Origin of the sequence: Nocardioides lianchengensis, from assembly GCF_900101465.1 — a bacterium.
GTDB lineage: Bacteria > Actinomycetota > Actinomycetes > Propionibacteriales > Nocardioidaceae > Nocardioides > Nocardioides lianchengensis.
Map to the genome: position 1 here is coordinate 111,206 of NZ_FMZM01000012.1, position 57,446 is coordinate 168,651.

The window sequence follows — 57,446 nt, forward strand, 5'->3', positions numbered from 1 at the left end:
CGCTCTCCGCGGCCCTGTGGTCGCTGGTGTGGTCGGGCCGGGTCAGCAACGACACCCTGACGCCGCTGCGCGCGCTCACCCGCTCCGGCACGGCCAGCCACCGCACCAAGCGCCCGCCCGCGCGTCCGCGGATGTCCTCCACCACCGGCGTACGCGGCCGGATGCCCGCCCGCACCGGGCCCCCCGAGACGGCCGGCCGCTGGGCCCTGCTGCCCGAGATCGACACCGACCCGACACGGCGGGCCCACGCGACCGCCGAGCACCTCCTCGACCGGCACGGCGTGGTGATCCGGGGCGCGGTGATGAGCGAACGGGTGCCGGGCGGGTTCGCCGCCGCCTACAAGGTGCTCGCCGCCTTCGAGGAGTCCGGGCGCTGCCGGCGCGGCTACTTCGTCGACGGTCTGGGTGCCGCCCAGTTCGGCACGGCCGGCGCCATCGACCGGCTGCGCACCTTCAGCGAGCTGCCGACCGACGCCAAGCCCACCGCGGTCGCGCTCGCCGCGACCGACCCGGCCAATCCGTTCGGTGCCGCACTCCCCTGGCCCGAGGCGAGCGGTGAGGGCGGCGGCCACCGCCCCGGCCGCAAGGCCGGCGCCCTGGTGGTCCTGGTCGACGGCCGACTCACGCTCTACGTCGAGCGTGGCGGCCGCACCCTGCTCACCTGGTCCGACGACCCCGACCTGCTGACCCCCGCCACCGCCGCGCTGGCCGACTCCGCCCGCCGCGGGTCGCTGGGCCGCCTGACCGTCGAGAAGGCCGACGGCACCCAGCTGCTGGGCACCCGCGGGTCCCCGCTGCGGGAGGCGCTGCAGGCGGCCGGATTCGTCGTCACGCCGCGGGGCCTGCAGCTCGGGAGGTCGTGAGGTGCCGGAGGGCGACACCGTCTATCGCGCGGCCCGGCTGCTCGACGGCTCGCTGTCCGGCCAGGTCCTGACCGCGACCGACTTCCGGGTGCCCCAACATGCGACGGCCGACCTGGCCGGCGGGACGGTGCTCGCCACGCTCAGCCGCGGCAAGCACCTGCTGACCCGGATCGCCGGACCCGACGACACCCGCTGGACGCTGCACACCCACCTGAAGATGGAGGGCGCCTGGCGGGTCTACGAGCCCGACCGGCCCTGGAAGCGGCCGGCCCACCAGGCCCGGGTCGTGCTGCGCACCGACACACGGGTCGCGGTCGGCTTCTCGCTCGGCATCGTCGAGCTGCTCCCGACCACCGGCGAGGACGACGTCGTCGGTCACCTCGGGCCCGACCTGCTCGGCCCCGACTGGGACGAGGACGAGGCGCTGCGCCGGCTTCACAAGGACGACAGCCGGTCGCTCGGCGAGGCGCTGCTCGACCAGACCCGGCTGGCCGGGATCGGCAACATGTACATGGCCGAGCTGTGCTTCGTCTCGGGCGTGCACCCGGCGACGCCCGTCGGCGAGGTCGCCAACCTGCCGCGGCTGGTCCGCCGCGCGCGTCAGATGCTCGAGCTCAACAAGGAGCGAGCGGTCCAGTCGACCACCGGCGACCTGCGCGAGCGGGAGCGGATGTGGGTCTACCGCCGCGACCGCTCACCCTGTCGCCGCTGCCGGACCCCCGTGCGGGTCGAGCAGCGCGGGCCGGCCGGGCGCGAGCGGGCGTCGTACTTCTGCCCCTCGTGCCAGCCGGAGCCTGGAGTACGAAAGGACCGCTGAACCGTCAGGCGGCGGAGGCGACGACCTGACCGGCGGCCGGACGTGCTCCGACGGTGATGGGAGTGGCGACCAGCGCGGCCTCCTCGACCGCGACAGCGTCGGAGACCTCACGCAGCACGTCGGAGAGCGCCACGTCGAGGGCGGTGCACAGCGAGGCGAGCAGCTCGGAGGAGGCCTCCTTCTGCCCGCGCTCGATCTCGGAGATGTAGCCCAGGCTCACCCGCGCCTCGGCCGAGACCTCACGCAGGGTCATCCCACGCTCCATGCGCTGGGCACGCAGCACGTCGCCCAGCTGTCGGCGGAACAGCACCATGCGGGGTCTCCTCTCTGGCCTGTGTGGCCCAACGCTACCCGAGTCCTGCTTCTTCCCTCCGGAGGATGCCAGCGAGCGCCGACAGGGCTTCGTCACAGGTGCGGTCCGTGATGCTGGCTCGATCACCCGACAGCTCCAGCGCGACGGTCTCCAGCAGTCCCGGTCCGGCGACGCCGATGAAGACGGTCCCAACCGGCCTGCTCTCCTGCTCGTCCGGGCCCGCGACCCCCGTCGTGGCCAGCCCGTACGACGCCCCCGTGCGCTCGCGGACGCCGGCCGCCATCGCGCGGGCGCACTCCGCGGAGACCACGCCGTACCGCTCGACGACCTCGTCGGGCACGCCCAGCAACGTCTGCTTCAGCTCCGTCGCGTAGGCGACCACGCCACCCCGGTACGTCGCGGAGGCGCCCGGGGTCTCGGTGAGGCGGGCGGCCAGCCGACCGCCCGTCAGCGACTCCGCGGTCGAGACGGTGAGCCCGGCGTCCCGCAGCAGCCGGTGCAGGGTGCTCGCCTGATCCCGACCGGCCCGTGCGCGCATGGGCGCAGCGTAGCCGGGGGTCGGAGGCGAGGGTCATACCCTCCGAAATCGGCCGGTGGGAGCCGGTCCTGAGGACCGACTCCCACCGTGGTGCTGGTGCTGCTACCGCTTGCGGACCTTGATGGTCAGCTTGTCGGTGCTCCGCTCGAGCAGGTCGCTGCCCAGGTACTGGATCGTGACCCGCTTGGCGCCCCGGCTGCCGAACTTCTTCAGCCGCAGCATCGCGCGACCGTTCCGGACCGTCACCGTCCGGGTGCCCTGCCTCTTGACCGTGATCCGGGCCTTGCCCGTCGCTCGCACGCCGTCGGCACCGGCGACGCGGACCACGATGGTGGCCCGGGTCCGGTCGGCCACGACCTTCTTGGGCTTCACCGTGCCCCGGGTGACCGATCGGGCCTTCGCGACCGTCGCGATGAACGACGCCGATGCTGCGGCGTACGTGTCGTCCCCGGAGTACGACGCCGTCAGCGTCGTCCGTCCGGGAGCGAGCGACCGGGCCGGCAGGACCACGGTGGCCGTCCCGCCGGAGACCGCCGCCGACCCGAGGACCCGCGTCCCGGCCTTCACCTGGACCGTGCCGGTGGCGGCCGGGTCGACCGTCACCTTCACGGCGACCCGCTTGCCGTAGGTCCCGCTCACGTTGCTGACGGCCAGTCCCGCGGGCAGCGGGTCCGCGGTCAGGTCGAGCCCGACGATCTCGGGGTCGTGGTCAGAGGCTCCGAACTGGTCCGGCGCGAAGAACTGCGTGACGTTGTAGTTGAAGCGCCCGTACTGGAAGGCCACCGACTCCGGGGAGTTGATGTTCCAGATGTCCGCGCCGGTCACGAGCGCCTGAGCTGCCTCGTTGGCGTAGACGTGGTCGAGCGAGCCGGCAAGACCATTGAAGAAGTAGGTCTCCTCACCCTCGGTGTCCGACTCGACCTGGGCGTAGCCACCGGCCTCGATGACCTGGACCGGGTCCTCCTTCGAGTACGAGTTGAAGTCACCGGCGAGGAACAGCGCCTCGATCCCCCGTGCTGACCGGAAGGCGTCCGCGAAGGTGAGCAGGGCGCCGGCCTGGCGGACTCGGTCACCGTTGAACGCACCTTGCACGCCGTTGGCGTTGTCGCCGGTCGCAGGCGGAGTGCTGTCGCCCTTCGACTTGAAGTGGTTCACGATGACGCCGAACGCCTCGCTGTCCTGGGCGCCCGCCTTCTTGAAGGCCTGGGCGAGCGGCTCCCGGGCGTTGTCGAAGTTCTCCTCGTCCTTCAGGACCAGCGACGCACCGACCGGGGTGACGTCGGCCGACTTGTAGATGAAGCCCGTGCGGATGACGTCCTCCTGCACCGGGAGGGGAAGGTCCGCTGCCTCCGGCGAGGGCACGTACGACCAGGTGCCGGCGCCGGCGTCCGCGTTGAGCGCCGTCACCAGCTTGGCGATGGCGTCGTCACGGTCCTTGCCGAACTTGACCGAGTTCTCGAGCTCCTCGAGCGAGACCACGCTGGCGGTGAGCTTGTTGATGGCGGCGACGATCTTGGCCTGCTGGCGCTCGAAGCTGACCTGGGTGGCCGCACCCCGGGGTCCGTTGCCGCTGCTGGCCGACGGGTTGCCGCACTGGTTGCTGCCGATCGGCGTGCCCGCGCGGTCGTTGAAGTAGGTGCACACGTTGCCGCCGCCGGCCGCGACGTACGCCTGGCCGGTCGTCGGGAAGTAGTTCAGGACGTTGAACGTCGCGATCCGGATGTCGCCACCCACGTCGGCGGGGGCGGCGTTCTGCGTCCGCGTGTTCGCGAACTCGGCCACGTCGGTCCCGAGGCCTTCGACGGGGCTAGTCGGCTGCAGCTTGTAGAGGCCGTTGCGGTGGTCGACGACGAAGCTGCCCTTCAGCGTCGCGGCGGCGCCGGCCCGCACCGGGTGCGAGGCGTCGATCCACGACGACGGAGTGCCGGACGCCGTACCGCCGAAGTTCTGGCTCTTCCCGTCGTCGAGGGTGACCAGACGGGCGGCGTTCTGGTCCCGGAGCGCCTCCCACGCGCCGGTCTGGAAGTCCTCGACCTCGGTGGGCTGGACGAGCGGGCCGGTGCCCGTCGCCAGGCCGATCTCGCCGAACTGCCACGACGCGTAGCTGTTGGTCACGGTGTACGCCGCGTCGCTCGGGTCGACCAGCTCGCCCTCGTGCGCCTCGCGCTCGGCCGCGGTGGTGAACCAGGGGGTCGCCAGCGGGGTGACGGTCCCGAGGGAAGGACTCACGGGCGACCAGGAGCCGCCCGAGATCTGGGTCAGGCTGGCCGTGACGCCACCCGCCGCGCTGGTGTACTCGGCCGCGGTGCCGATGACCTCGACCGAGTCACCGATCGCGGGGTACGACGCGAAGCCGCCCGATCCGCCGTAGACGAAGACTCCGTCGGACGCGCCGGGCGTGGTGTCGGGTCCCGGCGTCTGGATGTTGAAGCCGTTGAACCCGCCGGTCTCGTAGACCGCGGTGACGACGCCGCGGGTGCGGACCGCCTGGTCCTTCAGCGGCGACTCGGGGCCGGTGCCCTGGATCTCCGCGACGGGACGGACGGCGGGGGTCTCGGCCACCGTGTAGGTGAACGTGACGGAGTCGGTGGCCGGCGTCGAGGCGGAGTCGGTGACGGTCGCGGTCACCTCGAAGGTCCCGGACTCCGTAGGGGTGCCCGACACCGAGCCGTCGGGAGCCACGGTGACCCCCGGCGGGGTGCCGGTCGCCGACCAGGCGTACGGCGCCGTACCTCCGGAGGCCGCAAGCGTGAAGCCGGCGACCGGGAGCCCGGCCGTCGCGGACTTCGCGCCCGGGGAGGCAGCGTCGAGCGGTCCCGCGGTCCCGGCAGCCGTCGGGGTGGGGGCAGCCACGACGAAGTCCGCGGCATTGCTGTCGGTGTCGGCGCCGTTCGCCGCCCGCTGACCCGACGTGGTTCCGGACAGCACCGTGCCCAGCTGGGCACCCTCGAACGTGTTGGCCGTGCCGTAGCCGAGAGAGTCGACGACCCCGGAGGTCGCCGCGATGTTGCCGGTCGTCGGTGCCAGGGCACCCTGCTGGTTGCTCAGGACGACGAGACCGGAGGCCGTGCCGAGGTTGAGCTCGCCCGTCACGTCGGGGGTCGGGAGCGCGGCGCCGTTGGCCGCATTTCCGGCCTGGCGGATGAGGAAGCGCCCACCCGGCGCGATGCTGCCCGTCAGGTTCGTCTTGTTGGACAGGTTCGCGCCGGTGTTGCGGGTCGCGCTGCCGTAGAAGACCGCCCAGGTGCTGAGGTCCACGGTCGCGCTGGTCGGGTTGTAGAGCTCGATGAAGTCGTGGGTGTAGGCGGACGCGGGGAACTCGCCGCTGGGGGCGAAGCCGCCGCCGCCGTACACCTCGCTGATGACGACGCCCGTGCCGGTGGGGTTCGCCGAGGCGGACGGGGCGACGACCGAGACCCCGGTCAGGGCGACCGCGAGTCCTGCGGTGCCGGCGAGCGCCCGACGGGCGCTCCTACGTGCTGAGGGCATGACACAGCCTTCCGAGAGGGAGGAGAGGGATGTGGCGAGGGGCCCGCCGGCGCGAACCGGCGGGCCCCTCGTGGTGCTACTTGCGCTTGACCTTGATCTTCACCGAGGTGGCGGCGGGCGAAGCCAGCGAGTTGCCCAGGTACCTGACCCGGACGTTCTTGGTCCCGGTCGAGCGGAACGGCTTCAGCACGACGACCGCCTTGCCGTTGCGGACCGTGGCGTTGTACTTCACGCCGCCGATGGCGACCTGGACCTTGCCGGTGGGCGTGTAGCCGGTGGCGGAGACGAGGACACGGAGGCGGACCCGGGTCTTCTTGACCACGACCCGCTTGGCCGCCTTCACGACCTTGACCCTGGGCGCGGCCTTAGTGACCACGGCCGAGGCGGTGGCCGTCGAGTCGGCGGCCTGCGGGCCGGTGAACCTCACCGAGACCGGGGTGGTGCCGGGCTTCAGGGTCTTGGCCGGGACCGTGAGCGTGGCCGCCCCATTGGTCACGGCGCCCGTGGCGACGACCTTGCCGCCGACGACGGCCTGGGCGGTGCCGTTGGCCGGCGCATCCGACGTCACCTTGACCGCGACCGTGCTGGGCCGGCCGTAGGCGGACCGGGCGACCGTCGCCGAGACCGTCGACTCCGCCTTGGCGATCGGGAAGTCGACCGTGGTGCCGCTCGGCTGGGCGACCAGCTCGATCGTCTTGCCGTAGGCGTCCTCCGGGACCGTGAGGTCTACGTCGGCCGCCCCGTTGGTGACCGGGAAGGAGCCGAGGCTCGTCGCCGCGCCGCCGAGGACCGCGCGGGCCTCGACGGTGGTGTTGGCCGGGGCGCCCTGGGACGTCAGGTTGAGCTTGCTCAGCTGGAGGTCCAGCACGGTGCCGGGCACGAGCGGCTCCGTGGGCAGACCGGTCGCGAAGACCTGGCGACGGGCGAAGGTCGGCGCCTTGGCCTGGCCGTTGCCGAAGTAGCCCTCGATCCACAGGTCGCGGTCGACCTTGGCGGTGTCGCGGTTCGTGCCGAGCTTGAAGGCGCGGAAGTTGTCACCGCCGGCAGCCAGGAACGAGAACGTCGACACGACGTACTCCTTGGCCGGGTCGAGCGGCTGCCCGTCCACCGTCACGCTGAGGATGTTGTTGCCGACCGGGGAGGTGGCCGACGTGTCGGGCCTGGCGACGACCTGGACGTTCTTGGAGAGGCCGAGGTGCAGGAAGGGCCGCGACGGGCGCGTGACGCCGTCGGCGGTGGTCTGCCACTGCTGCTCGAGGACCTGCTTGAACTCCGCACCGGTCAGGGTGACGTAGGAGATGTTGTTGGCGAACGGCAGGACCGCGTTGGCCTCCTCGAAGGTCACCACCCCGTCGGCGTCCTGCGGGCTGCCGGCCAGGTTGGCGGCGTAGAGCAGCTCGTTGCGCAGGCCGCCCGGGTTGACGACGCCGATGACGGGCGTGGGCAGGCCCGGGATGTCGGTGATCGGGGTGTCCTTCAGCGCGTCGGCCACGAGGTTCCCAAGCGCCGACTCCGAGAGCCGGTCGTCCCGGCTGCCACCGGTGTACTTGCCGTTGGTGTAGGCACCGCCGGTGTAGGCCGTCGTGACGTCGGCGGTGATGTTGCCCTCCGGCACGTCGCCGACCACGTTGGCGGCCGTCTCAGCGGCGCGGGTGATGGTGTCGACATCGGCGACGACAGGGTCGGCGAGGTTCTCGGTGGTGCCAACCGTGACCAGGCTCGACGCGTCGACCGTGACCGCGTCTGTGGTCGGGTCGACGGTGAGGTCGACGCGGCCGAGCTTCTGGCCGTAGGAGCCGGTCTGCACAATCGGTCGTGTCCCACCGCCCGGCTTCGGCGCGGTCCAGGAGTACTCCTTGTGCGTGTGGCCCGTGAAGATGACGTCGACCGCACCGGCGGTCTGGTTGACGATCTTGGCGAACGGGCCGCCAGCCGCGATCTCGTCCTCGAGGGACGACCCGTCGGGCGTCCCAGCGCCGGCGCCGTCGTGGTAGGTGGCGACGGTGACGTCGCAGGTGCCGGCGGTCTCGAGCTGGGTCGCGACGCGGTTGACCGCGTCGACAGGGTCACCGAACTCGAGGGTGCTGATCCGGTCCGGGCTGACCAGGGTGGGGGTCTCCTGGGTGATCGCGCCGATCACGCAGACGTTGACCCCAGCGACCTGGTGGGTCGAGTACGCCTGGACGCCGGGCGGGAGAGTCTGGGTGCCCTTCAGGTAGACGTTCGCGCCGAGCAGCGGGAAGTCCGCCTTCCGGTACTGCGCGTTGCCGTCGATGACGTTGGCCTTCAGCCAGTCGTAGCCCTTGTCGAACTCGTGGTTGCCGAGAGCCGAGGTGGCCAGGCCGAGCCGGTTCAGCACGTCGATCGTCGGCTGGTCGTCGGTGAAGGACGAGTTGAACAGCGAGGCGCCGATGTTGTCGCCCGCCGACAGGAGCAGCACCGGATCTGCCTCGGCGGCGTTGCGGATGCCCTGGATCGTGGTGGCGAACTCGACGGTGCTGTAGGTCGTCGCGTCGCTGCTGCCCGAGCCACCGTCGGACGAGATGCGTCCGTGGTAGTCGTTGATGTCGAGCAGGGTGAAGCTGACCGGCGCTGCGTGGGCCGCAGGCGCCGTGGCGACCGACAGGACTGAGGCCGCGAGGCCCAGTCCGAGACCGGCGGCGAGACCGCGTCGCGCGCGCCGGGTGCTGGGGGTTGAGGACACGAAGAAGACCCTTTCGAAAGGACGTGGGCGGACCCAGGAGGGCTGCACCCTAACCCCGAATCACGGTCCGGAGTCCGGGTGATCGTGTGAACGGGGCGTAACGCTTTGACCCCAGTTCATCTGGCCCGTTCGCGTCACTTCCAACTGGTCACAAAGGACCAGGGGATCTTTGGCGGAACTTCACCTTGCCCGCGTCACCGAAGGTTCGCGCGCTGCTTCCAGACGTCGCGGAAGAACTCGTAGCCCGACCACAGCGTGAGGGCCACGGCGACCGCCAGGCAGGCCTGCGAGACGTAGAAGAGGACCTCGCCGGGCGTCTGCAGACCGCTGGCCAGGTCGTCGTCGCGCAGCGGCAGGGTCAGGCCACCGAGGGCCAGTGCCTGGAAGGTCGTCTTCAGCTTGCCGAGGTCCTTGGCCGCGATCACGACCCGCTTGAGCACCGAGAGCCGCAGCAGCGTCACGCTCCACTCGCGCAGCAGCACCACGATGGTCACCCACCACCAGATGTCACCGACGATCGAGAGGCCGATGAAGGCCATCCCGGTGATCGCCTTGTCGGCGATCGGGTCGGCGATCTTGCCGAAGTCGGTCACCAGGTTGCGGGCGCGGGCGATGTCGCCGTCGATCTTGTCGGTGATCATCGCGACCGCGAAGATCACCCAGGCCACGAGACGCCATTGCGCCGACTCGCCGCCGTCGATCAGGAGGGCCCAGGCGAAGAACGGGACCAGCACGATCCGCAGGGTCGTGAGGATGTTGGGCAGGTTGAAGTTGCTCACCCGCTGCTCGGTCCCGCTCACCTCAGGCCTCCCCCTCGATCGGCTCGGCGATCAGGTCGACACCGTCGGTGCCGACCACGACCGCCCGCACGATCGACCCGATCGCGGCCGTCGACCCGGGCAGGTACGTCGTGCCGTCGACCTCGGGGCCCTGGTGGGCGGCGCGACCCGCGACGCCCTCGTCGGTCGACTCGACCAGCACCTCGAGGACCTCGCCGATCCGCTCCTCGGCCCGCTGGGCGTTGAGCTCCTCGACGAGGGACTGCACGTGCTCGGTGCGGGCGCGGACCTCGTCCTCGTCGAGCTTGCCGTCGTACGTCGCAGCCTCGGTGCCGTCCTCGTCGGAGTAGCCGAACACGCCGGTCACGTCCATCCGGGCGGCGACCAGGAAGTCGCAGAGCGTCTCCAGCTCGGCCTCGGTCTCGCCGGGGAAGCCGACGATGACGTTGGAGCGGACGCCGGCGGTCGGGGCGTAGCCACGCACCTGGTCGAGCAGGCCGAGGAAGCTCTCCGGGTCGCCGAAGCGGCGCATCCGGCGCAGCACGGTCGCGCTGGCGTGCTGGAAGGACAGGTCGAAGTAGGGCACCACGCCGGGCGTCGTCGCGATCGCCTCGATCAGGCCCGGGCGGGTCTCGGCGGGCTGCAGGTAGGAGACCCGGACCCGGTCGACGCCGTCGATGGCCGCGAGCTCCGGCAGCATCGTCTCGAGCAGCCGCAGGTCACCGAGGTCCTTGCCGTACGACGTGGAGTTCTCCGAGACCAGGAACAGCTCGCGCGCGCCCTGGCTCGCCAGCCACTGGGCCTCGAGCAGGACGTCGGCCGGCCGGCGGCTGACGAACGAGCCGCGGAAGGCCGGGATCGCGCAGAAGGTGCAGCGGCGGTCGCAGCCGCTCGCGAGCTTCAGCGGGGCCATCGGCCCGCCGTCGAGCCGCCGGCGCAGGCCGCGCGGGCCGGTGGCCGGACCGCCGACCCCGACGTCGCCGCTGGTCGCGACCGCGTGACCGGGCACGCTCACCGTCGAGGCGTCGCGGGCGGTCGGGGAGATCGGCAGCAGCCGGCGCCGGTCCTGCGGGGTGTGTGCCTGGTGCTGCTCCCCCGCGACGATCGAGCGCAGCCGCGCCGCGATGTCGGGGTAGTCGTCGAAGCCCAGCACCGCGTCGGCCTCGGGCAGCGACTCGGCCAGGTCCTTGCCGTACCGCTCGGCCAGGCAGCCCACCGCGACCACGGCCTGCGTGCGGCCGCCGTCCTTCAGGTCGGCCGCCTCCAGCAGGGTGTCGACGGAGTCCTTCTTGGCGGCCTCGACGAAGCCGCAGGTGTTGACGACGACGGTGTCGGCGTCGGCCGGGTCGTCGACCAGCAGGAAGCCGTCGGCCTCCAGCCGGCCGGCGAGCTCCTCGGAGTCGACCTCGTTGCGGGCACACCCGAGGGTCACGAGGGCCACCGACAGCAGGTCGCGGGCAGGGGGCGTCTCAGTGGTCTGGCTCATGATCGTTCCCGAGTATGACGCTCCGGGCCTCCAGGTCGCGAACTGCGGGACGCTGGTCGAGGTGTGAGGGCCTCCGGGCCCGGGCCTCGCAACCCGGTGAACCGTACGGCGACCTCGATCGAGGTCGCCGTACGGCAGGACGCGTTTCGAGCCTCCTCCGCTCGTTCCTCGCTCCGGAGCACCTCAACCGGCGATCAGACCGGTTCCGTGTCCGGTTTCACGGTCAGCACCGGACAGACCGCGCCGAGGATGACCCGCTGGGCGACGCTGCCCATCAGCAGCTTGCCGACCGGCGTGCGGTGCCGCATGCCGAGCACGATCAGGCGGACCCCCTCCTCGCCGGCCACCCGGAGCAGCTCGTCGGCCACGTCGGAGGCGACCACCTGACGGACCTCGTAGGAGATCCCGTCCAGGTCGTCGCCGACGTGCTCGAGGACCTCGGGGGCGGCGTACCGCTTGTCGACGTAGGCGTCGCCCTTCGAGCCGTTGACGACCAACAGGCCGTAGCCGCGCAGCCGGGCCTCGGCGGCGGCGTGACGCACCGCAGCCTTGCCGAACTCGTCGGGGGTGTAGCCCACCAGGATCGTGCTCATCGGTCCACCAGCTCTCGTTCGTCGGACGGGTCGTCAGCGGCGTCGTCGCTCCGGTCGAAGCGCGACGGGAGGAGGTAGCGCACGGCGATCGGCACCACCAGGAAGAGCGCAGTCAGCACGTAGACGATCACCGCGAGCGGCTCGTTCACGAGACCCGAGCTGTCGCCGCCCGAGAGGGCCAGCGCCTCGCGGAGCTTGGACTCCATGATCGGACCGAGGATGACGCCGAGGATCAGCGGCAGCACCGGCAGCCCGAAGCGGCGCATCGCGAGACCCAGGAGACCGAAGACCAGGAGCAGGAACAGGTCGAAGGAGTCCAGGTTGACCGTGTAGGCACCCAGCGAGGCGAAGAAGAGGATGCCGGCGTAGAGGTACGGACGCGGCACCCGCAGCAGCTTCGCCCACAGCGGCGCGAGCGGCAGGTTGAGCACGAGCAGCATCGTGTTGCCGATCAGCAGGCTGGCCAGCAGCGTCCAGACCAGGTCGGGCTGCTCGGTCATCAGCTGCGGGCCCGGCTGGATGCCGTAGCTCTGCAGCGCGGCCAGCATGATCGTCGCGGTCGCGGTGACGGGCAGGCCCATCGCCAGCAGCGGCACGAACGTGCCGGCGGCCGAGGCGTTGTTGGCCGCCTCCGGCCCGGCGACGCCCTCGATCGCCCCCTTGCCGAACTCCTCGGGGTGCTTGGTGAGCTTCTTCTCGGCCAGGTAGGACAGGAACGTCGGCGTCTCGGCCCCGCCCGCGGGGATCGCGCCGAACGGGAAGCCCAGCGCCGTGCCCCGCAACCACGGCTTCCACGACCGCCGCCAGTCCTCCTTGCCCATGAAGGGCTGTCCGACCGGCGTGATCTGCAACGGCGTACGACGCAGGTGCGCGGCGACCCAGAGGGCCTCGCCGAGCGCGAAGATGCCGACCGCGACCACGACGATGTCGAGCCGGTCCGCGAGCTGGGTAGTGCCGAAGCTGAGCCGCGGCTGCCCGGTGTTGAGGTCCAGGCCGACCAGCCCGATGGTCAGGCCGATGAAGAGCGCGATGAACCCGCGCAGCTTGGAGCTGCCGAGTACGGCGGTGACCAGGACCAGCGCCATCACCGTGATCGCGAGGTACGACGGGGCGCCGATCTCGACCGCGATGTCGGCCAGGGCCGGCGCGAAGAACACCACGCCCATGGTGCCGATGGTGCCGGCGATGAAGGACCCGATGGCGGCGGTGGCGAGCGCCTGGGCGGCCCGTCCCGCCTTGGCCATCTTGTTGCCCTCGATGGCCGTCATCACCGACGACGACTCACCGGGGGTGTTGAGCAGGATGGAGGTGGTCGACCCGCCGTACATCCCGCCGTAGTAGATGCCGGCGAACATGATGAAGGCCTGCGTCGCGTCCAGACCGTAGGTGACCGGCAGCAGCAGCGCGACCGCCATGGCCGGGCCGATGCCGGGCAGGACCCCGACGAAGGTGCCGAGCAGGACGCCGAGCGCGGCCCACAGCAGGTTCTCGGGCGTGACGGCGGCCTCGAGGCCGCCCCAGAGGAGATTCAGAGAGTCCATCAGAGGATCCCGTCCAGGAGGCCGGGGCTCAGGGGGATGCCGAGCCCGACGTAGAAGCCGTACCAGCTGCCGACCGACATCACGGTGCCGACGAGGACGTCACGCACCAGGGTCGTGCTGCCGAGCGCCCAGGCGGCGCCCGCGAACAGCAGGGCACCGGAGATGGCCCAGCCGAGCACGCCGACGGTCGCGATCGTGAAGACCAGGACGCCGACCAGCTTGGCGACGGTCAGCCAGTCCGCCGGAGTGTCCAGGTCGATGTCCTCGCCGTCGTCAGCCTCCGGGCGCGAGCCCCGCAGGGTCGCGACCACCAGCAGGACCGCCAGCAGGAGGAGGACAGCACCGATGACGTACGGGAAGACCCGGGGGCCGACCGGGTCGGCGAAGCCGACGTCGAGGGTGGTGGCGTCGTACACGGTGTAGCCGCCCAGCAGGGCCAGGAAGCCGGCCAGGCCGAGCTGGCCCCGGTCGATGGCCGGCGTCGTGGTCGGCGCGGTGGTCGGCGCCGGGGTCTCGTGGCTCGTCTCGGTCACAGCAGACCGACCTCCTTCAGGGTGGACGCCACACGCGCGTCCTGGTCTTCCAGGAACTGACCGAAGTCGTCGCCGGTGGTGAAGGCGTCGATCCAGCCGTTGTCCTCCAGGGCCTGCTGCCACTGCGGGGACTCGTGCATCTCCTCGACGTAGGCGATCAGCTCGTCGCGTCGCTCGTCGGAGATGCCGGGCGGCGCGAGGACCCCGCGCCAGTTGGTGAAGACCAGGTCGATGCCCGACTCGGTGAGGGTCGGAGCGTCCTTGACCGACTCCCCGGTCAGCCGCTCCTCGCCCGACACCGCCAGCACGCGCAGCTTGCCGGCCTCGATCTGGCCCTCGAACTCGCCGAGACCGGAGAACCCGACCTCGATCTTGTTGCCGAGGAGCGCGCTGGTCAGCGGCCCGCCGCCGTCGTACGCGACGTAGCGGACGTCGGACGGCTCGATGTCGACCGCCTCGGCGAGCTGCATCGGGAAGAGGTGGTCGGGGCCGCCCGGGCTGGAGCCGCCGCCGACGGCGATGCCCGACGGGTCGGCCTTCCAGGCCTCCACGAAGTCGTCGATCGTCTGGTACGGCGAGTCCGCCGGGACCAGCAGCCCCTCCTGGTCCTCGATGAGCTGGGCGATCGGGGTCGCGTCGGTGACCTTGTAGGGCAGCGCGAAGGAGTACGCCGACCCCACCACGCCGAGGCCCATCGTCATCATCGTGTGCTCGTCGCCCGAGGCACCCATCAGCCGGGTCAGGGCCACCGAGCCGCCCGCCCCGAGGATGTTGGTGACCTCGAAGTCGCCGCCCGTGACGTCGTTCTGCTCCAGGACGCTCACTGCGGCCCGACCGGTCTGGTCGTAGCCGCCGCCCGGGCTGTTGGGGATCCACATCGCGATGTCGCGCGAGTCGTCGCCGCGGGTGACCCCGCAGCCCGCCGTCGCGGTGATCGCGACGAGCGCGGCAGCGGCCGCAGCCGCTCGTGTTGCCGTCAGCATGTCTCTCCTGTCAGGTTCAGGTGTGACGAGCATCCCCACCTGTGTGGCGCCCGTCACGCTTCGGTAACCAATGGAGGTTGTGGAACTTGTGGTCACGGGGCCCGGGCGCCCGTACGACGCTCGCCGGGCAGTTCCTCGCGCTCCAGCTCGGCGTGCTGCTGGTCGTCCTGGTGGTCGTGAGCGTCTTCTCCGTCCGGCAGAGCGACGAGGACTTCCGCGACCAGCGCGGCGACCAGATGACGGCGGCGGCGGAGGCGGTCGCGAGCACGCCCGCGGTGCAGGACGGCCTCGAGGAGGTGCCCGACCGGATGGCCCTGGCCTTCACCCTCCAGCAGCGGGCCGACGACGTCGGCGCGACGGTCGCGTTCCTCGCCGATCCCGACGGACGGGTGCTGGTCAGCACCGACCCGACCCGGGAGGGCGAGGTGCTCGACCTCGGCGACCGCGACGCGGTGCGTCGTCGCTCCTTCGGTGAGATCGATGACCGCGGCTCCCGGGCCATCGCCGTGTCGGTACCGGTGATCGCCAACAACGCTCCTGGCGAGGGGTTGCCCGCGGCCGGGACCGTGGTGGGCGGCGTGGTGATGCTGGAGCGCTACCCGCCGCTGGACGAGCGGCTCGACAACGCCTTCGACGACCTCCTGATCTTCCTGGCCCTCGGCCTGGCCCTCGGCGGCGCCGGCTCGTGGCTGCTGTCCCGGCTCATCAAGCGCCGCACCCGCGGCCTGGAGCCGGCCGAGATCGCGGCACTCGCCGACCAGCGCGAGGCGCTGCTGACCTCGATCCGCGAGGGGCTGGTGGCGATCAGCGCCGACGGGGTGGTGACGGTGCTGAGCGAGAGCGCCCGCGAGCTGCTCGACCTGCCGGCCGACGCGCAGGGGCGTCCGCTGTCCTCGCTCGAGCTGGAGCCGCGGGTGCGCGACCTGCTCTCGGGCGACGGCCAGGTGCAGGACGCCGTCCTCCTCGTGGCCGGGCGGCTGGTCGTCGTCAACCGCAACCCGGTCGAGGCGTCCGGCCGCGCGGCCGGGACGGTGGTGACCCTGCGCGACCGCACCGAGCTGCTCGCCATGCAGAGCGAGCTCAGCGCCCGCCAGGGCGTCACCGAGACGCTGCGCGCGCAGACCCACGAGTTCAGCAACCAGCTGCACACCATCTCGGGCCTCCTCCAGCTCCAGGAGTACGACGAGGCCGGCCGGCTGATCGGCACCCTCACCCGCCGCCGGGCCGCGATCAGCGACGCCGTGACCGGGATCGTCGAGGACCCTGCCGTCGCCGCCCTGCTGATCGCCAAGACCAGCCTGGCCGCGGAGCGACGGGTGGACCTGCGCCTCGACGAGGACAGCGCGCTCCCCCGGCTCGGCCCGGACCTGTCGGCCGACGTCGGGACGGTGCTCGGCAACCTGGTCGACAACGCCGTCGACGCCGTCGCCTCGACCGGTGCGCCCGGCACGGTCGACGTACGGCTCCTGGTCGACGCCGACGAGGTGGTCCTGCAAGTGGCCGACACCGGTCCCGGCGTACCGGCCGACCACGTCGCCTCGGTCTTCCGGCGCGGCTTCACCACCAAGCCCTCCGACGCCAGCGGCCGCGGGGTCGGACTCGCGCTCGTCCAGGTCGTGTGCGAGCGTCGAGGCGGCTCGGTCTCGGTGCACAACGAGGGCGGGGCCGTCTTCACCGCCCGCCTGCCCGCCGAGGACCTCCATGACTGATCTTCGAGTGCTCGTCGTCGACGACGACTTCATGGTCGCCTCGATCCACACCCGCTTCGTCGACCGCACCGACGGCTTCACCGTGGTCGGCCAGGCGGCCACCGGCACGACCGCGCTGGCCGAGGTCGAGCGGCTGGCCCCCGACCTGGTGCTGCTCGACGTCCATCTCCCCGACCTCAGCGGGATCGAGGTGCTGCGCCGGCTGCGCGGCGGCGGCAACGACGTCGGCGTCATCGTCGTCACCGCGGCGCGCGAGGCCGACACGGTCCGGGCCGCCGCCGCGAGCGGGGCGGCGCACTACCTCGTCAAGCCCTTCGAGTACGACGACCTGGTCGCCCGCCTGCTCGCCTTCCGCCAGTCCCACCGGGCACTGGCCGGCGGCGCCGTCCCGGACCAGGACGACATCGACGCCGTCTTCGCCCCGGTCGGGCGCAGCCGGGTCGCGCTGCCCAAGGGGCTGAGCGCCGAGACCGCCGCCCTGGTCCTGGCCGCCCTCGACGAGGGCGAGCTGTCGGCGGCCGAGGCCGCCGAGCGGGTGGGTGTCTCGCGGGTCAGCGCGCGTCGCTACCTGGAGCACTACGTCGCCGAGGGCCGCGCCGCCGTCCGCCTGCAGTACGGCGGGGGCGGGCGGCCCGAGCGACGCTACCGGCGCACGACGTAGGTCTGGGTCGCCCGCTCGCCGGTGTCGCCGATCGCCTCCGCGTCGCCGCCCCCGAGCGCGACCTCGAGCGAGCCGTCGGAGCTGGTGACCTTGATCGGCGTCGCGACCTTCTTCAGGGTCTTGACCTGGCCGAAGGCGAGGTCGCCGGTGAAGACCAGCTCGCCCTTGCCGTCGACCACCTTGACCGCCGCGCCGCCGCCGGCCGCGTCGAGCCGCAGCGACGTGACCGAGCCGGTCGCACTGCTGGTGAGGCCCGCGGAGCCGTCCAGCGGCGGCTCCTTGTCGAGCGCGACCGGGCCGTCCATGAACAGCCGGGCGATCGACCAGGCGAGCACCAGCACCATCACGGCGGCGACCAGCACCGACCAGTTCGGTCCGCCGCGGGTGCCGCGGATCGAGCCGTGGGCACCGGTGGCGAGCTCGGCCTCGAAGACCTGGCGGGCCTCCACGGGCGCGTCGGCGTACCGCTCGTCGTAGACGGCGAGGAGGGGGGCCGCGTCGATGCCGACCACCCGGGCCAGCGTGCGCAGGTGACCGCGGGCGTAGAAGTCGCCGCCGCAGGGCGCGAAGTCGTCGACCTCGATCGACTCGATCACGTGCGGGCGGATCCGGGTGCGCTCGGCCAGCTGGTCCACGCTGAGCCGCAGCCGCTCGCGGGCCGCCGCCAGCTGCGGGCCGACCACCGGGTCGACCGCGGGCTCGGGCGCCTCGAGGTCGTCGATGCGCGGGAGCGCGACCGCCGTCGGCTCGGGCGCCGGGGTGATCGCCTCCTCGACCAGGTCGACCCGGCCGGGGCTGCGCAGCGCGCGCACCGCGGTGTGCTCGACGTCGTCGTCGTCGGCGGTCACGGTCAGGTCGCTGCGGACCTCGATCCGCGCCGCCGTCGCGGGATCGCGCACCGGCTCCGGGGTCGGCGTCGCCGCCGCCACCTCCTCGGCCACCAGCTCGTCCTCGGCCCGCGCCTCACCCGGGGTACGACGCAGCCGCGCCAGCTGGTTGATCGCGCCGGCCAGCCACGGCCGCGGGTCCGGCAGCCGCCGCTCCCCCGCGGCGTCGGCGTTCTCCGCCGGGTCCTCCCCCGTGGAGGAGTCCGCCGAGTCGTCGTCCACAGGCTCGGCGGCGTCGGCGTCCTCCGCGGCCGGCTCCGGGGCGGCGGAGTAGTCGTCGTACACCTCGACGACCTCGGCCGCGCCGGCGGCGAGCTCGTCGAGGGCCGCGGTCAGGTCGCCGGTCGCGCCGGTGACGCGGGTCGAGAGGGAGAGCGGTACGGCGAGCGGCTCGCCGTCGTACGGGAAGACCTCGAGGCGTCCGTCGCGCAGCAGGCCCGTGCGGGGCAGGTGCTCGAGCGCCTCGACCGCGTCCCACGGCATGCCGTGCCAGGCCCGGCCCTGGCGGACCCGCAGGCCCTGGGCGTCGGCCACGAGGAGCGGGGTGCGGGCGTCGACGAAGGCCTGCAACCAGGCGGCAGCGACGGCGCCCATGACCAGGCACAGCGCCCAGTCGAGGAGCGCGCCGGAGCCGCTGGCGCGCGAGAGGTAGAGGATCGCCACGACGGCGGCCACGCCGCCGATGGCGCCGGCCAGGCCCGCGTTGCGGCGGACGGTGATCTCGGGGGCGGTCTCGGTGTCGGTCTCGTGGTCCATCAGCTGCTCGCTCACATCTCCCCCTGCAGGGTCGCGATGACGCCGTCGATCTCGTCGGGCTTGACCAGCACGTCGCGGGCCTTCGAGCCCTCGCTGGGCCCGACCACGCCACGGCTCTCCATGATGTCCATCAGCCGGCCCGCCTTCGCGAAGCCGACCCGGAGCTTGCGCTGCAGCATCGAGGTGGAGCCGAACTGCGTCGACACCACCAGCTCGATGGCCTGGATGACCAGCTCCATGTCGTCGCCGATGTCGTCGTCCAGGTCGCGCTTCGAGGCGGCGGGCGCCGTGACGTCCTCGCGGTACGTCGGCTCCAGCTGCCCCTTGCAGTGCTGGACGACCTGCGCGATCTCGGCCTCGGTGACCCAGGAGCCCTGCACGCGGACCGCCTTGGACGAGCCCATCGGCAGGAACAGCCCGTCACCCTGGCCGACGAGCTTCTCGGCGCCCGGCTGGTCGAGGATGACCCGGCTGTCGGCCAGCGACGAGGTCGCGAAGGCCAGCCGGGACGGGACGTTGGCCTTGATCAGGCCGGTGACGACGTCCACCGAGGGCCGCTGGGTGGCGAGCACCAGGTGGATGCCGGCCGCCCGGGCCAGCTGGGTGATCCGGACGACCGAGTCCTCGACGTCGCGCGGGGCGACCATCATCAGGTCGGCGAGCTCGTCGACGATCACCAGCAGGTACGGGTACGGCGTGAGCACCCGCTCGCTGTGCGCGGGCACCTCGACCTTGCCGGCGCGGACCGCCTTGTTGAAGTCGTCGATGTGCCGGAAGCCGAAGTTGGCGAGGTCGTCGTACCGCATGTCCATCTCGCGGACGACCCACTGCAGCGCCTCGGCGGCCTTCTTGGGGTTGGTGATGATCGGCGTGATCAGGTGCGGGACGCCCTCGTAGGCGTTCAGCTCGACCCGCTTGGGGTCGACCATGATCATCCGGACCTCGTCGGGCGTGGAGCGCATCAGGATCGAGGTGATCATCGAGTTGATGAACGACGACTTGCCGGAGCCGGTGGCGCCGGCGACCAGCAGGTGCGGCATCTTGGCCAGGTTGGCGACCACGAAGCCGCCCTCCACGTCCTTGCCGAGGCCCGCGATCATCGGGTGCGTCGCCGAGCGCGCCGTCGAGGAGCGCAGCACGTCGCCGAGGGAGACGATCTCCTTGTCGACGTTCGGGATCTCGACGCCGACCGCGGACTTGCCGGGGATCGGCGAGAGGATCCGGACGTCCGCCGAGGCCACCGCGTAGGCGATGTTCTTCTGGATGTTCATGATCTTCTCGACCTTCACGCCGGGGCCGAGCTCGACCTCGTAGCGCGTGACCGTCGGACCGCGGGTGTAGCCGGTGACCTGGGCGTCGATCGAGAACTCGTCCAGCACCTGGGTCAGCCGGTCGACGACCGCGTCGCTGGCCTTCGACTTGGCCTTGTGGACCGAGCCGGGCTTGAGCACCTCGTCGGCCGGGAGCGAGTAGACGATGTCGCCCGACAGGGCCAGCTGCTCGACGCGCGCCGGCAGCGGGGTGTGCGGCGGCGGCTGCAGGTCGCCCCGGCTCTCGCCCGCGTCGCGTACGGCGGGCCGCTCCACGGTGTCGTCGGGCCCACGCTCGCGGACCGCCTCGGACACCTCGGTCTCGGCGCCCGGATCCACGTCGCCGGGGTTGCCGGAGTGCTCCGAGGAGAACAGGTCGACCCCGACGTCGTGCGGGTCGTCCTCCTCCAGCGCCACGTCGATCGCGTCCTTCTTGCGGCCGCGCTTCTTGACCTCGCGGTCCTCCAGCACCGGGGTGTCGTACGCCGGGTCGCCCATCTCGGGGTCGATCTCGTCGTCGTGGCCGCGCCGGCCGCGAGCGGAGTCGTCGTCCTCGTAGTGCCGGCCGAGCAGCCGGTCGCCGAGGTCGCGGAGCCGGTCCGGCACCTGGTAGAGCGGGGTCGCGGTGACCACGAGCACGCCGAAGAAGGCGACCAGCGCCAGCAGCGGCACCACGACGTACGGCGTGCGCAGCAGGTCGAGGAGCACCGAGGACACGACGAAGCCGATGGCCCCGCCGGCGCTCTGCAGCGACGAGGTGTCTCCGTCGACCGGCTCGGGCGAGCCGTTGGCGATGTGCACGATCCCGAGCACGCCGAAGGCGACGGCCGTCCAGCCGATCACCTGGCGGCCGACCGGACCGTTCTGCTCCGGGTCGCGCAGGGTGCGCCAGCCGACCCAGACCAGGACCAGCGGAACGAACCAGCCGATCTTGCCGACCGAGCCGGCGACCGCCGTACGGGTGAAGTCGAAGACGCCGCCCCCGGGCTCGAACCACACGGCCGCGGCGACCACGACGGCCAGCCCCATGAGGAAGAGCCCGGCGCCGTCGCGCCGGTGCGCCGGGTCGAGGTCGCGGGCGCTGCGCCCGATGCCCCGCGCGGCCGCGCCGAGTCCGTGGGCGATGCCCAGCCAGACCGTCGCGAGCCCGCGGAAGAGGGCGGTGAAGAGTCGGGCGACCGGTCCCGGCCCGCTGCGGACGGCGCGCGGGGCCGGACGCGAGGTCCGGGCCCGGGTGCTCTTCGCGGGGGCGCGCTTGACGGGTCGCTTGGCCGGCTGTCGGGCCGACTGCTTGGTGGGTTGCTTGCCGGTACTCCGGGCGCGGGGGGTCGAACCGCTTCGTCCCGAGCCTCGCGACCCGGAAGTGGACGTGCTCTTGCTCCGCGACCCCGGCGGGGAAGACGTACGGGTCGCCATGTTCCCGACCCTAGGCGATCGTCCCACCAGTCACAGGGACCTCAGGAGTGACGAGGTGGCGTGTCGCACCCGTCGGTGACGGGTCCCTCGAACTCCTTGCGTCGGGGCTGTGCGATGACAACTGATCCTCCGGTGACTCTGGACCATCGCGGGCGTGTGTCCTTAGGGTGCCGCTGGGGCCGGCGCATGGCGTCCGGTCGACTACATCCACTCGGAGGGGTAGCAATCTCGTGAATTTCCTCAGGCAAGGTCTGACCCTTGCACTTCTCGGGGCAGGGTTGGCCGCGGTGCCGCTCGCCTCATCGGCACCGGCGTCCGCTGCCGACACCACGCTGGTCCAGCGCATGAAGGACGATGCCCGGGGCACCGCCCGGGTCACGACCGAGAGGGCGACGGGACGCGTGGGCTTCGCCCGCGCCACCGACCTGCTCCCGTCGTTCGAGGCGGGCTCGAAGTCCACCGCGGCGGCCAAGGCCGGCGCCTACCTCGACCAGTACGCCGCCGCCTTCGGCGCGCGCCGCGGCGAGCTGAAGCAGACCGGCGTCACCGCGGACGCCTACGGCTGGACCGTCGACTACGCCCAGTCGTACCGCGGGGTCGAGGTCTTCGGATCGCAGATCCGCGCTCAGGTCGACAAGCAGGGCGATCTGACCGCCGTCAGCGGCTACGCCGCGCCGTCCCTCGACCTCGCCGTCACCCCGGCGCTGGACGAGGCGACCGCCAAGGCGAAGGCCGTCAAGCTGGTCAAGGCCGGCCCGACCGGCGTCGACCCCGACATGCCCGCCTCGTTCACCGACGGCGCCGAAGCCGCGTCGGCCAAGCTGATGATCTACCGCCTGGGCTCGACCCGCGGCGTCAACGGCAAGGCGGTCCTGGCCTGGGTGGTCGAGGTCTCCAACGCCAAGACCGTCCGCGAGACCGTCATCCTCGACGCGGCGACCGGCAAGCCGGTGAACCGGTGGTCCATGATCGCCCACGCGCTCGATCGCGAGCTGTACGAAGCCTTCCTCGACGACAACGGCACCCCGGACGACGAGTCGGACGACACGGTCGGCGGTCTCGATGAGCCGGTGTGGACCGAGGGCGACGCCTTCCCCGGGACGCTCGACCAGGATCAGCAGAACGAGGTCCAGGGCACCGGCGAGGCGTACTGGATGTTCCGCAACACTTTCGGTCGCGACTCCTACGACGGCCTGGGCTCGAAGATGATCACGGTCAACAACGACCCGACCATCGCCTGCCCGAACGCCAACTGGAACGGCGCGACGACCAACTACTGCTCCGGCGTCACCTCCGACGACACCGTGGCCCACGAGTGGGCCCACGCCTACACCGAGTACACCTCGGGGCTCGTCTACCAGTGGCAGTCGGGCGCCATGAACGAGGCCTACTCCGACATCTGGGGCGAGACGGTCGACATCCTCAACGACCGCTTCAACGAGGGTGACGACGGCACCCGGACCGCCGGGCTGTGCTCCCAGTACACGCGCGGCGCGGTCGGCGTCCGCATCAACGCACCGGCGGGGATCGCCGGCGACTGCGACTCGGTCCCGGCCTCGTTCGGCCCGGTCTTCACCAAGGCCGGGGTGACCACCGACCTCATCGTCGGCACCGACCCGGCCGACCCCGACGGCCCCACTCCCACCGACGGGTGCTCGCCGTTCACCAACGCGGCCCAGATCGCCGGCAAGTTCGTCTACGTCGACCGCGGCACGTGCCCGTTCTCGACGAAGACGCAGCACGCCGTCGACGCGGGCGCGACCGGCATCGTGGTCGGCAACAACTCCCCGACGGGCGCGCTCGTGTCCATGTCGGGCGACGCCGACATCTACGGCGTCATGGTCGACCAGGCCAGCGGCACCAAGATCAAGAGCGCCACCAGCACGGTCAACATCACGGTCAAGGACATCGACGAGGCGGACAAGGACACGTCCGGTCGCTGGCTGTCCGGCGAGGACGACCCGGCCTTCGGCGGCGCCATCCGCGACATGTGGAGCCCCACCTGCTACGGCGACCCGGGCAAGGTCTCCGACGCCGAGTACTACTGCGAGTTCAGCGACAGCGGCGGGGTCCACAGCAACTCGGGCGTCGTGAACCACGCCTATGCGCTCCTGGTCGACGGCGGCACCTACAACGGCGTCACCGTGCCGGCCATCGGGCTCGACAAGGCGGCGAACCTCTTCTGGCGCACGCAGACGGCGTACCTGGGCCAGACCTCGGACTTCGCCGACCTCGCGGATGGCCTGGCGGCCTCCTGCGTCGACCTGACCGGCCAGCCGATCAACAAGGTCACCCTGGGGCAGAGCGCGACCGGTGGTTCGGCCGCCACGCCGGAGGCCGCGGACCCCATCACCACGGACGACTGCGCCGCGGTGACGGCGGTGGCGCAGGCGACTGAGCTGCGAGTGGAGCCGGTCCAGTGCAACTTCCAGCCCATGCTGGACAAGGCGACTCCCTCGCTGTGCGGCGCCGACTTCAAGACCGAGGTGACGTACGCCGAGGACTTCGAGGACGGCCTCGCGGGGTGGACCCAGGACGAGGAGCTCGCCTTCCCGGAGGGCTCGGGTCTCGACTGGACCGCCGACGACTCGGCGCCGGGCGACCACGCCGGCTCCGTTGCCTACGGCCCTGCTCCGAGCGCCGGCAAGTGCACCGGGGCGGCCGGGGACATCTCCAGCCGCAACGGCCTCATCAGCCCCGCCATCACGATCGCCGAGGGCTCGAAGTCGATGCTCTCGTTCGACCACTACGTGGCGACCGAGATCGACTTCGACGGCGCCAACGTGAAGGTGAGCGTCGGCGGGGGCGAGTTCTCGATCGTGCCGACCGCGGCGTACGTCTTCAACGCCCCCGGGCGCACTCTGGAGACCGCCGCTGGTGACAACACCAACCCGATGGCGGGCCAGGCGGCCTTCACCGGGACCGACGGCAACGAGCCCGGCGGTTCGTGGGGCACGTCGATCATCGACCTGACCAAGATCCCCGGCGCTGTCCCCGGCGCCTCGGTCAAGTTCCGGTTCGACATCGGCCGAGACGGCTGTGGCGGTCTCGACGGTTGGTACGTCGACAACGTCACCGTGACCAACTGCATCGCCAAGCCGGCCGGCACCATCACCGCCACTCACGTGCCGGAGCCGTCGGCCTACGGCAAGGCGAGCAAGCTGTCGGTCTCGGTCGCGGGCGAGGCGCCCACGGGCACCGTCACCGTCGCGGAGGGCTCGAAGCAGATCGCGAACGCCACGCTGGCCGCCGGCAAGGCGACGGTCAACCTGCCGAAGACCCTGTCGGCTGGCACCCACCGGCTGACGATCAGCTACTCGGGCGACGACAACAACGTGGCGTCGACGACGACCAAGGCCATCAAGGTCGCGAAGGCCACGTCCAAGACCCGGGCGTCGGTGACGCCCAAGCGGGTCAGGGCCGGCAAGGCGGTCCGGGTCAAGGCACTGGTGAACGTGGCGAACTCGGTGAAGCCGACCGGCAAGGTCGTCGTGACACTGAAGGGCAAGCGCGTCGGCTCGGCGACGGTCAACAGCAAGGGCCGCGTGACGATCACCGTCAAGCGCCTCAAGGCCGGCCGACACACCCTCGTGGTGACGTACGGCGGCAACGGCAACATCTCGGCGAGCAAGGACCGCGTGACGGTCCGGGTCGTCCGGAGGTAGCGGCCGAGCAGTGCAGACGGGAGCCCCGCCGGACGTCGTCCGGCGGGGTTTCCGCCTTCCGGGGTGCGGGAACCGGCCCCCCAAGAGGAAGGACCGGCGCGGTGACCGATGGCTCCACGTCCCGCCACCGTTGGGGGTGGGCACTGATCCTCGTCGGCGTGCTCCTCGTCATCGCGGGAGCCGTCGGTGTGGTCAACCCCCTCGGCCTGGTCTGGGTCGCGCGGCTGCTCGACCACCCCTACCCGATGGGCGTGGCCGCCGCCCTGCTCGTGACCATCGGCATCCGGCTCCGGCTCGACCGGGTCCTGACCCGACTCGCCCTCGGCTCGATCTGCCTCGCGGCGGGCCTGGGCTGGGGTGCGGCGTGGCTGGTCTCCCCCGGCGAGGACGGGGCGGTCGCGACGTCGCAGGCGCCCGACCGCGCCGAGTACGAGGCCGTCGTACGCGAGGCGGGCAGCGACGACGAGCCGGCCTGGCTGGTGTCGGTGCGCCAGACCGGCTCCTTGCTGGCTCGGGAGTGGCCGGTCGGGTGCGCGAAGGGCGGTCTCCCGGAGGAGGCGTTCGACCGGGTCCGCTGGGCCGGGCCGGACCTGCTCGTGGTCGAGCTGGGCGAGCGGTCGCTGCAGGTCGACGTCGACCCCGCTACCGGGCGCCCCCAGCGCGGCGCCGGCCCGGGCTGGACCCGCTGCTGAGTGCGCTCAGGCCCAGTCGGCGTAGTTCTGGAGGGTCAACGCCGGCACCCGCGCGGCCGGCGTACCGACCCACAGCTCGCGGAAGCGCCGCGCGTAGGCCCGGCGCAGCCCGTGCAGGAGCCGAGGTACGGCGGGCAGCCGGGCCAGCACGGTCGCCCGGGTCCGTGCGTCCGCCCCGTCGACCAGCCAGTGCACCTCCAGCGGCGACCGGTCGTGCTGGCGGTGCCACGACGCCCACTGCGCCGGCGACAGGCTCCGGGACGCCGCCGGGACGAGCTCGGCCTCCTCGCGCTCGAGGTGCGGCAGCAGCACGGAGTCGAGCTCGGTCAGCGCGTGCAACAGCACCTCGCTGCCGGCGCCGTCGCGGTACTCGCGCGCGGCTTCCTCGAGCAGTCCCACAGCCGGGGAGATGGCACCGTGCTCGGCGTCGACCGTCGCGACCAGCGGCGCCACCGCCGGGTCGTGGCGCACGACCAGCGGGTAGAGCGCGTCCTCGGCCTCGTGGTGACGGTGCAGCGCGCCCATCAGCCACAGGACGTGGTCCCCGAGCGCCGTACGGCGGACACCGGAAGCGCCGTCGGCGACGACGATCCGGGTCCGGACCAGGTCACGCCGGAAGGCCGCGTGGGCCGTCCGGATCATCGAGGGGTCGGCCGTGGGAGCTGCCTCGGTCGCCATGGCCCGAGTCTCGGGGGCCGAGGTCGAGCGCAGTCAGCGAACAGATCACGATCAGGCCTCGATGACGACCGGGATGATCATCGGCCGGCGCCGGTGGGCGGTGTTGACCCAGCGACCGACGACCCGTCGTACGGTCTGCTGCAGCTGGTAGGCGTCGGTGTTGCCGTCGGCGATCGCCTGGTCGAGGGCGTTGATGATCGGCTGCTTGATCTCGTCGAAGGACGCGTGGTCGAGCGCGTTGCCGCGGGCGTGGATCTCGGGCCCGGCGGCCACCTTGCCGCTGACCGAGTCGACCACGACGATGATCGAGATGAAGCCCTCCTCGCCGAGGATCCGGCGGTCCTTGAGGTCTGACTCCGTGACGTCGCCGACCGACGAGCCGTCGACGAAGACGTTGCCGCACTCGACCTTGCCGACGATCTTGGCCAGGCCGTCGACCAGGTCGACGACGACGCCGTCCTCGGCGATGACGACGTTCTCGACACCGGTGGCCCGGGCCAGGTCGGCGTTGGCCAGCATGTGCCGGATCTCGCCGTGCACCGGCAGCACGTTGCGGGGCTGGACGATGTTGTAGCAGTAGAGGAGCTCGCCGGCGCTCGCGTGACCGGAGACGTGCACCATCGCGTTGCCCTTGTGGACGACCTTCGCGCCCCAACGGGCCAGGCCGTTGATCACGCGGTAGACGGCGTTCTCGTTGCCGGGGATCAGGCTGGAGGCGAGCAGGACGGTGTCGCCCTCCTCGATGTGCACGAAGTTGTGGTTGCGCTGGGCGATCCGGCTCAGCGCGCTCATCGGCTCGCCCTGCGAGCCGGTCGAGATCAGCACGACCCGCTCGGGCGGCAGGGTGGCCAGCTCCTTGGCCTCGACCAGCACGCCCTCGGGCACCTTCAGGTAGCCCAGGTCGCGGGCGATCGCCATGTTGCGGACCATCGAGCGGCCGACGTACGCGACCTTGCGACGGTGGGCGACCGCGGCGTCCAGGACCTGCTGGACCCGGTGCACGTGGGAGGCGAAGCAGGCGACGATGATCCGCTGCTGCGACTCGCGGAAGACCTGGTCGATGACCGGGGTGATCTTCTTCTCCGACGGGGTGAAGCCCGGCGTCTCCGCGTTGGTCGAGTCGGTCAGGAAGAGGTCGACGCCCTCCTCTCCCAGCCTCGCGAACGCACGCAGGTCGGTGATCCGGCCGTCCAGCGGCAGCTGGTCCATCTTGAAGTCGCCGGTGTGCAGCACCATCCCGGCGCCGGTGCGGATCGCCACGGCCAGCGCGTCCGGGATGGAGTGGTTGACCGCGACGAACTCCAGCTCGAACGGCCCGAAGGTGAGCTTCTGGCCCTCCTTGACCTTGTGGTGCACGGTCTCGCGCAGCCGGTGCTCGCGCAGCTTGCTGTCGAGCAGCGCCAGGGTCAGCTCGGACCCGACGAGCGGGATGTCCTGCCGCTCGCGCAGGAGGTACGGCGTCGCACCGATGTGGTCCTCGTGACCGTGGGTCAGCACCAAGGCCTCGATGTCGTCGAGCCGGTCCCGGATCGAGCTCCAGTCCGGCAGGATCAGGTCGACGCCGGGCTGGTGGTCCTCGGGGAAGAGCACGCCGCAGTCGACGACGAGGATGCGCCCGTCGTACTCGAAGGCGGTCATGTTCCGACCGACCTCGCCGAGCCCGCCGAAGGCGGTGACCCGGAGCCCTCCCTTCGGCAGTGCCGGCGGCGTGGAGAGCTCGGGATGAGGGTGACTCAAAGGACGTCCTTTACAAGAGGCCGGCGGCCGTGAGCCCCTCCCTCAGAGCAGCGACCTCCGCGTCGTCCAGCGCCGCGAGCGGCGACCGGACGTTGCGGTTGTCGAGCACCCCGAGGAGCTGGAGCCCGGCCTTGGCGGTGGTGGCTCCGTAGTTGGCGACGCCCATGACGGCGTCGATCGCGGGGAGCAGCCGCGTGAAGATGTCGAGGGCGGCGACGTGGTCGCCCGCCCAGTAGGAGTCGGCCATCGCCTTCAGCTGGTCGCCGGCGACATGGCCGACGACGCTGACGAACCCGACGGCACCGTGCGCGAGCCAGCCCAGGTTGGCCTCGTCGTCGCCGGAGTAGACCGCGTAGCCCAGCTCGCGGATCCGCACCCCGCGCGCGAAGTCGCCGACCGCGTCCTTGACCGCGACGACCTGCTCCCAGGCGATGGCCTGCTCGTAGGTCTCGAGCGCGATGGTCGAGCCGGTACGGCCCGGGACGTCGTACAGCATGACGGGGAGCTCGGCCGCGTCCACCACCTGGCGGAAGTGCTCGAGGATGCCCCGCTGGCCGGGCTTGTTGTAGTACGGCGTCACGAGGAGCACGCCGTCCGCGCCGTTCTTGCGGGCCTGCTGAGCCAGCAGCGTGGACGTGCGGGTGTCGTTGGTACCGATGCCGGCCACCAACGTGACGTCGCCCCCGACCGCATCACGCACGGCCGCCAGGACGTCACCGTCCTCGTCCGTCGTCGTCGTCGGCGACTCACCGGTGGTGCCCGACACGACGAGCCCGTCGTTGCCGTGCGCCACGAGGTGCTGGGCGATCCGCGCGGTGGCGTCGAGATTCACGGAACCGTCGTCGTGGAAGGCGGTGGCCATCGCCGTGAGCACGTGGCCGAAGGGCGCCTCGGGCGCGGAGGTGGTGCCGGACGTCATGGGAGCCAGGCTATCCCTCCCCCGCCCCCGATCACCGCATCCGCCCCAGCAGTCCCCTCCAGCAGTCCTTTCCTGCAATTCCACCCTGCACTCCCGCCGGTGGTCTCTCCCGTGAAGGACGAAGTCCTGAGCGCCCGTCGAGACCCCCGCAGCCAACAAGCGACCTCCGGTAGGTCGGCCTCTGCCGTGGCGTCTGCTCGGTGCACCAGGCCGGTTCGAAGACTTTTACTGAAAGAAGGGGGCTCACCGTCCGCGGTGATCAAGGGCCATCACCAGGCCGCTTCTAGCTTTCGCTCTCTTCGGGTCGACCGCTCGAACAAGGCTGTGAACAACCCTCGCATTCGACAATGTGTTCGAGTATCATATGGGTATGGCCACTCGGGACCTCCACGATTGCGACACCGCCACCGCGGTGCTCGCCTTCGTCCACGCCCGACGATCTATCCAGTTGCAGGCCGAGGCCGACCAGCTCGCCGCCGCCGTCACCTGGGCCGGCATGCACTCCACCGACTCCCTGCACGACGCCGCCGCCGTCTGGGTGCCCGGCTGCGAGGACGAGATGGCCATCGCCGGCCCCGGCGCACCCCTCATCGCCGAGTTCTCCGTGCTGGAGTTCTCCGCCGCACTGGGCCTGTCGTCGGACTCGGGTCGGATCTACCTCGGCCACGCCGTCGAACTCGCCCACCGCCTCCCACGGGTCTACGAACGCGTCCAGTCGTTGGACCTCCCGGTCTGGAAAGCCCGCCGGATCGCGGCCGAGACCATCGACCTGCCGCCCGATGGGGCGGAGTTCGTCGACACCCACGTCGCGGCAACCGCGCACAAGATCTCGATCGCCCAACTCGACCGGACCATCGAGGAGGCCCGTGTCCGTTTCGACCCCGAGACGGCCGCCCAGCGGGCGCGGGATGCGGCTGAGGTGCGGCACTTCGACATCGAGGTCCAGCAGGTCTCCTTCGACGGTCATGTCGAGGTCCGCGGAACCCTCGATCTGGTCGATGCGCTCGACCTCGAAGACGCGGTCGCTCGGGGTGCGACCCACCTCGCCACGATCGCCGACGGCCTGTCGCTCGACGCCCGCCGTTCGATCGCGGTCGGCGACCTGGCCCGCCGCCAGCTCACCCTCGACCTGAACGCCGAACCCGACCCCGACCGGAAGCGGCCCCGGCAGGTCGTGGTGCACGTGCACCTCGCCGACGCCGCCATCGCCCGCGTCGAGAACACCCGCACCCTCATCTCGGTCGAGCAGGTCCGGTCCTGGTGCCAGGACGGCGACAGCCAGGTCGTGATCAAGCCCGTGATCGACCTCGCCGGTCACGTCCACGTGGATGCCTACGAGGTCCCCGACCGGCTGAAGGAACGCCAGGCCCTGCTCCAGCACTCCTGCGTCTTTCCGTGGTGCCGACGCCGCGCCAGATCGTGCGACCACGACCACAACGACCCAGCGTCCAGAGGCGGGCCGACCTGCGACTGCAACATCGCGCCCCTGTGCCGACGACATCACCGCGCCAAGACCCACACCAGATGGCGCTACGACAAGATCGACGACACGACGTTCATCTGGCGAAGTCCGAACGGACTGAACTTCGTTCGCGACCACACCGGCACCACCCCGCAGCCCTGACCGAGCACCCCCGGCAGGGCTACGGGCACGCCCACGCGAGCAGGTCGTGGAGCCAGGCGTCGAGGCGGGTCAGCTGCTCGTCCCGGCCGAACAGCGCCTGCTTCCCCGGAGGAGGCAGGAAACCGACGGCGTCCATGACGAACCAGTACGGGTGCGGCGCGTCCGTCGCGACGTCGCCGTACGCCTCGACGAAGGCGCGAGCCCGGTCCGGACCGAGGTCGAGGGCGAGGTTCGTGGCCGCGTGCGCGGCGTCGAGCCAGGCGGGGCCGGTCGACGCCTCGACCCAGTCGACGACGCCCGAGATCGTCCCGTCGCGCCACAGCAGGTTGCGGTGGCTGAAGTCGCGGTGCAGGAACGTCGGGACATAGGTCGGAGCCTCGCCGGCGAGCAGGTCGAACGCGCGCTCCCAGGATCGTGGGTACGCCGTCCAGGGCGGCACCACCCACTTCGCCTCCCACGCCCACGACTGGAAGGTCCGGAACGGGACCGCAGGACGGACCGCGTGGATCACGGCCAGAGCGTCAGCCATCGCCGCGAGGGCACCGTCGTCCAGGTGACGAGTCGGCCCACCCGGCAGGCGGGTCATCAGGTGGGCGGCCACGCCCGCCGAGTCGCCGGCGGCGTCCAGCGCGATGCTCCGCGGAGCGGGCACGCGGGTCGACGCCAGCTCGTGCATCGCCCGCCGCTCACGGCGCGTCAACTCGGCCCCGTGGTGGCGCCACGGCTCCTCGGTCATCAGCCTCAGGACGGCCCGCGTGCCGTCCCCGGCGGTGATGTCCAGCATCGTGGACGTGAGAGCGCCGGTCAGCTCGGCGACGTCGACGACGGGCGCACCCAGGACCGTCGCCGCCCAGGTGAGGGCCTCGACACGAGGGTCCGGCACGCCCGTCACGAGCCCTCGCTCAGACGTGCGGCATGACCTCAGCGGCGACCAGGCGCAGGTGGTCGAGGTCGGCGAGGTCCAGGACCTGGAGGTAGACCCGCTCGGCGCCGAGGGCGGCGTACCGGTTGATCTTGTCGACGACCTCCTGCGGGGTGCCGGCGAGGCCGTTCTCGCGGAGCTCGTCGGGCTCGCGCCCGATGGCGGCGGCGCGGCGAGTCACCTCGGCCTCGTCGGCGCCCACGCAGAGCACGAGCGCGTTCGACCAGGTCATCGTGGCGGGGTCGCGGTCGATCGCCTCGCAGGCGGCGGCGACCCGGGCGAACTGGGCCTCGGTGGTCGCCTCGTCGACGAAGGGCAGGTTGAACTCGTCGGCGTACGACGCCGCGAGGGCCGGCGTGCGCTTCTTGCCGAGGCCGCCGATCAGGACGGGCGGCTTGGCCTGGGTCGGCTTGGGCAGGCCGGGCGAGTCCGCCACCTGGTAGTGCGTGCCGTCGAAGCTGAAGCCGCCCGAGGTCGCCCAGAGGCCGGTGATGATCGCGAGCTGCTCCTCGAACCGGTCGAAGCGCTCACCGGTGGAGGGGAACGGGATGCCGTACTTGGTGTGCTCGGCCTCGAACCAGCCGGCGCCGATCCCGAGCTCGATCCTGCCGCCGCTCATCTGGTCGACGTTGGCGACGCCGATCGCCAACGGCCCGGGATGGCGGAAGGTCGCGCTCGTCATCATGGTGCCGAGCCGGATGGACGAGGTGTCGCGGGCCAGACCGGCGAGCGTGATCCACGCGTCGCTGGGGCCGGGCAGGCCCTCGGTGCCCATGCCGAGGTAGTGGTCGGAGCGGAAGAACGCCCCGAACCCCAGCTCCTCGGCCTCGAGGGCCACGGCGAGGAGGTCGTCGTACGTCGCGCCCTGCTGAGGCTCGGTGAAGATGCGCAGCTCCATGCGGACCAGCCTGGCAGACCGCTGCGCGTCAGCCGTCGGCACTCCCCACGATCGCGCGGACCAGGCGCTCCAGCTCGGTGCGCAGCAGGTCGACGTCGCGGGTGATCAGCGGCTCGCCGGGGACCAGCGAGCGCAGGAGGGTGACCCCCGAGAAGAGGGCGAAGAGCAGCTCGGCCCGCAGCTGTGCCGTGGCCGGGTCGAGCGATGGGTCGGCCCACGACCGCTGAAGCCGGTCAATGGCCGCGGTCAGTGCCTCCTGGCGCAGCCCGCTCACCCGCTCCTCCCCCGCGCCGGAGCCGCGGAGCAGGAGCAGCAGCGGGTGCTCGTGACCGAACTCCGCCCACGCGTCGGGCGCGAGGCTCGCAATCATCGACTCCACGATGGCGTCGGGCGCGAGGTCCGATCCGTCGTCGAGCACGTCCGAGGACTCCTCGACGACCGCTGCGAAGAGGCCGTCCTTGGAGCCGAAGTAGCGGGAGATCAGCGAGACGTTGACGCCGGCGTCGGCCGCGATGTCCCGGGTGGTGGTGCGCTCGTAGCCGAGCACCGTGAACCGCCTCCGGGCCGCCCGCAGCAGGGCCGCGCGGGTCGCTTCGGCGTCGCGCGGACGACGGGGCGGGACGGGCGGCGGGGACGGGCTCACCCCGCCATCATGCCCGATGTAATCGCCCGTTTGACAAGTTGCCCACGTCATCCATACCGTTCATGTCAACGCCTGTTTACATGTTCCGGAAGGACCCGATGAGCCACCCACCCGCCCCGTCGCCGATGCGCGCCAACCTCGAGATAGCCGCGATCGGCCTCGGCGCCCTGATGGCGTCGCTCTCGCAGACGCTGATCATCCCGGTGCTCCCGGTCATCGAGGCCGACATCGGCGCCTCGACCACCCAGTCGTCCTGGCTGCTCACCTCGACCCTCCTGGTCGGCGCGGTGGCCGTCCCGATCATCAGCCGGCTCGCCGACATGTTCGGCCGCCGCCGGATGCTGCTGGTCGCCCTACTGTCGCTGGCCGCGGGCTCGCTCATCGACGCGCTCACGACCGACCCGACCGTGATGATCGTGGGCCGCGCCCTGTGCGGGCTCTCGGGCGCGTCGATCCCGCTCGGCATCAGCCTCCTCCACACCCAACTGCCGCCGGCCCGGCGCGGCTCGGCCACCGCGCTGATCAGCGCGATGCTCGGCATCGGCGGCGCGCTGGGCCTGCCGCTGGCCGGACTGCTCGCCGACAACGTCGACTACCACGTGCTGTTCTGGATCGGCGCGGTCGGCGCGGCCGTCAGTGCCGCCCTCGTCGTGGCCCTGGTCGACGAGCCGGCCGTCGGCGACCCCGGACGGATCGACTGGTCGGGCATGGTCCTGCTCGCCGGCGGGCTGGTCGCCCTGGTGCTGCCCCTCTCCCAGGCCTCGAGCTGGGGCTGGGGCTCGGCGAGGACCGTCGGCCTGCTCGTGCTGTCGGTGCTGCTGCTCGGCCTCCTCGTCGTCGTCGAGCGCCGCGTCCGCAACCCGCTGGTCGACATGCGCACCCTCGGCCGGCCCCCGATCGTGATCACCAACATCGCCTCGCTGTTCTTCGGCTTCGCGCTCTTCGCGAGCTTCGTCGGCACCGCGACCTACGTGCAGATGCCCAAGGAGACCGGGTACGGCTTCGGCTCCTCGGTGCTGACCGCTGGCCTGTGCCTGCTGCCCAGCGGCATCCTGATGCTGGTCCTGGCCCCGGTCACGGCCCGGTTGATCGGCTCCTGGGGTCCCGGCCGGGTGCTCGCGGTCGCCGGTCTGATCCTGACCGGTGGCCTGTTGCTGCGCATCGTGCTGGTCGGCGAGCTGTGGCACGTCGTCCTCGGTACGGCGATCATCGGCGCGGGCACGGGCATCGGCTACGCGAGCCTTCCGGCGCTCATCAACGCGCACACGCCGGAGCGCGAGCTGGCCGCGGCCAACGGCATCAACACCCTGGCCCGCTCGCTCGGCAGCACCCTGGCCAGCGCCCTCGGCGGCACCCTGCTCGCGTCGTTCACGGTCAGCGTCGCCGCGCTGGGCGGGGCGGAGCTCCCGTCTCTGACCGCCTACCGGGTGCTCTTCGGGATCTGCGCGGGCGCGGCGTTCCTGGCCAGCCTGGCCGGGCTCGCGCTGGCGTCGCCGAAGGTCGACACCGCGGAGACGCGGGAGCAGCAGCCGGTCAGCTGACCCGGAGTCGTCGCCCGACCAGGCGCCGGGGCCGCCCGACCGACGTCCCGATCGCCGCGCCGAGCACCGGGCACAGCACGATGCTCACGACGGTCCCGGACACGGTCGGCAACGCGACGCACAGGACGCCCAGGGCCGCCAGCGCCGCGGCCAGACCCTGCGTCGTGGCCAGCGCGGTGGCCCGCCAGGCGATCCGCCACGACCGGCTCGGCGAGCTCACCTCCGGCAGCGGGAGCCGCGCAAGGTGGTCACCCATCAGGTGGGCGACCAGGAGGAACCCGGCATACCCGCCGGGGAGCCACCAGGCGCGGGATTCTGACGAGACCGCGGCGGCCAGGCCGGGGAGCACGAGCAGCAGCGGGGCGCCGTAGCGGATCAGCGGACCGAGCAGCTCCGCGCCACCGGCGAGGCCGGGTCTCGAGTGTCGGTCATGGCGGCAGCGTAGGCGCCGACAGCCTCAGGAACGCGTGAATCGGACGACGTCGAAGCCGTCGTGCGGCTCCCGCTCGACCTCGACCCACGCGGTGCAGTCGAAGTCCGGGTAGTGCACGTCGCCCTCCGGCTCCAGCGGGATCTCGGACAGCACCTGCTCGGTGGCGACGCTCAGCGCGGCGGCGTACACCTGGGCGCCGCCGGCGACCATCACGTCGCCCGGGAGGTCGTCGGCGAGCGCGAGCGCGGCGTCGAGGTCGTGGGCCACGAGCACGCCCTCGGCCGTCCAGCCCGGGTCGCGGGTCAGCACGATGGTGGTGCGACCGGGCAGCGGCCGGCCGATGGACTCGTACGTCGTGCGGCCCATCACCAGCACGTGGCCCATGGTCAGCCGCTTGAAGACGGCCTGCTCCCCCGGGACCCGCCAGGGGATGTCCGGCCCGTTCCCGATCACCCCGTTGCGGGCGACGGCGGCGACCAGCACCACGCGTCGGGGCGTGCCCCGGCTCATACGGCGATCGGCGCCTTGATGCCGGGGTGCGGGTCGTAGCCCTCGAGCCGCAGGTGCTCCAGGTCGAAGGCGTCGAGCTCGGTCACCGACCGGTCGAGGTGGAGCGTCGGGAGCGGACGCGGCTCGCGGGTCAGCTGGAGCGCGGCCTGGTCGAGATGGTTGAGGTAGAGGTGGGCGTCGCCGAAGGTGTGCACGAAGTCGCCGACCTCCAGCCCGGTCACCTGGGCGACCATGTGGGTCAGCAGGGCGTACGACGCGATGTTGAACGGCACGCCCAGGAAGACGTCGGCGGAGCGCTGGTAGAGCTGGCAGCTGAGCCTGCCCGGCCCGGACTCCTGCGGGGCGACGTAGAACTGGAACATGGTGTGGCAGGGCGCGAGCGCCATGTCCGGGAGGTCGGCGACGTTCCACGCACTGACCAGGTGGCGGCGCGAGTCGGGGTTGGTGCGGATCTGCTCGACGACCTGCGCGATCTGGTCGACGTGCCGCCCGTCGGGCGTCGGCCACGAGCGCCACTGGTAGCCGTAGACGGGTCCGAGGTCGCCGTTGTCGTCGGCCCACTCGTCCCAGATCGTCACACCGCGGTCCTGGAGCCACTTCACGTTGGTGTCGCCGCGCAGGAACCACAGCAGCTCGGCGAACACCGAGCGGGTGTGCACCTTCTTGGTCGTGACGAGCGGGAAGCCCTCGCTCAGGTCGAACCGGAGCTGGTGACCAAAGACCGAGCGGGTGCCGGTGCCGGTGCGGTCGCTCTTCTCGACACCCTCGTCGAGGACCCGGCGGAGAAGATCGAGGTAGGCCTGCACGGGCCCAGCCTAGGCGTCGAGACCGACGGCGCCGACGATGGTGGTCCGGGTGTCGCCTCCCACCCACACCTCCTGCCCCTCGCGCCTCACGTGCACCCGTCCGGCCCGGCCCAGCACCGTCCCCTGGCCCGCGACGTACGACGAGGGCAGCCGCGAGCCGGCCAGCCACTGGCCGATCCCCGCGTTGAGCGAGCCGGTGACCGGGTCCTCCGCCGGGCCGTAGCCGGGGCAGAACGCCCGGACCTCGACGGCCAGCGGGCCCTCGTCGTACGGGCCGACGACGCCGATCTTCAGGTCGCCGAAGGCCGCGAAGTCGGGGTCCAGCGCGAGCACGGCGTCGGCCGAGTCGAGCAGCACGCCCACCCAGCCCGGCCCGTTGTCGATCCAGGTCGACTCGACGACGGCCGACTCCGGCAGCCGCAGCGCCCGACCGATCGCGCCTAGGTCGGTGGCGGAGACCGGCCCCGAACGGGTCAGCGGCGGGGCTTGGAAGGAGAGCCGACCGGCCCCGTCGCGGCGCAGCCGCACCAGCCCGGCGCCGCACTCCTGGACGACGTCGTCGCCCGCCGGCACCCCGCCGGCCTCGAGCCAGGCGTGCGCGCTGCCGAGGGTCGGGTGTCCGGCGAACGGGAGCTCCCCGCCCGGCGTCCAGATGCGCAGCCGGTAGTCCGCGCCGGGCGTCGTCGACGCCAGCAGGAAGGTCGTCTCGGAGAGGTTGGTCCAGCGGGCGAACGCCGCCATCGTCTCGTCGTCGAGGCCGTCCGCGTCGTGCACGACGGCGACCGGGTTGCCGAGCAGCGGAGCCGCGGAGAAGACGTCGACCTGGCGGAAGGGAAGCACGTCACGACGGTAGACGTCAGGCTCAGCGCGCGAACAGCGGGACCGGCCCCGCGGCGGGGATCCGGGTCCCGGTGGAGCAGTCCCCGGTGCCGAGCACGCAGGTGCGCAGCTCCCAGGACCCGGCCTCCGAGCGTCGACCGATGCCCGGGTCGGCGGGCTCCGCCCGGTCCGCAGGTACGACGGCGACCACGATCGTGCCCTCGTCCGCGAGCCGGGCAGCGACCACCCGCTCCCCCGGGGCCACCCCGGTCGCCGGTCGACCACCGAGGATGTCGAGCGCGACCCGGTCGCCGCGGGCGGTGGTGACCAGCGCGAACCGCCCGTCGTCGGACAGCTCCCCGTCCTGGCCGACCTCGAAGGTCCCCGGGCGCTCGCGCTGGGACCTCAGCAGCACCCGTCCCCGGTCGCCCCGCAGCAGCATCGTCCCGGCCCGTACGTCGAGCAGCGGCAGCGCGCGGAGCCGGCGCGGGTCACCGTCCGGCAGCAGCACGGCGACCGACCCGTCGGTCGAGTTGTAGTACAGCCGGTCGTCGTCGACGGCCACCGGTCGCAGGGACGTCCCCGCGACCCGTGCCGCCTCGTCGTCGCGACGGACGTCGTGGACCACCAGGTCGCCGCTGGCCCGCTCGCGCCAGACCACCAGGCCCCCGCCCGCCGAGCCGGTCAGGCCGGCGTCGGGATCGGCCCGGCCGAGAAGCTCCCGACGACCGCGCTCGTCGACCCGGACCACCCGACCGCCGGCGTCGAGGTACGCCGCCCCGCCCGGGACCTCGACGAGGTCGACGACCGGACCCGTGTCGACGACCGCCCGGCGCAGGTGCAGCTCGCCGCCGGCCACCCAGGCCACGGCGACCGGGTTGTCGGCCGCCCGGACCGGCAGCGGCGCGAGCGCCGAGGGGTCGCGTCGCTCGTCGGCACCCGACAGGGCCGGGACGACCGCGGCGGTCGCCACGGCCGCCGCGGCCAGCGCCGCCCCGACGCCGAGCGCGACCCGGCGTCCCCGTCCCGGTCGGTGCGGCACCCGCCGTCGGCGCACCTCGTCCAGCGGCGGCGCCAGCACCGGCACCGCGGCCGCGGCCCGGTCGAGCAGATCGCTCCCGGCCCGCACCGCCGCGACCCGCTCGGCCTCCGACAACCGGTCGAGCAGCACGGCCGCGGCCACCCGGTCGGGGTCCTCCGACGGCGCCGCCACCCCCACCCACCACGAGGTACGGCGCCGCTCGGTCCAGGCGGTCAGCACCGCCTCGGGGACGACGACGTCGGCGTCGCCGCGGCGCACCGTGGCCGCCCACGACCTACGGCAGCGCGCGAGCCCGTCGACGACGACGTCCTCGACCAGCTCGTCCGGACAGCCGAGGAGCGCGAGCTCGCGCACCAGGGCCGGCCAGCGCGCGGCGACGTACGCCGTGAAGTCGTCCTCCGGCCGCATCCGCGCTCCTCCCGACGTCGCGCCTCAGGACGCCTGGGGAAGGGGTTCGGAGCCGCCGCCGTCGCGGATCGGCCGCACCGGGACGACCATGGCTCAGGCGTGCAGCGACATCGGGCCGTAGACCTGCCGGTCCACCTCGAAGAGGGTCACCGCGTCGACCCCCTCGGCGGCGAGGTCGGACCAGGTCTCCCCGACCCAGGACTCGGCGTCGGCCTGGCTCGGGAAGCGCTGGTCGGCGAGCTCCCCCTCGACGACGACCTCGGCGCCGGTCGCGTCCTCGAGGCGCCAGCGCCACGGGCGCTCGGCGGGCGTGGGCTGGCGGAAGGTGGGCGGCTGGTCGGGCAGGTTCACGCGTCAGTCCTCTCGCACGGACGGGTCGACGAAGGGCGGCTTCGTCAGCTGGAAGATCTCGCGGCGGCCCCGGATGTCGACCCCGACCTCGGCGTCCTCGGCCACGAACGCCGGCAGCAGCGCCAGGCCCACTCCCTTGCGGAGGGTCGGCGAGAAGGTGCCGGAGGTGACCTCGCCCAGCAGCACGTCGGCGCTCAGCGACACCGACATGTGCGGGCGCGGGATGCCGCGCCCGGTCGCGACCAGGCCGCGCAGGACCCGCTTCGGCCCCTCCGCCCGCTCGGCGAGCAGCACGTCACGCCCCCAGAAGGCGTCCTTCTTCCAGCCGACGGCCCAGCCGAGTCGGGCCTCGTTGGGCGTGACGTCGAGGGAGATGTCCTGACCGTGCAGTGGGTAGCCCATCTCGGTGCGCAGCGTGTCGCGCGCCCCGAGCCCGCAGGCGAGCATCCCGTGCGGCTCGCCGGCGGCCACGAGCGCGTCCCACAGCGGCTCGGCGACCGCGACCGGCGCGACCAGCTCGTAGCCGCGCTCGCCGGTGTAGCCGGTGCGGCACACCACGACGGTGGCGCCCTCGAACGGCGCCTCCGCGAACGACATGTAGTCGTGGCCGACCGGCAGCCCGACCGCGGTCAGCACCTCGTCGCTGAAGCGGCCCTGGACGGCGAGCACGACGTGGTCGCGGTGCTCGTCGGTCACGGTGACGCCGGCGGGGGCGCTCGCCTCGAGCCGGCGGACGACCTCGGCGGTGTTGGCCGCGTTGGGCACCAGCAGCACCCGCTCGTCGTCGTGCCAGTAGACGATGAGGTCGTCGACGATCCCGCCGGTCTCCTCGTCGCAGCACAGCGTGTACTGGGCCTTGCCGGGCCGGATCTTGGCCAGAGAGTTGGTCAGCGTCGCGTCGACGTACGACGCCGCGCCCGGCCCGGACACCGTGGCCTTGCCGAGGTGGCTGACGTCGAAGATGCCGACCGCCTCACGCACCGCGGTGTGCTCCTTGACCACACCGGTCGGGTACTCCAGCGGCATCGACCAGCCCCCGAACTCGGCGAACTTCGCGCCGAGCGCGGCGTGCCGGTCGTGCAGGGGCGAATGGAGCAGGGCCGGCTCGTCAACCATGGCCGGGAACCTACCCCAGGGCCCGGACTATCCTGCCCCGGTGACCTCCTACACGCTGCGCACCGCCAGCCCTGCCAAGACCCGAGCGGACGCGGTGGTGGTCGGCGTGGTCCAGGGCGCGAAGGGCGCCGACCTGGCCGCAGGCGCCGACGACGTCGCGAAGGCGTACGGCCGCAAGCTGCGTCCGCTGCTCGCGACGCTCGGCATCGCGGGCAAGGCGGGCGAGATCGTGAAGGTGCCGACCAGCGGCACGCTGTCGTCCCCGCTGCTCGTCCTGGTCGGGCTCGGGAAGGACCCCGGGCCCGCCGCCGTACGACGGGCCGCGGGCGCGGCCGCCCGCGCCGTCACCAACGCCGCCTCGGTCGCGCTCGCGCTGCCGGCCGACTCCCCCGAGCTGGTCCGGGCCGTCACCGAGGGCTGGTCGCTCGGCGGCTACACCTTCACGTCGTACAAGAAGGCGACGACGAGCACCGCTCCCGGCGACGTCGTGGTCCTCGCGCCCGGCGCCCGCAAGAAGGACGTCATCGCCGCGTTCGAGGAGGCCCAGATCGTCGCCCGGGCCGTGGCGGCCACCCGCGACTGGGTCAACACGCCCCCGGGCGACCTCACCCCGCCGGCCTTCGCCGACGCGGTCGTCGCGGCCGGCAAGGAGCTCTCCCAGGGCCGCGGCGCCCCGAAGGTCAAGGTCACGGTGCGCGACGAGAAGGAGCTCGCCGAGCTGGGCTGCGGCGGCATCCTCGGCGTCGGGCAGGGCTCGGCCGCGCCGCCGCGGCTGGTCGAGCTGACCTACGCGCCCCGCGGTGCGAAGACCCACCTGGCCCTGGTCGGCAAGGGCATCACCTTCGACTCCGGCGGCCTGACCATCAAGCCCGCCGCCAGCATGAACGAGATGAAGTCCGACATGGCCGGCGCCGCCGCCGTCGTGCAGGCAACGTTCGCCATCGCGGCCCTCGGCCTGCCGATCAAGGTGAGCGCCTTCGCGCCGATGGCCGAGAACATGGTCTCCGGCGCCTCGGTGCGACCCGGCGACGTCCTGACCATGTACGGCGGCACCACGGTCGAGGTGCTCAACACCGACGCCGAGGGCCGCCTGGTCCTCGGGGACGCGCTGCTGCGGGCCAGCGAGACCGAGCCCGACGTCATCCTCGACGTCGCGACCCTGACCGGTCACATGGTCGTCGCCCTCGGCGACAAGATCGCCGGGGTGATGGGCGCCGACGACATCGTCGACCAGGTCCTCGCCGCCGGCCGAGCCGCCGGCGAGGAGCTCTGGCCGATGCCGATCCCCGAGCACATGGACGAGCGGATCCACAGCAGCAAGGTGGCCGACCTCGCCCAGCACGACTGGATCCGCTGGGGCGGCGGCCTGTTCGCCGGCGCGTTCCTGCGCGAGTTCACCGGCGGCCTGCCCTGGGCCCACCTCGACATCGCCGGGCCGGCCTTCGCCTCCGGCGGGCCGTCCGGCCACGTCACGTCCGGCGGCACCGGCTTCGCGGTGACCACGCTGGTCGAGTACGCCCGGACGCTGAGCGCCTGACTCTCAGTCCAGCGCCGGCAGCTGCGCGCGGCCCCGGTCGACGAGCAGGAACGGCGTGTCGATGTCGGGCGTGCCCTCGCTGATCCGGGCCGGCGCGAAGGCGCCCTCGTCGGTGACGACCAGGTAGCGCGCAGCCCGGACCCGGAGCAGGTACGTCGGGTCGCCGCCGCTCGACGGACCGGCGTCGCGGAAGGCGAACAGCTGGTTGCGGTTCGCGGCGTCGCAGGCCGTCGCCCGCACGCGCTTGCGGGTCAGGGCCAGGCAGAGCGGCTCCCCGCCGCGACGGACCTGGGCGGTCTGCAGCCAGAACCGCTGGCCGCGCACCCGCGTCGCGACGAACGTCGTACGACGGCCCCACCGCTCGGTCGAGCTCACCTGCCCGCGGCGGTCGACCGAGAGCGCGAACTCCTGTCCCTCGGGGCTGAGGGTGATCTTCCGCTCCCCCGAGAACGGGTCGGGTGCCGCAGCCTGCGCAGCCGGGACCAGGGCGAGGGTAGCGGCCGCCACGGTGGCGGCCGCGAGGAGACGACGGACGGGTCGGGTGAAGGTGCTCATGCCCGTGGGACCTGGCCGTGAGCCGAAAAGTTGCGTCAGCTGCCCTGTTGGCGCTGCTGCAGCTTCTGCCGGCGGTTGTAGTCGCGCATCCGCTGCGGGATGCCGACGACCGCGGCGTCGTACGACGGCACCTGGTAGGTGTTGCAGAACTTGTGGGCCCAGGCCACCGACGGCACCCGGCGACGGGTCCACTCCCCGTCGTGCGCCACCAGCAGCAGCGTCACGTCGCTGACCGCGGTCCGTGGCTCGACGAACCCCTCGACGCCGCGTCGCTCGGTCACCCACTGGTGCAGGTGTGCCTCGTCGACCTTGTCTGCGGCGCGCACCTGCGTCGACCCGGTGCGGAAGCCGTCGCTGGCCGGCTTGCGCATGCGCGTGCCGCGACGGAAGCGGTCTGTCCAACCCATGGTCCCTAGTCTGCCCCGTCGCCCCAGGTCGCGCGGCCGGACCCGCGAACTGGACGGTGGACGGGGGTGCAAAGATAGGACCCGCGCTCCACGACAGACGGAAGGACGATGGTGGCCGACCCCGACGTACCCGGCGACTTCGACGTACTCGTGCTGGGTGCAGGATCCGGTGGCTACGCCTGTGCTCTTCGTGCCGCCCAGCTCGGCTTGCGGGTCGGTCTGGTCGAGAAGGGCCCGCTCGGCGGCACCTGCCTGCACGTCGGGTGCATCCCCACCAAGGCCCTGCTGCACGCCGCGGAGGTCGCCGACAGCGCCCGCGATTCCGCCCAGTTCGGCGTCCGCGCGACGTTCGACGGCATCGACATGGCCGCGGTCAACAGCTACAAGGACGGCGTCGTCACGCGGCTCTTCAAGGGCCTCGCGGGACTGATCAAGAGCCGCGGCATCACCGTCATCGAGGGCGAGGGCCGGATGACCGGCCCGCGCGAGGTCACCGTCGGCGGCGCGACCTACTCCGGACGGCACCTCGTGCTCGCCTCCGGCTCCTACTCCCGCAGCCTGCCCGGCCTGGAGGTCGACGGCGAGCGGGTGATCACCTCCGAGCACGCGCTGCGCCTCGACCGGGTCCCGGCGTCGGTCGTGGTCCTGGGCGGTGGCGTGATCGGCTCCGAGTTCGCGAGCGTGTGGCGCAGCTTCGGCGCCGAGGTCACCATCGTCGAGGCGCTCCCCCGCCTGGTCGCCGCCGAGGACGAGGCGTCCTCGAAGGCCCTGGAGCGCGCGTTCCGCAAGCGCGGCATCGCGTTCCGCACCGGCACCTCGTTCCAGAGCGTGGCGCACACCGACACCGGTGTCGCGGTCACGGTCGAGGGGGCCGGCCGCGAGCAGAGCGTGATCGAGGCGGAGCTGCTGCTCGTCGCCGTGGGTCGCGGCCCGCGCACCGAGGGTCTCGGGTACGACGAGCAGGGGGTCGCGCTGGACCGCGGCTTCGTGCTCGCCGACGAGCGCTGCCGCACCAACCTCGACGGCGTGTTCGCCGTGGGCGACATCGTGCCGGGCCTCCAGCTCGCCCACCGCGGCTTCGCGCAGGGCATCTTCGTCGCCGAGGAGATCGCCGGGCTCGACCCGCAGCCGATCGAGGAGGCCGGCATCCCCCGGGTCACCTACTCCCACCCCGAGCTCGCCTCGGTCGGTCTCACCGAGGCCGCCGCGGCGGAGAAGTACGGCGCCGACGCGATCGAGACGCTCACCTACGACCTGGGCGGCAACGGCAAGAGCCAGATCCTCAAGACCCAGGGCTTCGTGAAGCTCGTACGCCGTACCGGCGGCCCCGTCGTCGGGATCCATCTCGCCGGCGACCGGGTCGGCGAGCTGGTCGGCGAGGCCCAGCTGATCTACGGCTGGGAGGGGTACCCCGAGGACGTCGCCCCGCTCGTGCACGCCCACCCCACCCAGAACGAGGCTCTCGGCGAGGCGCACCTCGCACTCGCCGGCAAGCCGCTGCACGCCCACTCCTGAGAAATCACCTCGAGAATCACCGAAGAGACGAAGGAACTCCATTGGCCACCGAAGTCAACCTCCCAGCCCTCGGGGAGTCCGTCACCGAAGGCACCGTCACCCGCTGGCTCAAGCAGGTCGGTGACACGGTCGCGGTCGACGAGCCGCTGCTGGAGGTCTCGACCGACAAGGTCGACACCGAGATCCCCTCCCCGGTCGCCGGCACCCTGCTCGAGATCAAGGCCGAGGAGGACGACACCGTCGAGGTCGGCGCGATCCTCGCCGTGATCGGCGACGAGGGCGGGTCCTCGGGCGATGCCTCCGACTCCGCCGAGCCCGAGGCCCAGCCGAAGGACGAGGAGCAGGCCGAGAAGAAGGCCGAGCAGGAGCAGGAGGTCGTCGAGGAGACGGGCGAGCTGCCCGCCGGCGACGAGACCCCCGAGGCCGACAAGAGCGCGGACGAGAAGCCCGCCGCCGAGACGAAGTCCGCCGGCGGCTCCGGCACCGCGGTGACCCTGCCCGCCCTGGGCGAGTCGGTCACCGAGGGCACCGTGACCCGCTGGCTGAAGTCGGTCGGTGACGAGGTCGCCGTCGACGAGCCGCTGCTGGAGGTCTCGACCGACAAGGTCGACACCGAGATCCCCTCGCCCGTCGCCGGCACCCTGCTGGAGATCAAGGCCGAGGAGGACGAGACGGTCGAGGTCGGGGCCGAGCTCGCGATCATCGGCGACGGGTCCGCGGCTCCCGCCGAGCCGGAGCCCGAGCCGGAGCCCGAGCCGGAGCCGGAGCCGGAGCCCGAGCCGGAGCCCGAGCCGGAGCCGGAGCCCGAGCCGGCCCCGAAGGCCGAGGAGCCCAAGCAGGAGCCGAAGCAGGAGCAGACCCCGCCGCCGGCCTCCGCGCCCGCCGCCGCCCCGGTGACCCCGAGCCCGCAGACGCAGCCCGCGTCGGCCTCGACCACCGACAGCAGCGGCTACGTCACGCCGCTGGTGCGCAAGCTGGCCGGTCAGCACAATGTCGACCTGTCGTCGGTGTCCGGCACCGGCGTCGGCGGCCGGATCCGCAAGCAGGACGTCCTCGAGGCCGCCCGTGCGCAGGAGGCCCCGGCCGCCGCGCCCGCCGCCGCCCCTGCTGCCTCCTCCGCTCCGGCGGCGAAGGCTCCCTCGGTCTCGCCGTCGCCGCTGCGCGGCACGACCGAGAAGGTCAGCCGGCTGCGCAAGATCATCTCGGAGCGGATGGTGGGCTCGCTGCAGACCTCCGCCCAGCTGACCCAGGTGGTCGAGGTCGACGTCACGAACGTGGCCCGGCTGCGCGAGGCGAAGAAGGGCGAGTTCCTGGCCCGCGAGGGCGTCAAGCTCACGTACCTGCCGTTCTTCACCAAGGCGGCCATCGACACGCTGAAGGAGCACCCGAAGCTCAACGCGACGATCGACGTCGACGCGGGCGAGGTGACCTACTACGACCGCGAGAACGTCGCGTTCGCGGTGGACACCGAGAAGGGCCTGCTCACGCCGGTCGTCAAGGACGCGGGCGACCTGTCGATCGCCGGTCTGGCCAAGAAGATCGCTGACGTCGCCGAGCGCACGCGCACCAACAAGATCGGTCCGGACGAGCTCGGTGGCGGCACCTTCACGATCACCAACCTCGGCAGCTTCGGGGCCCTCTGGGACACCCCGATCATCAACCAGCCGCAGGTCGCCATCCTGGGCCCGGGCGCGGTCGTGAAGCGCCCGGTCGTGATCGACGACCCCAACCTGGGCGAGACGATCGCGGTGCGGCACATGGTCTACCTGGCGCTGACCTACGACCACCGCCTGGTCGACGGGGCCGATGCCGGTCGCTTCCTGCGTGACCTGAAGAAGCGGCTGGAGGCCGGCGTCTTCGACGTCTGACCCCCACCACCGGTCTCACTCTGGGCCGCGCAGCCTCCGGGCTGCGCGGCCCAGTTCGTCCTGGGCCTCGTCCACGGCGACCCGCAGGCCCGCGACCGCACCCGGGTGCGGGAGCTCGCCGGCCCACGCCGGCTGCTCGACCTCGGCCGCCAGGTCGGCGAGCCGGGTCAGCCCGAGGTTGGCGGCACTCCCCCGCAGCGAGTGTGCGGCCCGGGCCACGTCGGCCGCCGCACCGGTCGCGACGGCTGCCGCGAGGGCGTCGAGGGACTCGGCGGACGACTGCTCGAAGCGGTCCACCATCATCTGCACGATCTCGAGGTCGACGCCCTCGTCCTCCACCAGCGTCCTCAGCCGTACGACGGCGTCGCCGCTGTGCACCCAGCGGGCCAGGGTGCTGTCGAGCAGGGCCGGCACGACCGGCTTGGTCAGGAAGTCGTCCATGCCCGCCTCGCGGCAGCGCTCCCGCTCGGCCTCCGTCGCCGCTGCCGTCATGGCCACGATCGGGATCCGCGCGACGTCGCCGTCCAGCGCCCGGATCGCCCGGGTGGCGTCGAAGCCGTCCATGACTGGCATCTGGCAGTCCATCAGCACCACGTCGAACCCGTCCGGATCCTCGGTGAGGGTCGCGACGCCGGCCGCACCGTTGTCGGCCAGCGCCAGGTCGTAGCCGAGCCGCCGCAGGATGCCCTCGGCCACCAGCTGGTTGACCGGGTTGTCCTCGACCACCAGCACCCGGCCGAGCGAACCAGCCTCGACCACGTCGTCGGTGGGCGTCGGGTCCGCCCCCGGCAGCCCGCGGCCGGCCAGCGTGGCCAGGGTGTCGAGGAGCCGCGACGGGAAGACGGGCTTGGCGAGGTAGCCGTCGATCCCCGCGTCCGCGAGCCACTCGCTGGTCGGCTCGGTCGCCGAGGAGAGCAGGGCCAGGCGCAGCCCGTCGTACCGCTGCTCCTGGCGGATCGTCCGGGCGAGCTGCTCGCCGTCCATGCCCGGCATCATGTAGTCGAGCAGCCCCACGTCGTACGGCGCACCCGCGCGAGCGGCGGCGTCGAGCTCGACGAGGGCGTCGTACGGCGACGCGACCGTGTCGACCCGCACGCCCCAGGCGGCGAGCTGCTCGGCCACGATGAACCGGTTGGTCTCGTTGTCGTCGACCACCAGGACCCGCAGGCCGTCGACGACCGGCGAGCGGGCCGGCTCCTCGACGCTGCCGTCGCCGCTGGGGGCGTCGAAGCGCGCCGTGAACCAGAAGGTGCTCCCGGCGCCGAGCTCGCTCTGCACGCCGATCCGGCCACCCAGGGCGGACACGATCTGCTCGCTGATGGCCAGGCCGAGGCCGGTGCCGCCGTACTCGCGGGTGGTGGAGCTGTCGGCCTGGGAGAAGGCGTCGAACAGGCGGCCCTGGACGTCCTGCTCGATGCCGATGCCGGTGTCGCGGACCTCCACGCGCAGGTCCGAGCCACCGGTGCCGGTGGCCCGGACGACGACCTCGCCCTCGTGGGTGAACTTCACCGCGTTCGCGACCAGGTTCGTGATCACCTGGCCGAAGCGCACCGGGTCCCCGCGCACCAGGGCCGGCACGGACGCGGCGCTGCTGACGACCAGCTCCAGCTCCCGGGCACTGGCCCGCTCGGCCAGCAGGCTGACGCTCTGCTCGATCACCTGCCGCGGGTCGAAGTCGACCTTCTCGAGGTCGAGCCGGCCGGCCTCGATCTTGGACAGGTCGAGGATGTCGTTGACGAGCGACAGCAGCGCGCGCCCGGCCTGGTCGACGCCCTCGGCCAGGCGACGCTGGTGGGGCGTGAGCTCGGTGCGGCCGAGGAGCTCGCTGAGCCCGATCACGCCGTTGAGCGGGGTGCGGATCTCGTGGCTCATCGTGGCCAGGAACTCCGACTTCGCACGGGACGCCTCCAGGGCTGCGTCGCGCGCCGCGGCCAGCTCGTTGGCAGTGGCCTCGCGCTCGCTGACCTGGGAGAGCAGCGTGAGCATCTGCCCGAAGATGGCCAGCTCGGAGGGGCGTGGTGGCAGCTCCGAGCGGCTGTCGGAGGTGACGACGCAGACCACCCGGCCGGCGTGCACGACCGGGCCGGAGGTGAGGTAGGTGCCGCGCGGTCCCCGCTCGGTCAGGACCCGCACGGACTCGACCGCCCGGGCACCGAGCGCCTGGGCGGCGGCGACCTCCTCGGGCCCGAACTCGTCCCAGCCGGTGTCGAAGTGCAGGAGCTCCCCGGAGCCGGGGACAGTGAAGGTGACCTGGACCGCCGGCCACTGGGTGTAGGGCCGGACCACCTCGTCGGAGGCCAGCAGCGCCTCGGGCAGGGTGCGGGCCTCGTTGGCCGCCTGGGCCATCGCGCTGAGGAAGGCCAGGCCCTGCTCGGTCTCCTTGGCCTCGGTGACGTCCTGGACGGTCCCGCCGGAGCGGGCGACGGACCCGTCCGGGGCTCGGAGCACCCGGCCCCGGATCCGCAGCCACCGCGTCGGCAGGCCACGGGGCCGGTCGAGCCGCGCATCGACGTCGACCGTGTCGCCGCCGGCCGCGACGGCCGCGGTCATCTCGTCGAAGAGCGGCTGGTCCTCGGGGTGCACGCGGGCCCGGAACGCCTCGGTCGAGGGCGTCACGGACGGGTCGGTCTCCAGCACCCGGTAGAGCTCCGCAGACCAGCGCATCACGCCGTCCTCGCCACGCTCCCAGCTGCCCAGCCGGGCGATGGACTGGGCCTCGGCCAGCTGCAGCTCGCCCTGGCGCAGCTCCTCGAGCATCCGGCGCTGGTCGCTGTGGTCGCGCACCCGGTGCAACCAGCCACGACGTCGTCCCTCGGCGTCCAGCACGGGCGTGTGGCTGACCTGCGCCCAGAAGGTGCTGCCGTCGACCCGCACCAGCAGGCACTCCAGGTCGTCGCCGGCCGCCCCGTCGCGCAACCGCGCGAGGTGGCCGACCAGCTGCCCCCGGCCCTCCTCGTCGAGGGCGTCGAAGGCCGAGAACCCGACGACCCGGTCACGGTCGAGCCCCATCATCGCGACGAACCGGTCGTTGGCCCAGAGGGTCGATCCGGCGTCGTCGAGGACCCACAACCCGTCGGGAACGGCCTGCAGGATCCATGCGTCGAGCTCCCCCAAGCCCGTCGGCCCTTCCGGGCTTCCGAGGTGCATGGGGCCATCATCGACCATCGGGCCTTGGCTGTGGTGCGAACCTGGACGCATGCCGTCGCAGACCATCGTCATCGCCGGGGCCTCGGGCTTCCTGGGCCAGCACCTCACCGAGGCCCTGCGCGGCCGCGGGCACACCGTCACCACCCTCGTACGACGGGCCGCCTCCGGCCCGGGCGAGTCCACCTGGGACCCGTACGCCGGCCGCTACGACCGCGCGCTCCTCGAGGCCGCCGATGTGGTGGTCAACCTGGCCGGGACGCCGACCCTGGGCAACCCGCACTCCGAGCGGTGGGCCCGCGAGCTGCGGGAGAGCCGGGTGACGACCACCCGGGTCCTGGCCGAGGCCGTCGCCGCGGCCGGCGGGCGGGCGTCGTACCTGGCGGGGAACGGGATCTCCTACTACGGCGACCACGGCGACGCCGTCCTCACCGAGGCCTCCGACAGCCGGGGGCAGGCGCTGCTGACCCAGGTCACCCGCGAGTGGCAGGCGGCGGCCGAGCCGGCCGCGGAGGCCGGCGCCCGCCTGGTCGTGCTCCGCACCGCCCCGGTGATGGACCGGCGCAGCGCCCCGCTGAAGCAGCTCTCGCTCGTGTTCAAGGCCGGTCTGGGCGGCCGGCTGGGCTCGGGCAAGCAGCACATGGCGATGGTGTCGCTGGCCGACTGGGTCGGCGGCGTCGTGCACGCCGCCGAGCACGCGACGCTGGCCGGTCCGGTCAACCTCTGCTGCCCGGAGACGCCGACCAACGCGGAGTTCACCCGCACCCTGGCCCGGCTCGTGCACCGGCCCGCGTTCGCGGCCGTGCCCGGACCGCTGCTGGGCCTCGCGGCCGGCCCGATGGGCCCGGAGCTGCTGGGCTCGCTCAACGTGCGCCCCGCCGCGCTCGAGGCGGCCGGCTACTCGTTCGAGCACCGCGATGTCGAAGCAGTGCTCAGGGCCGGGCTGGGCTGACCTCGGCGACCCGCCACACCCCGGCGACCTGCTCCAGCACGATCCGGCGGGTGCTCCAGCCGTCCCGCGGCAGCGCCGCCCGGGTACGACGACCGACCGCCTGCCCACCGGCCAGCCGGTCGGTGACCCGCAGCTCCCAGCGACCGCCGCCGGGCGCCGCGGCCCGCACGTCCAGCACCTGCATCCGCAGACCGGTGACCCGCACCCCGCGCGCCGTCCACCGACGCAGCATCGCGACGTCCGCGCGCCCGGCCCGGCTGCCTGGCGCGTAAAGCTCCGCCAGCCCGTCGGGGTCCCCGGCCGCCCAGGCCGCGGCGCGGCGACGGTCCCAGTCGGCCAGCACCACGACCGCGGCGGTTCGTGGCTCGGCCGGCTCGGGAACGGCCGCTGCCACCCGCGGGGCGGGCCGTCGTGCGTCGACGACCGCGAGGGCCGACGCACCGACCACCGCGGCTGAGAGCACGGCCAGGACGAGGAGCAGCAGGCGCGGCGCGGTCATGCGTCCGTTCCTATCGGCGACGCGGGCGACCCGCGACCGCTCCTCCACAGGTGCGGCCGACCGTCCTGCCACACTTCCGCCGTGCCCCGCCTCTCCCGCCGCGCCGTCCTGCTCGGTGGCGGCACCGCCACGGTCGTCGTCGCGGCCGGGGCGACCGGCGTGCACCAGGGGGTCCTTCCGGGCCGGGTCTGGGCCCAGGCCCACCTGGGGCTCAACGGCGAGCCCGGCGTGGTGCCGGACGCCGAGATCGTCCCGCCCACCGTCGGCTCGTTCCGGTCGACGCACCGCGGCGGTGCCTCCACCTCCTGGTCCCTGCTGCGGCCCGCCGGCGTCGACGGCCCCCTGCCGCTGGTGGTCGCCCTGCACCCCCTCGGCGGCGACCACGCGCAGCCCTCCCGCGAGCTCGGCCTGTCCCAGTACCTCACCGCGCACGTCGAGGAGGGCGGCACGCCGTACGCCGTCGCGACGGTGGACGGGGGCCGCGACTACTGGCACCCCCGGGCGTCCGGTGACGACACGTCGGCGATGGTCGTCGACGAGCTGCTCCCGATCCTCGCCGGCCAGGACGTCGGGACCGAGCGGATCGGGCTGCTCGGCTGGTCGATGGGCGGGTACGGCGTCCTGCGGCTCGCCGGGCTCCTCGGGCCCGCGGGGGTCACCGGCGTGGCCGCGGCGAGCCCCGCGCTGTGGACCGACGCCGACGACGCGTCCGGGACCGGCTTCGCCGACGCCGAGGAGTACGAGCGCTACTCCGTGATCGGCCGCCAGGCCGACCTGACCGGGATCCCGGTGCGTCTCGACTGCGGGACGGGCGATCCGTTCTACCGCGCCACCGAGGAGTACGCCGCGGGCTTCCCGGACGACGCCGACGTGACCGCCAGCTTCGAGCCGGGGGCCCACGACGGCGGCTACTGGCGCCGGGTCCTGCCGGACCAGCTGGACTTCCTCGGGCGTACGCTCGAGGGGTGAACTTCGAGGACGCCGGTCTCGTCGACTACCTCGCCGCCTGGGACCTGCAGCGCGAGGTGCACGCTCGGGTCGCCGACGGCGAGCAGCCCGACACGGTGCTGCTGCTGGAGCACCCGCCCGTCTTCACGGCCGGGAAGCGCACCCAGCCGCACGACCGGCCGCTCGACCCCCACGGCGCGCCCGTCGTCGACGTCGACCGCGGCGGCACCATCACCTTCCACGGCCCCGGTCAGCTGGTCGGCTACCCGATCGTCGCGCTGCCCGACCACGTCCTGGTCGTCGACTACGTGCGCCGGGTCGAGGAGGCGCTGATCGCGGTCTGCGCCGACCTCGGTGTCACCACCGCCCGGGTCCCGGGACGCAGCGGCGTGTGGCTGCGGGCCGACGACCGCGGCCCCGAGAGGAAGATCGCCGCGCTGGGCATCCGGGTCAGCCGCGGCGTGACCATGCACGGCTTCTCCCTCAACTGCGACGTCGACCTCTCCTGGTTCGACCGGTTCGTGCCCTGCAGCATCGACGACGCCGGGGTCACCTCGCTCTCGGCCGAGCTCGGCCGCGACGTCACGGTCGCCGAGGTCGTCCCGTCCGTACGACGCCACGTGGCCGAGCTGCTCGCGTGGGCGCCGTACGACGCGACGCCGGACTACGACCCGCGACCCGACCCCGCGAAGGGTCCGCGGATCGAGCTGTTGACGCCGTCCCCGCGCTAGACCGGTGGGCGCGTCCGGCCGGGACGCAACCGATCGGCCTGGTTACATCGTCTGACCTTCGACCGGACGACCGCCGGTCGACGCCGACGAAGGGCAGCGCGTGACGGACCTGGTGATCGAGACCTCGGGACTCCGCAAGGAGTTCATCTCCCGCAGGAGCAAGCGCGTGGCCGTGCAGAGCCTCGACCTGGCCGTGCCGGCCGGCGGGGTGCACGGGTTCCTCGGGCCGAACGGCTCGGGCAAGACCACGACCATCCGGATGCTGCTCGGCCTGGCCCGGGCGACGCGGGGCGAGATGCGGCTCTTCGGCCAGCCGGTCCCCCAGCAGCTCCCGGACGTGATCGGCCGGGTCGGCGCGGTGGTGGAGTCGCCGAAGTTCTCGCCGAACTTCTCCGGCCGCCAGAACCTCCAGCTGCTCGCGCGCTCGATCGGCGTCCCCGACAGCCGGGTCTCGACGGCCGTCGAGACCGTCGGGCTGACCGGTCGCGACCGTGACCGCTACAAGTCCTACTCGCTCGGCATGAAGCAGCGCCTCGCCATCGCGGCCACGCTGCTGAAGGAGCCGAGCCTGCTGATCCTCGACGAGCCGACCAACGGCCTCGACCCGGCCGGCATCCGCGAGATCCGCGACACCATCCGCACCCTGGGCGAGTCCGGCGTGACGGTGCTGCTGAGCTCGCACATCCTGGCCGAGGTGCAGCAGGTCTGCACCTCCGCGACGATCATCGGCAACGGCCGGCTGCTGGCCTCGGGCACCGTCGACGAGCTGCTGGGCGACGGGACGTCGTACCGCGTCGCCGTCCCGGACGCCGAGGCCGCCGCCTCCGCGCTCACCGCGGCCGGGCTGGTGAGCGCGTCCGACCCGGCGGGCGGCCTGCGGGTCGAGACCGACGACCCCGCCGCGATCACCCGGACCCTGGCGGGAGCCGGGATCTGGCTCTCCGAGCTGACCCCGCTGCGGCCCGACCTCGAGACGTTCTTCCTCCAGCTCACGGCCGGGGACAACCTCGGCACGTCCGGGCAGGAGGAGGTCCGATGAGGTCGCTGATCCGCGTCGAGCTGACCCGGCTGCGCTGGCGCCGGGCCGTCCTGCTGCTGCTCGTCGCCTCGGTCGTGGTCCCGGCCGTCATCGCGGTCGCGATGATCTGGGACACCCGGCCACCGTCGGCCGACGAGCTCACCCGCATCGACGAGCTCGTCGCGCAGGAGCGGGAGTCGCCCGTGGTTCAGGAGCAGCTCCAGGACTGCCTGGACCACCCCGAGAACTGGGGCTTCGACCAGTCCACGACCGACCTCCAGACCCAGTGCGAGGAGTCGACGCTCCCCCAGCCCGAGTGGTTCGGCAGCTACACGCCCCTCGACCTGCGTGAGCAGCTGCAGTACGGCGACGGGCTCGGCGTCGTCACGGTGCTGACCCTGCTGCTGATGCTTGCCGGCACGACCTTCGTCGGCCACGACTGGGTCAGCGGCTCGATGAGCAACCAGCTGCTCTTCGAGCCGCGCCGCGGGCGGATCTGGGCGGCCAAGGCCCTGGTGGTCACCCTGGTCTCGCTTGTCGTCTCCGTGGTGGTGTCCTCGGCGTACTGGCTGACCCTCTGGCTCGTCGCCCGCTCGCGCGACCTGGGGTCCAGCAGCGACCTGCTCGGCGACTGCCTGGAGTTCGGGCTGCGCGGCGCCCTCTTCGCCACGGCGGCGGCCCTCGCGGGCTTCGCCCTGACCATGCTGTTCCGCAGCACGGTCGCGACGATCGGCGTGCTGTTCGCACTGTCGGTCGGCGGTGGGCTGCTGATCGCCCTGCTCGGGCTGGACGGCCAGTGGCAGCCCGGTCCCAACCTGGAGGCGATCGTCAAGAACGGGACGACGTACTGGGACTACGACACCGAACGGAAGCTCTCGGCCCTGCACGGTGTCGTCTACTACGGCGTCCTGGTCGTCGGCACCGCCGTCGCCTCGGTGATCTCCTTCGGGCGCCGCGACGTCCCGTGACGGCTCAGAGCGCCGCCTGCGTGTAGGCGTAGGTCCCCGAGAAGTAGGTGTCCCCGACGCTCGTGGGTGACCAGGTGACGTAGAACCCGAACTTGGTCGGGGCGAACGCGGTGTGGCTCGCCCCTCCCAGGAACGGGTTCGCGGCCCCCTGCGGGTAGACGCACAGCGTGTCGACCGGCGCGGTCGGCACCAGGGCGGTGCCCGCGCACGTCTCCCCCGGCGTCACCCCGTCGATGTAGACGGTCCCTGGCGCCGAGCTGCCCGGGATCGGGAAGCTGGCGACCGCCCGCCAGTCGCTCCCCGCGGCCGGCGTGTGGAAGTCGCCACCGACGTATCCCCGCACCGTCTCGCCGGCCTCGAGGGTGGTCAGCGCGGACCGTCCGGGCTCACCCTGCAGACCCGGGAGGCCGGGCTCGCCCGGTGCTCCGGCCGCGCCGGGGACGCCCCGGAGGCCCTGCGGGCCGCGCGCCCCGGCGGGGACCTGGCCGGTCTTGAAGTCCTTCCTCAGCAGCGACCCGTTCTTCACCTGCTGGGAGGTCACCGAGTTCTTGGGCAGCTGCACGGCGGCGTACGACGTCCCGCCCAGCGCGACGAACAGCGCCAGGAAGGCGACGGCGTTGGTGCGGACGAAGCCCATCAGCGTTCTCATGCCCGCGAAGATAGGGAGTTCCGGTCCGGGAACGGGATGGCCCGAACGGGCCAGAGAATCTCAGGCCTGCGCGCGGTAGTGCTCCTCCATCGCCGGGTAGTAGTCACGGTCGAAGTCGATCTCGGCGATGTCGCCGCCGGTCTCGGCGGCGACCAGGCGGTCGAGGTAGTACTCCCAGCCGGGACCGACGCTCCCGGCCTGAGCGGGATCGATCCCCGGCTGGCTGAAAGTCAGCGTGGTGACCCCGTCCGCCTCCGCGAGCTCGAGGTCGAGCGACCAGGCGTACTCGCCGTGGGTCGAGACGCGCAGCGTGCGCGGCGGGTCACACTCCCGGATCTCCACGTCGTCCGCGGTGGCGTCCTCGCCCTCCGCCGTCATCCGGAACGCGACGACGCCGGAGGCCGGGTCGCCCGTGAAGGTGCCGATCCAGCGCTCCAGTCGACCGGGCTCGGTCACCGCGGCCCACACGTCCTCGATCGGCGCGGCGAAGGTCCGGGTGATCACCAGCCGGGGACGGCCGCCCTCGTGCTCGATGCGGCCGGTCGGCGTGCGGGTCATGCGCTCTCCTCCTGGGTGGGGATCTGGGTGGCGATCTGGGTGGGGCGCCGGGCGGGGTTCGCGCGGCGCTCGCGGACGGTACGGCGGACCTCGGTGTCGAGGGCGTCCAGGGCGTTCGCGGTCAGCGGTCCCGGCGTCAGTGCCCGGAGCAGCTCGCGCACCGGCGCCAGCGACTCCGGCCGCAGCGCGTAGTGCCGCTCCCGGCCTCGTTCGGTCGCGGCGACCAGGCCGGCCTCGCTCAGCACCCGCAGGTGCTTGCTGACCGCCGGGCGGGAGACGTCGTACGACGCCGCGAGGTCGACGACCCGCGCCGGACCAGCCGCCAGCCGCGCGAGCAGGGACCGGCGTACCGGGTCGGCCAGGGCGGCGAAGACGTCCACGTACGAAAGGTAACTCATTGGTTACCAATGCGTCGACCTTCCCGACTCCGGACGGCCGCGACCCCCGGCGTACAGTTGGTGAACGTGACGCAAGCTCCCGCCTCCTCCGACGGTCTCGCCCAGGGTCGCAAGCTCTTGCGCCTCGAGGTCCGCAACGCCGAGACCCCGATCGAGCGCAAGCCGGAGTGGATCAAGACCCGCGCCAAGATGGGCCCGGAGTACACCGAGCTGATGGGCCTGGTGAAGTCCGAGGGACTGCACACGGTCTGCCAGGAGGCCGGCTGCCCCAACATCTTCGAGTGCTGGGAGGACCGCGAGGCGACCTTCCTCATCGGCGGCGACCAGTGCACGCGGCGCTGTGACTTCTGCCAGATCGACACCGGCAAGCCGCAGCCGCTCGACCGCGACGAGCCCCGGCGGGTCGCCGAGTCCGTGCAGAAGATGGAGCTGAAGTACGCCACCATCACCGGCGTCGCCCGCGACGACCTGGCCGACGGCGGTGCCTGGCTGTACGCCGAGACGGTCCGTGCGATCCACGAGCTCAACCCCGGCACCGGCGTCGAGAACCTGATCCCCGACTTCAACGGCAAGCCCGACCTGCTGGCCGAGGTCTTCGAGTCGCGGCCCGAGGTGCTCGCCCACAACGTCGAGACGGTGCCGCGGATCTTCAAGCGGATCCGCCCGGCCTTCCGCTACGAGCGCTCCCTCGACGTGATCACCCAGGCCCGCGCGTTCGGGCTGGTGACCAAGTCCAACCTGATCCTGGGCATGGGCGAGACCCGCGAGGAGGTCTCGCAGGCGCTGCGCGACCTGCACGAGGCGGGCTGCGACCTGATCACGATCACCCAGTACCTCCGCCCCTCGGTGCGGCACCACCCGGTCGAGCGCTGGGTCAAGCCGCAGGAGTTCGTGGAGCTGCAGGCCGAGGCGACGGAGATCGGCTTCGCCGGCGCGCTGTCCGGCCCGCTCGTGCGTTCGTCGTACCGCGCCGGACGGCTGTACCGTCAGGCCATCGAGGCGCGCTCCGGCGCGACCGCCTGAGACCCGCCCCGCCCAGCAGATAGGCAGCAGCACCGCATGGCCAACCCGAACCCCGCCGCCGACATGAGCCGGCGGCAGCAGTTCGTCGAGACCTACCGTCTCACCAAGAAGACCGACCCGCGCATCGGCCTGGTGCTGCTCGGCACCTTCCTGGTCGCCGGGGCCCTGGGCTTCGCGATCTTCTGGCTGCTGCCGGGCTCCGGGGTCATCGCCTGGATCATGTCGATCGTCGGCGCGCTGCTGCTCGGCCTGCTGGCCACGATGATCCTGTTCGGCCGGCGCGCCCAGAACTCGGCGTACTCCCAGATGGAGGGTCAGCCCGGCGCGGCCGCGGCCGCCCTCCGGATGCTTCGCCGCGGCTGGGTCACCGAGCCCGCAATCGCGTTCAACCGCCAGCAGGACGTCGTGCACCGTCTGGTCGGCCCTCCCGGCATCGTCCTGATCGGTGAGGGCAACCCCACCCGGGTCCGGCAGCTCCTCACCGCCGAGCGCCG

The 57,446-nt window shown here is 72.5% G+C and carries 50 protein-coding genes (2 of these 50 running past the window's edge); 18 read left to right on the plus strand and 32 right to left on the minus strand.

Annotated features, from left to right (window positions below; translation table 11 throughout):
- Positions 1–863: the 3' portion of an ATP-dependent helicase gene (locus tag BLT76_RS20355; protein WP_090860134.1), read on the plus strand. The gene continues 3,673 nt to the left of window position 1, outside the view; the window shows 863 of its 4,536 coding nt (coding positions 3,674–4,536); the start codon falls outside the window, past its left edge; it ends in the stop codon at positions 861–863.
- A 1-nt stretch (position 864) separates the two neighbouring features.
- The gene (locus BLT76_RS20360) at positions 865–1,680 is read left to right on the plus strand and encodes a DNA-formamidopyrimidine glycosylase family protein (RefSeq protein ID WP_090860135.1); all 816 of its coding nucleotides are present in this window, start codon (positions 865–867) and stop codon (positions 1,678–1,680) included.
- Between the two features lie 4 nt (positions 1,681–1,684).
- Here BLT76_RS20360 and BLT76_RS20365 read toward each other — a convergent pair whose 3' ends face one another.
- The 10 genes from BLT76_RS20365 to BLT76_RS20410 form a co-directional block, all read right to left on the minus strand.
- The gene (locus BLT76_RS20365) at positions 1,685–1,993 is read right to left on the minus strand and encodes a helix-turn-helix domain-containing protein (RefSeq protein ID WP_090860136.1); all 309 of its coding nucleotides are present in this window, start codon (positions 1,991–1,993) and stop codon (positions 1,685–1,687) included.
- A gap of 34 nt (positions 1,994–2,027) precedes the next feature.
- Positions 2,028–2,531 (minus strand): CinA family protein, encoded by a 504-nt coding sequence (locus BLT76_RS20370; protein ID WP_090860137.1) that lies wholly within the window; start codon positions 2,529–2,531, stop codon positions 2,028–2,030.
- A 102-nt stretch (positions 2,532–2,633) separates the two neighbouring features.
- On the minus strand, positions 2,634–6,020 hold the full coding sequence (locus BLT76_RS20375) for an ExeM/NucH family extracellular endonuclease (RefSeq protein ID WP_090860138.1): 3,387 nt from the start codon (positions 6,018–6,020) through the stop codon (positions 2,634–2,636).
- A 76-nt stretch (positions 6,021–6,096) separates the two neighbouring features.
- Positions 6,097–8,724: a bifunctional metallophosphatase/5'-nucleotidase gene (locus BLT76_RS20380; protein WP_170867173.1), complete on the minus strand. Its 2,628-nt coding sequence runs from the start codon at positions 8,722–8,724 to the stop codon at positions 6,097–6,099.
- 194 nt (positions 8,725–8,918) lie between these two features.
- On the minus strand, positions 8,919–9,524 hold the full coding sequence (gene pgsA, locus BLT76_RS20385) for a CDP-diacylglycerol--glycerol-3-phosphate 3-phosphatidyltransferase (RefSeq protein ID WP_090860140.1): 606 nt from the start codon (positions 9,522–9,524) through the stop codon (positions 8,919–8,921).
- Between the two features lies 1 nt (position 9,525).
- On the minus strand, positions 9,526–10,950 hold the full coding sequence (gene rimO / locus BLT76_RS20390; protein ID WP_211753111.1) for a 30S ribosomal protein S12 methylthiotransferase RimO: 1,425 nt from the start codon (positions 10,948–10,950) through the stop codon (positions 9,526–9,528).
- A 233-nt stretch (positions 10,951–11,183) separates the two neighbouring features.
- The gene (locus tag BLT76_RS20395; protein ID WP_090860142.1) at positions 11,184–11,582 is read right to left on the minus strand and encodes a universal stress protein; all 399 of its coding nucleotides are present in this window, start codon (positions 11,580–11,582) and stop codon (positions 11,184–11,186) included.
- Positions 11,579–13,123, minus strand: a complete 1,545-nt coding sequence (locus BLT76_RS20400) for a tripartite tricarboxylate transporter permease (RefSeq protein ID WP_090860143.1) — start codon at positions 13,121–13,123, stop codon at positions 11,579–11,581. The genes BLT76_RS20395 and BLT76_RS20400 overlap by 4 nt, the downstream gene beginning before the upstream one ends.
- Positions 13,123–13,656: a tripartite tricarboxylate transporter TctB family protein gene (locus BLT76_RS20405; RefSeq protein ID WP_090860144.1), complete on the minus strand. Its 534-nt coding sequence runs from the start codon at positions 13,654–13,656 to the stop codon at positions 13,123–13,125. Before BLT76_RS20405 ends, BLT76_RS20400 begins: the two co-directional genes overlap by 1 nt.
- Complete coding sequence (locus BLT76_RS20410) at positions 13,653–14,639, minus strand: Bug family tripartite tricarboxylate transporter substrate binding protein (protein ID WP_090860145.1); 987 nt, start codon at positions 14,637–14,639, stop codon at positions 13,653–13,655. The genes BLT76_RS20405 and BLT76_RS20410 overlap by 4 nt, the downstream gene beginning before the upstream one ends.
- Before the next feature lie 86 nt (positions 14,640–14,725).
- Here BLT76_RS20410 and BLT76_RS20415 point away from each other — a divergent pair, with 86 nt between their 5' ends.
- Positions 14,726–16,348 (plus strand): sensor histidine kinase, encoded by a 1,623-nt coding sequence (locus BLT76_RS20415; protein WP_090860146.1) that lies wholly within the window; start codon positions 14,726–14,728, stop codon positions 16,346–16,348.
- Positions 16,341–17,009, plus strand: a complete 669-nt coding sequence (locus tag BLT76_RS20420) for a response regulator (protein ID WP_090860147.1) — start codon at positions 16,341–16,343, stop codon at positions 17,007–17,009. Before BLT76_RS20415 ends, BLT76_RS20420 begins: the two co-directional genes overlap by 8 nt.
- Here the strand turns inward: BLT76_RS20420 and BLT76_RS20425 are convergent.
- Positions 16,991–18,667 (minus strand): helix-turn-helix domain-containing protein, encoded by a 1,677-nt coding sequence (locus BLT76_RS20425; protein WP_090860148.1) that lies wholly within the window; start codon positions 18,665–18,667, stop codon positions 16,991–16,993. The two genes, BLT76_RS20420 and BLT76_RS20425, sit on opposite strands and share 19 nt — an antisense overlap.
- Positions 18,664–21,378 (minus strand): FtsK/SpoIIIE family DNA translocase, encoded by a 2,715-nt coding sequence (locus tag BLT76_RS20430; protein ID WP_090860149.1) that lies wholly within the window; start codon positions 21,376–21,378, stop codon positions 18,664–18,666. Before BLT76_RS20430 ends, BLT76_RS20425 begins: the two co-directional genes overlap by 4 nt.
- A gap of 344 nt (positions 21,379–21,722) precedes the next feature.
- On the opposite strand from BLT76_RS20430, the gene BLT76_RS20435 reads away from it, so the two are divergent.
- Both BLT76_RS20435 and BLT76_RS20440 read left to right on the plus strand, forming a co-directional pair.
- Positions 21,723–25,043: a M4 family metallopeptidase gene (locus tag BLT76_RS20435; protein WP_179714421.1), complete on the plus strand. Its 3,321-nt coding sequence runs from the start codon at positions 21,723–21,725 to the stop codon at positions 25,041–25,043.
- A 158-nt stretch (positions 25,044–25,201) separates the two neighbouring features.
- Positions 25,202–25,735 carry a hypothetical protein gene (locus BLT76_RS20440; protein WP_139175723.1) on the plus strand — a complete coding sequence of 178 codons (534 nt, stop codon included), beginning with the start codon at positions 25,202–25,204 and terminating at the stop codon, positions 25,733–25,735.
- Between the two features lie 6 nt (positions 25,736–25,741).
- On the opposite strand, the gene BLT76_RS20445 is transcribed toward BLT76_RS20440, so the two are convergent.
- Genes BLT76_RS20445 through dapA form a run of 3 tightly spaced genes read right to left on the minus strand, consistent with a single transcriptional unit; the run spans position 25,742 to position 29,069 of the window.
- Positions 25,742–26,413, minus strand: a complete 672-nt coding sequence (locus BLT76_RS20445; RefSeq protein WP_090860152.1) for a hemerythrin domain-containing protein — start codon at positions 26,411–26,413, stop codon at positions 25,742–25,744.
- A gap of 51 nt (positions 26,414–26,464) precedes the next feature.
- Entirely contained in the window at positions 26,465–28,150 is a 1,686-nt protein-coding gene (locus BLT76_RS20450) for a ribonuclease J (protein WP_090860153.1), read from the minus strand.
- 10 nt (positions 28,151–28,160) lie between these two features.
- Positions 28,161–29,069: a 4-hydroxy-tetrahydrodipicolinate synthase gene (gene dapA, locus BLT76_RS20455; RefSeq protein WP_090860154.1), complete on the minus strand. Its 909-nt coding sequence runs from the start codon at positions 29,067–29,069 to the stop codon at positions 28,161–28,163.
- 370 nt (positions 29,070–29,439) lie between these two features.
- Here dapA and BLT76_RS20460 point away from each other — a divergent pair, with 370 nt between their 5' ends.
- Positions 29,440–30,693, plus strand: a complete 1,254-nt coding sequence (locus BLT76_RS20460; protein WP_139175725.1) for an HNH endonuclease — start codon at positions 29,440–29,442, stop codon at positions 30,691–30,693.
- 19 nt (positions 30,694–30,712) lie between these two features.
- Here the strand turns inward: BLT76_RS20460 and BLT76_RS20465 are convergent, their stop codons facing one another.
- Genes BLT76_RS20465 through BLT76_RS20475 form a run of 3 tightly spaced genes read right to left on the minus strand, consistent with a single transcriptional unit; the run spans position 30,713 to position 33,156 of the window.
- A complete protein-coding gene (locus tag BLT76_RS20465) occupies positions 30,713–31,576 on the minus strand; it encodes a phosphotransferase family protein (RefSeq protein ID WP_139175727.1) in 864 nt (287 codons plus the stop codon).
- Between the two features lie 19 nt (positions 31,577–31,595).
- Positions 31,596–32,513, minus strand: a complete 918-nt coding sequence (locus tag BLT76_RS20470; protein WP_090860157.1) for an LLM class F420-dependent oxidoreductase — start codon at positions 32,511–32,513, stop codon at positions 31,596–31,598.
- 28 nt (positions 32,514–32,541) lie between these two features.
- The gene (locus BLT76_RS20475; protein WP_170867174.1) at positions 32,542–33,156 is read right to left on the minus strand and encodes a TetR/AcrR family transcriptional regulator; all 615 of its coding nucleotides are present in this window, start codon (positions 33,154–33,156) and stop codon (positions 32,542–32,544) included.
- A 98-nt stretch (positions 33,157–33,254) separates the two neighbouring features.
- Here BLT76_RS20475 and BLT76_RS20480 point away from each other — a divergent pair, with 98 nt between their 5' ends.
- Complete coding sequence (locus BLT76_RS20480; RefSeq protein ID WP_090860212.1) at positions 33,255–34,697, plus strand: MFS transporter; 1,443 nt, start codon at positions 33,255–33,257, stop codon at positions 34,695–34,697.
- On the opposite strand, the gene BLT76_RS20485 is transcribed toward BLT76_RS20480, so the two are convergent.
- The 7 genes from BLT76_RS20485 to gcvT all read right to left on the minus strand — a co-directional run bounded on the left by BLT76_RS20485 (position 34,690) and on the right by gcvT (position 40,182).
- The gene (locus BLT76_RS20485; protein ID WP_090860159.1) at positions 34,690–35,046 is read right to left on the minus strand and encodes a hypothetical protein; all 357 of its coding nucleotides are present in this window, start codon (positions 35,044–35,046) and stop codon (positions 34,690–34,692) included. The two genes, BLT76_RS20480 and BLT76_RS20485, sit on opposite strands and share 8 nt — an antisense overlap.
- Positions 35,047–35,154: 108 nt before the next feature.
- Positions 35,155–35,640, minus strand: coding sequence for a dihydrofolate reductase (locus BLT76_RS20490; RefSeq protein WP_090860160.1), 486 nt, complete (start codon positions 35,638–35,640; stop codon positions 35,155–35,157).
- Positions 35,637–36,446: a thymidylate synthase gene (locus tag BLT76_RS20495; protein ID WP_090860161.1), complete on the minus strand. Its 810-nt coding sequence runs from the start codon at positions 36,444–36,446 to the stop codon at positions 35,637–35,639. Before BLT76_RS20495 ends, BLT76_RS20490 begins: the two co-directional genes overlap by 4 nt.
- A 9-nt stretch (positions 36,447–36,455) precedes the next feature.
- Complete coding sequence (locus BLT76_RS20500) at positions 36,456–37,286, minus strand: PhzF family phenazine biosynthesis protein (RefSeq protein ID WP_090860162.1); 831 nt, start codon at positions 37,284–37,286, stop codon at positions 36,456–36,458.
- A gap of 22 nt (positions 37,287–37,308) precedes the next feature.
- Complete coding sequence (locus BLT76_RS20505) at positions 37,309–38,715, minus strand: hypothetical protein (RefSeq protein ID WP_090860163.1); 1,407 nt, start codon at positions 38,713–38,715, stop codon at positions 37,309–37,311.
- A gap of 93 nt (positions 38,716–38,808) precedes the next feature.
- On the minus strand, positions 38,809–39,066 hold the full coding sequence (locus BLT76_RS20510) for a hypothetical protein (RefSeq protein ID WP_090860164.1): 258 nt from the start codon (positions 39,064–39,066) through the stop codon (positions 38,809–38,811).
- A gap of 3 nt (positions 39,067–39,069) precedes the next feature.
- Positions 39,070–40,182 (minus strand): glycine cleavage system aminomethyltransferase GcvT, encoded by a 1,113-nt coding sequence (gene gcvT, locus BLT76_RS20515; RefSeq protein WP_090860165.1) that lies wholly within the window; start codon positions 40,180–40,182, stop codon positions 39,070–39,072.
- Between the two features lie 40 nt (positions 40,183–40,222).
- On the opposite strand from gcvT, the gene BLT76_RS20520 reads away from it, so the two are divergent.
- Complete coding sequence (locus BLT76_RS20520) at positions 40,223–41,719, plus strand: leucyl aminopeptidase (RefSeq protein ID WP_090860166.1); 1,497 nt, start codon at positions 40,223–40,225, stop codon at positions 41,717–41,719.
- A 3-nt stretch (positions 41,720–41,722) separates the two neighbouring features.
- Here BLT76_RS20520 and BLT76_RS20525 read toward each other — a convergent pair whose 3' ends face one another.
- Together BLT76_RS20525 and BLT76_RS20530 are read right to left on the minus strand one after the other, a co-directional pair.
- Positions 41,723–42,274 (minus strand): hypothetical protein, encoded by a 552-nt coding sequence (locus BLT76_RS20525; RefSeq protein ID WP_090860167.1) that lies wholly within the window; start codon positions 42,272–42,274, stop codon positions 41,723–41,725.
- A 35-nt stretch (positions 42,275–42,309) separates the two neighbouring features.
- Positions 42,310–42,681 carry a hypothetical protein gene (locus BLT76_RS20530; protein ID WP_090860168.1) on the minus strand — a complete coding sequence of 124 codons (372 nt, stop codon included), beginning with the start codon at positions 42,679–42,681 and terminating at the stop codon, positions 42,310–42,312.
- Positions 42,682–42,789: 108 nt separating this feature from the next.
- Between BLT76_RS20530 and lpdA the strand changes: the two genes are divergently transcribed.
- Entirely contained in the window at positions 42,790–44,196 is a 1,407-nt protein-coding gene (gene lpdA, locus BLT76_RS20535) for a dihydrolipoyl dehydrogenase (RefSeq protein WP_090860169.1), read from the plus strand.
- Positions 44,197–44,237: 41 nt separating this feature from the next.
- Positions 44,238–46,064 (plus strand): 2-oxoglutarate dehydrogenase, E2 component, dihydrolipoamide succinyltransferase, encoded by a 1,827-nt coding sequence (gene sucB, locus BLT76_RS20540; protein WP_090860170.1) that lies wholly within the window; start codon positions 44,238–44,240, stop codon positions 46,062–46,064.
- A 15-nt stretch (positions 46,065–46,079) separates the two neighbouring features.
- Here the strand turns inward: sucB and BLT76_RS20545 are convergent, their stop codons facing one another.
- Complete coding sequence (locus tag BLT76_RS20545; RefSeq protein ID WP_170867177.1) at positions 46,080–49,211, minus strand: PAS domain-containing hybrid sensor histidine kinase/response regulator; 3,132 nt, start codon at positions 49,209–49,211, stop codon at positions 46,080–46,082.
- A 49-nt stretch (positions 49,212–49,260) separates the two neighbouring features.
- Between BLT76_RS20545 and BLT76_RS20550 the strand changes: the two genes are divergently transcribed.
- A complete protein-coding gene (locus BLT76_RS20550) occupies positions 49,261–50,160 on the plus strand; it encodes a TIGR01777 family oxidoreductase (protein ID WP_170867178.1) in 900 nt (299 codons plus the stop codon).
- Here the strand turns inward: BLT76_RS20550 and BLT76_RS20555 are convergent.
- Positions 50,141–50,659, minus strand: coding sequence for a hypothetical protein (locus tag BLT76_RS20555; RefSeq protein WP_090860172.1), 519 nt, complete (start codon positions 50,657–50,659; stop codon positions 50,141–50,143). The two genes, BLT76_RS20550 and BLT76_RS20555, sit on opposite strands and share 20 nt — an antisense overlap.
- A gap of 81 nt (positions 50,660–50,740) precedes the next feature.
- Between BLT76_RS20555 and BLT76_RS20560 the strand changes: the two genes are divergently transcribed.
- The 4 genes from BLT76_RS20560 (at position 50,741) to BLT76_RS20575 (ending at position 54,324) form a co-directional block, all read left to right on the plus strand.
- On the plus strand, positions 50,741–51,628 hold the full coding sequence (locus BLT76_RS20560; protein ID WP_090860173.1) for an alpha/beta hydrolase: 888 nt from the start codon (positions 50,741–50,743) through the stop codon (positions 51,626–51,628).
- Positions 51,625–52,338: a lipoyl(octanoyl) transferase LipB gene (gene lipB / locus BLT76_RS20565; RefSeq protein ID WP_090860174.1), complete on the plus strand. Its 714-nt coding sequence runs from the start codon at positions 51,625–51,627 to the stop codon at positions 52,336–52,338. Before BLT76_RS20560 ends, lipB begins: the two co-directional genes overlap by 4 nt.
- Before the next feature lie 100 nt (positions 52,339–52,438).
- Complete coding sequence (locus BLT76_RS20570; RefSeq protein WP_090860175.1) at positions 52,439–53,377, plus strand: ABC transporter ATP-binding protein; 939 nt, start codon at positions 52,439–52,441, stop codon at positions 53,375–53,377.
- Positions 53,374–54,324 carry a hypothetical protein gene (locus BLT76_RS20575; RefSeq protein WP_090860176.1) on the plus strand — a complete coding sequence of 317 codons (951 nt, stop codon included), beginning with the start codon at positions 53,374–53,376 and terminating at the stop codon, positions 54,322–54,324. Before BLT76_RS20570 ends, BLT76_RS20575 begins: the two co-directional genes overlap by 4 nt.
- Positions 54,325–54,328: 4 nt before the next feature.
- Here BLT76_RS20575 and BLT76_RS20580 read toward each other — a convergent pair whose 3' ends face one another.
- The 3 genes from BLT76_RS20580 to BLT76_RS20590 are packed head-to-tail and all read right to left on the minus strand — an operon-like array spanning position 54,329 to position 55,911.
- Entirely contained in the window at positions 54,329–54,973 is a 645-nt protein-coding gene (locus BLT76_RS20580; protein WP_139175729.1) for a collagen-like triple helix repeat-containing protein, read from the minus strand.
- A 60-nt stretch (positions 54,974–55,033) separates the two neighbouring features.
- Positions 55,034–55,531 carry an SRPBCC family protein gene (locus BLT76_RS20585; protein WP_090860178.1) on the minus strand — a complete coding sequence of 166 codons (498 nt, stop codon included), beginning with the start codon at positions 55,529–55,531 and terminating at the stop codon, positions 55,034–55,036.
- Complete coding sequence (locus BLT76_RS20590) at positions 55,528–55,911, minus strand: ArsR/SmtB family transcription factor (protein ID WP_090860179.1); 384 nt, start codon at positions 55,909–55,911, stop codon at positions 55,528–55,530. The genes BLT76_RS20585 and BLT76_RS20590 overlap by 4 nt, the downstream gene beginning before the upstream one ends.
- A gap of 84 nt (positions 55,912–55,995) precedes the next feature.
- Here BLT76_RS20590 and lipA point away from each other — a divergent pair, with 84 nt between their 5' ends.
- Positions 55,996–56,952, plus strand: a complete 957-nt coding sequence (gene lipA, locus BLT76_RS20595) for a lipoyl synthase (protein WP_090860214.1) — start codon at positions 55,996–55,998, stop codon at positions 56,950–56,952.
- Between the two features lie 36 nt (positions 56,953–56,988).
- Positions 56,989–57,446: the 5' portion of a DUF4191 domain-containing protein gene (locus BLT76_RS20600; protein WP_090860180.1), read on the plus strand. 250 nt of this gene lie beyond the right edge of the window; 458 of the gene's 708 nt are visible here — the first part of the coding sequence; its start codon is at positions 56,989–56,991; its stop codon lies off the right edge, out of view.

Coding starts and splice junctions, on each gene's coding strand:
- BLT76_RS20365 (WP_090860136.1), bottom strand. CDS start 1,993: ATGGTGCTGTTCCGCCGACAGCTGGGCGACGTGCTGCGTGCCCAGCGC.
- BLT76_RS20370 (WP_090860137.1), bottom strand. CDS start 2,531: ATGCGCGCACGGGCCGGTCGGGATCAGGCGAGCACCCTGCACCGGCTG.
- BLT76_RS20375 (WP_090860138.1), bottom strand. CDS start 6,020: ATGCCCTCAGCACGTAGGAGCGCCCGTCGGGCGCTCGCCGGCACCGCA.
- BLT76_RS20395 (WP_090860142.1), bottom strand. CDS start 11,582: ATGAGCACGATCCTGGTGGGCTACACCCCCGACGAGTTCGGCAAGGCT.
- BLT76_RS20400 (WP_090860143.1), bottom strand. CDS start 13,123: ATGGACTCTCTGAATCTCCTCTGGGGCGGCCTCGAGGCCGCCGTCACG.
- BLT76_RS20410 (WP_090860145.1), bottom strand. CDS start 14,639: ATGCTGACGGCAACACGAGCGGCTGCGGCCGCTGCCGCGCTCGTCGCG.
- BLT76_RS20420 (WP_090860147.1), top strand. CDS start 16,341: ATGACTGATCTTCGAGTGCTCGTCGTCGACGACGACTTCATGGTCGCC.
- BLT76_RS20430 (WP_090860149.1), bottom strand. CDS start 21,378: ATGGCGACCCGTACGTCTTCCCCGCCGGGGTCGCGGAGCAAGAGCACG.
- BLT76_RS20435 (WP_179714421.1), top strand. CDS start 21,723: ATGAAGGACGATGCCCGGGGCACCGCCCGGGTCACGACCGAGAGGGCG.
- BLT76_RS20445 (WP_090860152.1), bottom strand. CDS start 26,413: ATGGCGACCGAGGCAGCTCCCACGGCCGACCCCTCGATGATCCGGACG.
- dapA (WP_090860154.1), bottom strand. CDS start 29,069: ATGACGTCCGGCACCACCTCCGCGCCCGAGGCGCCCTTCGGCCACGTG.
- BLT76_RS20460 (WP_139175725.1), top strand. CDS start 29,440: ATGGCCACTCGGGACCTCCACGATTGCGACACCGCCACCGCGGTGCTC.
- BLT76_RS20470 (WP_090860157.1), bottom strand. CDS start 32,513: ATGGAGCTGCGCATCTTCACCGAGCCTCAGCAGGGCGCGACGTACGAC.
- BLT76_RS20480 (WP_090860212.1), top strand. CDS start 33,255: ATGAGCCACCCACCCGCCCCGTCGCCGATGCGCGCCAACCTCGAGATA.
- BLT76_RS20490 (WP_090860160.1), bottom strand. CDS start 35,640: ATGAGCCGGGGCACGCCCCGACGCGTGGTGCTGGTCGCCGCCGTCGCC.
- BLT76_RS20505 (WP_090860163.1), bottom strand. CDS start 38,715: ATGCGGCCGGAGGACGACTTCACGGCGTACGTCGCCGCGCGCTGGCCG.
- gcvT (WP_090860165.1), bottom strand. CDS start 40,182: ATGGTTGACGAGCCGGCCCTGCTCCATTCGCCCCTGCACGACCGGCAC.
- BLT76_RS20525 (WP_090860167.1), bottom strand. CDS start 42,274: ATGAGCACCTTCACCCGACCCGTCCGTCGTCTCCTCGCGGCCGCCACC.
- BLT76_RS20530 (WP_090860168.1), bottom strand. CDS start 42,681: ATGGGTTGGACAGACCGCTTCCGTCGCGGCACGCGCATGCGCAAGCCG.
- lpdA (WP_090860169.1), top strand. CDS start 42,790: ATGGTGGCCGACCCCGACGTACCCGGCGACTTCGACGTACTCGTGCTG.
- BLT76_RS20545 (WP_170867177.1), bottom strand. CDS start 49,211: ATGCACCTCGGAAGCCCGGAAGGGCCGACGGGCTTGGGGGAGCTCGAC.
- BLT76_RS20550 (WP_170867178.1), top strand. CDS start 49,261: ATGCCGTCGCAGACCATCGTCATCGCCGGGGCCTCGGGCTTCCTGGGC.
- BLT76_RS20555 (WP_090860172.1), bottom strand. CDS start 50,659: ATGACCGCGCCGCGCCTGCTGCTCCTCGTCCTGGCCGTGCTCTCAGCC.
- BLT76_RS20575 (WP_090860176.1), top strand. CDS start 53,374: ATGAGGTCGCTGATCCGCGTCGAGCTGACCCGGCTGCGCTGGCGCCGG.
- BLT76_RS20580 (WP_139175729.1), bottom strand. CDS start 54,973: ATGAGAACGCTGATGGGCTTCGTCCGCACCAACGCCGTCGCCTTCCTG.
- BLT76_RS20585 (WP_090860178.1), bottom strand. CDS start 55,531: ATGACCCGCACGCCGACCGGCCGCATCGAGCACGAGGGCGGCCGTCCC.